This is a genomic window from Streptomyces sp. HSS9-12 (assembly GCF_054963655.1).
This window is the reverse complement of the sequence record NZ_JBUEGC010000053.1, coordinates 1-41,645: the sequence shown is the minus strand read 5'-3', so window position 1 is coordinate 41,645 and position 41,645 is coordinate 1. Positions and strand designations below refer to the sequence as shown.

37 protein-coding genes and 5 pseudogenes are annotated in these 41,645 nt (G+C 70.4%); 24 read left to right on the top strand and 18 right to left on the bottom strand.

From position 1 onward, the window contains the following. Window positions 1-177 precede the first annotated feature (177 nt). The 7 genes and pseudogenes from ACY34J_RS24115 to ACY34J_RS24085 all read left to right on the top strand — a co-directional run bounded on the left by ACY34J_RS24115 (window position 178) and on the right by ACY34J_RS24085 (window position 5,486). Window positions 178-1,272, top strand: a complete 1,095-nt coding sequence (locus tag ACY34J_RS24115; protein WP_462728706.1) for a Re/Si-specific NAD(P)(+) transhydrogenase subunit alpha — start codon at window positions 178-180, stop codon at window positions 1,270-1,272. Next, window positions 1,269-1,589, top strand: a complete 321-nt coding sequence (locus ACY34J_RS24110; RefSeq protein ID WP_462728705.1) for an NAD(P) transhydrogenase subunit alpha part 2 — start codon at window positions 1,269-1,271, stop codon at window positions 1,587-1,589. Before ACY34J_RS24115 ends, ACY34J_RS24110 begins: the two co-directional genes overlap by 4 nt. Continuing rightward, on the top strand, window positions 1,582-2,970 hold the full coding sequence (locus ACY34J_RS24105) for an NAD(P)(+) transhydrogenase (Re/Si-specific) subunit beta (protein WP_462728704.1): 1,389 nt from the start codon (window positions 1,582-1,584) through the stop codon (window positions 2,968-2,970). Before ACY34J_RS24110 ends, ACY34J_RS24105 begins: the two co-directional genes overlap by 8 nt. A gap of 76 nt (window positions 2,971-3,046) precedes the next feature. Beyond that, window positions 3,047-3,147 (top strand): annotated as a pseudogene (locus tag ACY34J_RS24100) (GTP 3',8-cyclase MoaA); the annotation flags it as partial. Window positions 3,148-3,229: 82 nt separating this feature from the next. Then, window positions 3,230-3,865: an ATP-binding cassette domain-containing protein gene (locus tag ACY34J_RS24095; protein ID WP_462728703.1), complete on the top strand. Its 636-nt coding sequence runs from the start codon at window positions 3,230-3,232 to the stop codon at window positions 3,863-3,865. Beyond that, the gene (locus tag ACY34J_RS24090; protein WP_462728702.1) at window positions 3,862-4,725 is read left to right on the top strand and encodes a metal ABC transporter permease; all 864 of its coding nucleotides are present in this window, start codon (window positions 3,862-3,864) and stop codon (window positions 4,723-4,725) included. Before ACY34J_RS24095 ends, ACY34J_RS24090 begins: the two co-directional genes overlap by 4 nt. Continuing rightward, window positions 4,683-5,486, top strand: a complete 804-nt coding sequence (locus ACY34J_RS24085; protein ID WP_462728701.1) for a metal ABC transporter solute-binding protein, Zn/Mn family — start codon at window positions 4,683-4,685, stop codon at window positions 5,484-5,486. The genes ACY34J_RS24090 and ACY34J_RS24085 overlap by 43 nt, the downstream gene beginning before the upstream one ends. 337 nt (window positions 5,487-5,823) lie before the next feature. Here the strand turns inward: ACY34J_RS24085 and ACY34J_RS24080 are convergent, their stop codons facing one another. Further along, window positions 5,824-7,503, bottom strand: a complete 1,680-nt coding sequence (locus ACY34J_RS24080) for a class I adenylate-forming enzyme family protein (RefSeq protein WP_462728700.1) — start codon at window positions 7,501-7,503, stop codon at window positions 5,824-5,826. Further along, window positions 7,500-9,263, bottom strand: coding sequence for a CoA transferase (locus tag ACY34J_RS24075; protein ID WP_462728699.1), 1,764 nt, complete (start codon window positions 9,261-9,263; stop codon window positions 7,500-7,502). Before ACY34J_RS24075 ends, ACY34J_RS24080 begins: the two co-directional genes overlap by 4 nt. A 202-nt stretch (window positions 9,264-9,465) precedes the next feature. On the opposite strand from ACY34J_RS24075, the gene ACY34J_RS24070 reads away from it, so the two are divergent. Further along, the gene (locus ACY34J_RS24070) at window positions 9,466-10,590 is read left to right on the top strand and encodes an acyl-CoA dehydrogenase family protein (RefSeq protein WP_462728698.1); all 1,125 of its coding nucleotides are present in this window, start codon (window positions 9,466-9,468) and stop codon (window positions 10,588-10,590) included. Between the two features lie 17 nt (window positions 10,591-10,607). On the opposite strand, the gene ACY34J_RS24065 is transcribed toward ACY34J_RS24070, so the two are convergent. Both ACY34J_RS24065 and ACY34J_RS24060 read right to left on the bottom strand, forming a co-directional pair. Beyond that, window positions 10,608-11,660 (bottom strand): sugar ABC transporter permease, encoded by a 1,053-nt coding sequence (locus ACY34J_RS24065; protein ID WP_462728697.1) that lies wholly within the window; start codon window positions 11,658-11,660, stop codon window positions 10,608-10,610. Next, window positions 11,657-12,814, bottom strand: coding sequence for an MFS transporter (locus ACY34J_RS24060; RefSeq protein WP_462728709.1), 1,158 nt, complete (start codon window positions 12,812-12,814; stop codon window positions 11,657-11,659). Before ACY34J_RS24060 ends, ACY34J_RS24065 begins: the two co-directional genes overlap by 4 nt. A 620-nt stretch (window positions 12,815-13,434) precedes the next feature. Between ACY34J_RS24060 and ACY34J_RS24055 the strand changes: the two genes are divergently transcribed. From ACY34J_RS24055 to ACY34J_RS24035, 5 genes are all read left to right on the top strand, one after another. Beyond that, a complete protein-coding gene (locus ACY34J_RS24055; RefSeq protein WP_462728696.1) occupies window positions 13,435-13,818 on the top strand; it encodes a hypothetical protein in 384 nt (127 codons plus the stop codon). Window positions 13,819-13,961: 143 nt separating this feature from the next. Further along, window positions 13,962-14,648, top strand: a complete 687-nt coding sequence (locus ACY34J_RS24050) for a sigma-70 family RNA polymerase sigma factor (RefSeq protein ID WP_462728695.1) — start codon at window positions 13,962-13,964, stop codon at window positions 14,646-14,648. A gap of 233 nt (window positions 14,649-14,881) precedes the next feature. Next, window positions 14,882-15,055: a 50S ribosomal protein L32 gene (gene rpmF, locus ACY34J_RS24045; protein ID WP_462728694.1), complete on the top strand. Its 174-nt coding sequence runs from the start codon at window positions 14,882-14,884 to the stop codon at window positions 15,053-15,055. Between the two features lie 52 nt (window positions 15,056-15,107). Continuing rightward, window positions 15,108-16,307 carry a GTP-binding protein gene (locus tag ACY34J_RS24040; protein ID WP_462728693.1) on the top strand — a complete coding sequence of 400 codons (1,200 nt, stop codon included), beginning with the start codon at window positions 15,108-15,110 and terminating at the stop codon, window positions 16,305-16,307. 104 nt (window positions 16,308-16,411) lie between these two features. Beyond that, window positions 16,412-16,612 carry a hypothetical protein gene (locus tag ACY34J_RS24035; protein ID WP_462728692.1) on the top strand — a complete coding sequence of 67 codons (201 nt, stop codon included), beginning with the start codon at window positions 16,412-16,414 and terminating at the stop codon, window positions 16,610-16,612. Between the two features lie 7 nt (window positions 16,613-16,619). Here the strand turns inward: ACY34J_RS24035 and ACY34J_RS24030 are convergent, their stop codons facing one another. Next, window positions 16,620-18,587 (bottom strand): heavy metal translocating P-type ATPase, encoded by a 1,968-nt coding sequence (locus tag ACY34J_RS24030; RefSeq protein ID WP_462728691.1) that lies wholly within the window; start codon window positions 18,585-18,587, stop codon window positions 16,620-16,622. Between the two features lie 100 nt (window positions 18,588-18,687). Here ACY34J_RS24030 and ACY34J_RS24025 point away from each other — a divergent pair, with 100 nt between their 5' ends. Beyond that, the gene (locus ACY34J_RS24025) at window positions 18,688-19,056 is read left to right on the top strand and encodes an ArsR/SmtB family transcription factor (RefSeq protein ID WP_462728690.1); all 369 of its coding nucleotides are present in this window, start codon (window positions 18,688-18,690) and stop codon (window positions 19,054-19,056) included. 111 nt (window positions 19,057-19,167) lie between these two features. Here ACY34J_RS24025 and rpsN read toward each other — a convergent pair whose 3' ends face one another. Together rpsN and rpmB are read right to left on the bottom strand one after the other, a co-directional pair. Beyond that, window positions 19,168-19,473, bottom strand: coding sequence for a 30S ribosomal protein S14 (rpsN, locus tag ACY34J_RS24020; protein WP_462728689.1), 306 nt, complete (start codon window positions 19,471-19,473; stop codon window positions 19,168-19,170). After that, entirely contained in the window at window positions 19,473-19,736 is a 264-nt protein-coding gene (rpmB, locus tag ACY34J_RS24015; RefSeq protein WP_462728688.1) for a 50S ribosomal protein L28, read from the bottom strand. Before rpmB ends, rpsN begins: the two co-directional genes overlap by 1 nt. 87 nt (window positions 19,737-19,823) lie before the next feature. On the opposite strand from rpmB, the gene rpmG reads away from it, so the two are divergent. The 4 genes from rpmG to rpsR are packed head-to-tail and all read left to right on the top strand — an operon-like array spanning window position 19,824 to window position 21,682. Next, entirely contained in the window at window positions 19,824-19,988 is a 165-nt protein-coding gene (rpmG, locus tag ACY34J_RS24010) for a 50S ribosomal protein L33 (protein WP_462728687.1), read from the top strand. Between the two features lie 7 nt (window positions 19,989-19,995). Further along, a complete protein-coding gene (locus ACY34J_RS24005) occupies window positions 19,996-20,247 on the top strand; it encodes a type B 50S ribosomal protein L31 (RefSeq protein WP_462728686.1) in 252 nt (83 codons plus the stop codon). Next, window positions 20,244-21,401 (top strand): CobW family GTP-binding protein, encoded by a 1,158-nt coding sequence (locus tag ACY34J_RS24000; RefSeq protein WP_462728685.1) that lies wholly within the window; start codon window positions 20,244-20,246, stop codon window positions 21,399-21,401. The genes ACY34J_RS24005 and ACY34J_RS24000 overlap by 4 nt, the downstream gene beginning before the upstream one ends. 41 nt (window positions 21,402-21,442) lie before the next feature. Continuing rightward, a complete protein-coding gene (gene rpsR, locus ACY34J_RS23995) occupies window positions 21,443-21,682 on the top strand; it encodes a 30S ribosomal protein S18 (protein ID WP_462728684.1) in 240 nt (79 codons plus the stop codon). 221 nt (window positions 21,683-21,903) lie between these two features. Here rpsR and ACY34J_RS23990 read toward each other — a convergent pair whose 3' ends face one another. Together ACY34J_RS23990 and ACY34J_RS23985 are read right to left on the bottom strand one after the other, a co-directional pair. Beyond that, a complete protein-coding gene (locus tag ACY34J_RS23990; protein WP_462728683.1) occupies window positions 21,904-22,770 on the bottom strand; it encodes a TIGR03943 family putative permease subunit in 867 nt (288 codons plus the stop codon). Next, complete coding sequence (locus ACY34J_RS23985) at window positions 22,758-23,774, bottom strand: permease (protein ID WP_462728708.1); 1,017 nt, start codon at window positions 23,772-23,774, stop codon at window positions 22,758-22,760. Before ACY34J_RS23985 ends, ACY34J_RS23990 begins: the two co-directional genes overlap by 13 nt. 324 nt (window positions 23,775-24,098) lie before the next feature. Here ACY34J_RS23985 and ACY34J_RS23980 point away from each other — a divergent pair, with 324 nt between their 5' ends. Continuing rightward, a complete protein-coding gene (locus ACY34J_RS23980) occupies window positions 24,099-25,169 on the top strand; it encodes a GTP-binding protein (RefSeq protein WP_462728682.1) in 1,071 nt (356 codons plus the stop codon). A gap of 174 nt (window positions 25,170-25,343) precedes the next feature. On the opposite strand, the gene ACY34J_RS23975 is transcribed toward ACY34J_RS23980, so the two are convergent. Both ACY34J_RS23975 and ACY34J_RS23970 read right to left on the bottom strand, forming a co-directional pair. After that, complete coding sequence (locus ACY34J_RS23975) at window positions 25,344-25,700, bottom strand: ATP-binding cassette domain-containing protein (protein ID WP_462728707.1); 357 nt, start codon at window positions 25,698-25,700, stop codon at window positions 25,344-25,346. Next, window positions 25,697-26,368 carry an ABC transporter transmembrane domain-containing protein gene (locus ACY34J_RS23970; RefSeq protein ID WP_462728681.1) on the bottom strand — a complete coding sequence of 224 codons (672 nt, stop codon included), beginning with the start codon at window positions 26,366-26,368 and terminating at the stop codon, window positions 25,697-25,699. The genes ACY34J_RS23975 and ACY34J_RS23970 overlap by 4 nt, the downstream gene beginning before the upstream one ends. 99 nt (window positions 26,369-26,467) lie before the next feature. On the opposite strand from ACY34J_RS23970, the gene ACY34J_RS23965 reads away from it, so the two are divergent. The 5 genes and pseudogenes from ACY34J_RS23965 to ACY34J_RS23945 all read left to right on the top strand — a co-directional run bounded on the left by ACY34J_RS23965 (window position 26,468) and on the right by ACY34J_RS23945 (window position 32,464). After that, window positions 26,468-26,689, top strand: coding sequence for a hypothetical protein (locus ACY34J_RS23965; RefSeq protein ID WP_462728680.1), 222 nt, complete (start codon window positions 26,468-26,470; stop codon window positions 26,687-26,689). Beyond that, on the top strand, window positions 26,686-27,300 hold the full coding sequence (locus tag ACY34J_RS23960; RefSeq protein ID WP_462728679.1) for a hypothetical protein: 615 nt from the start codon (window positions 26,686-26,688) through the stop codon (window positions 27,298-27,300). Before ACY34J_RS23965 ends, ACY34J_RS23960 begins: the two co-directional genes overlap by 4 nt. Before the next feature lie 3 nt (window positions 27,301-27,303). Beyond that, a pseudogene (locus ACY34J_RS23955) lies at window positions 27,304-28,716 on the top strand (putative T7SS-secreted protein); the annotation flags it as partial. A 2,175-nt stretch (window positions 28,717-30,891) separates the two neighbouring features. Then, window positions 30,892-31,616, top strand: a pseudogene (locus tag ACY34J_RS23950) (RHS repeat-associated core domain-containing protein); the annotation flags it as partial. Between the two features lie 350 nt (window positions 31,617-31,966). After that, window positions 31,967-32,464, top strand: coding sequence for a hypothetical protein (locus tag ACY34J_RS23945; RefSeq protein ID WP_462728678.1), 498 nt, complete (start codon window positions 31,967-31,969; stop codon window positions 32,462-32,464). Between the two features lie 302 nt (window positions 32,465-32,766). Here ACY34J_RS23945 and ACY34J_RS23940 read toward each other — a convergent pair whose 3' ends face one another. The 7 genes and pseudogenes from ACY34J_RS23940 to ACY34J_RS23910 all read right to left on the bottom strand — a co-directional run bounded on the left by ACY34J_RS23940 (window position 32,767) and on the right by ACY34J_RS23910 (window position 41,348). Beyond that, on the bottom strand, window positions 32,767-33,054 hold the full coding sequence (locus tag ACY34J_RS23940; RefSeq protein ID WP_462728677.1) for a hypothetical protein: 288 nt from the start codon (window positions 33,052-33,054) through the stop codon (window positions 32,767-32,769). A 1,679-nt stretch (window positions 33,055-34,733) separates the two neighbouring features. Continuing rightward, window positions 34,734-35,240: pseudogene (locus tag ACY34J_RS23935) on the bottom strand (cation diffusion facilitator family transporter); the annotation flags it as partial. A 104-nt stretch (window positions 35,241-35,344) separates the two neighbouring features. Beyond that, window positions 35,345-35,638: pseudogene (locus tag ACY34J_RS23930) on the bottom strand (SCO5389 family protein); the annotation flags it as partial. Between the two features lie 677 nt (window positions 35,639-36,315). Further along, complete coding sequence (gene bar, locus ACY34J_RS23925) at window positions 36,316-37,422, bottom strand: barbiturase (RefSeq protein ID WP_462728676.1); 1,107 nt, start codon at window positions 37,420-37,422, stop codon at window positions 36,316-36,318. Window positions 37,423-37,493: 71 nt separating this feature from the next. Beyond that, entirely contained in the window at window positions 37,494-38,462 is a 969-nt protein-coding gene (locus ACY34J_RS23920; protein WP_462728675.1) for a carbamate kinase, read from the bottom strand. Between the two features lie 70 nt (window positions 38,463-38,532). Beyond that, window positions 38,533-40,116 (bottom strand): carboxyl transferase domain-containing protein, encoded by a 1,584-nt coding sequence (locus ACY34J_RS23915; RefSeq protein WP_462728674.1) that lies wholly within the window; start codon window positions 40,114-40,116, stop codon window positions 38,533-38,535. After that, window positions 40,113-41,348 carry a CaiB/BaiF CoA transferase family protein gene (locus ACY34J_RS23910; protein ID WP_462728673.1) on the bottom strand — a complete coding sequence of 412 codons (1,236 nt, stop codon included), beginning with the start codon at window positions 41,346-41,348 and terminating at the stop codon, window positions 40,113-40,115. Before ACY34J_RS23910 ends, ACY34J_RS23915 begins: the two co-directional genes overlap by 4 nt. Window positions 41,349-41,645: the final 297 nt, after the last annotated feature.

The following is a 41,645-nucleotide window of genomic DNA, read 5'->3' as shown; positions in this document are numbered from 1 at the left end:
AACGGCGGCACTGGCCCGTCAGGCGATGTGAGCGGCCGTGAAATCCCTGGAGAGACGCGCTCCTGGGTGGCTGGGGGCTTGCGGGACGCGCCGCCGGCCCCCTGGACAGGCCGGCCCTGGCAGCAGCCCGTCGTCGGACCGTGAACGCCCCGCCCACTCACAGCCGGGAAGAGGAACATGACGCTCATCGGAGTCCCCCGGGAGACCGCGACCGGCGAACGCCGCGTCGCACTGGTGCCCAAGGTCGTCGAACGGCTGCGTGCCGCGGGCCTCGCCGTCGTGGTGGAGGCCGGCGCCGGGGCCGGGGCACTGATCCCCGACAAACAGTACGAACAAGCGGGAGCCACCCTCGGAGATCCGTGGCCGGCCGAGGTCGTGGTGAAGGTGAACCCGCCGACGCCATCCGAGATCGACCTGCTGAGCGCGGGATCCACGGTGATCGGCTTCCTCGCGCCGCTGACCAGACCGGAGGTCGCCGAGCAGCTGTGCCTGAGGGGCGTCACCGGCTTCGCGATGGAGGCGGTGCCGCGGATCTCCCGCGCGCAGTCCATGGACGCGCTCTCCTCCCAGGCCAACGTCGCCGGGTACAAGGCGGTGCTGCTCGCCGCGGAACGCTCCACCCGATTCTTCCCCATGCTCACCACGGCCGCGGGAACGGTGAAGCCCGCCACCGTCCTGGTGCTCGGTGTGGGCGTCGCGGGGCTCCAGGCGCTGGCCACTGCCAAGCGGCTCGGCGCCCGTACCACCGGCTTCGATGTCCGGCCCGAGGTCGCGGAGCAGGTCCGCTCGCTCGGTGCGCAGTGGCTCGAACTGGGCGTCACGGCATCCGGTGACGGCGGTTACGCCCGCGCGCTGTCCGAGGAGGAACAGGCCGAGCAACAGCGCCGGCTGACCGAGGCGATCTCCGGCTTCGACGTGGTGATCACCACCGCGCTCGTCCCGGGACGCCCGGCGCCGAAGCTGGTCACCGCCGAGGCCGTGCGGCGGATGCGCCCCGGCGGCGTGGTGGTCGATCTCGCCGGGGAGACCGGCGGCAACTGCGAACTCACCGCACCGGGCGAAACGGTGGTACGGCACGACGTCACCATCGCTGCGCCGCTGAACCTGCCGGCGACGATGCCCGAGCACTCCAGCGAACTGTACGCGCGCAACGTACAGGCGCTCCTCGAACTCATGCTGACCGACGGCAAGCTCGTACCGGACTTCTCGGACGAGATCCTCGCCGCCTGCTGCGTGACGCGGAACATCGACCTGTTGACGGAGGCCCGATGATGTTCCTGGCCAACCTGGCGATCCTGGTGCTGGCCGGCTTCGTCGGCTTCGCAGTGATCTCCAAGGTGCCCAACACGCTGCACACCCCGCTCATGTCGGGCACGAACGCCATCCACGGCATCGTGCTGCTCGGGGGCCTGGTCGTGCTCGGCATCTCGGCGTCGGGGCCCGTCGACAAGCTGCTGCTGGTCGTCGCGATCGTGTTCGGCACGATCAACGTGGTCGGCGGCTTCCTGGTGACCGACCGCATGCTCGGCATGTTCAAGAAGAAGCCGGACGGGGCCGGAAGCGGAAAGGACGCGGCCAGCCATGGGTGACCTGATCACGATCCTCTACATCATCGCGTTCGCCCTGTTCATCCACGGCCTCATGGGCCTGACCGGCCCGCGGACGGCGGTGCGCGGCAACCTCATTGCGGCCGCCGGCATGGTCATCGCGATCGTGGCGACCCTGCTGACCCCCGGGATGAGCAACTGGTGGCTGATCGTGCTCGGCCTCGTCCTGGGCACGGTGATCGGCGTGCCGGCGGCGCAGCGGGTCAAGATGACCGCGATGCCGCAGATGGTGGCGCTGTTCAACGGCGTGGGGGGCGGCGCCGTCGCCCTCATCTCGTGGGTCGAGTTCCGGGACAGCGACGGTTACGCGACGGTGGCCGGATACGTCATGGTCACCTCGCTGTTCGCCGCGCTCGTCGGCTCGGTGTCGTTCTGGGGCTCGCTGATCGCCTACGGCAAGTTGCAGGAGGTCCTGCCGGGCAGGCCGATCAGCCTGGGCCGGGGCCAGCAGCCGCTCAACCTGGCGGTGCTGCTCGCCTCCGTCGCCTGTGCGGTCGCCATCGGCCTGGGCCAGACGTCCGAGGCGCTGATCATCGGCGTCCTGGTGTTCGCGGCGCTGCTCGGTGTCATGGTGGTGCTGCCGATCGGCGGCGCCGACATGCCGGTGGTGATCTCGTTGCTCAACGCGTTCACCGGACTGTCGGCCGCGGCCACCGGCCTGGCGCTGGACAACACCGCGATGATCGTCGCGGGCATGATCGTCGGCGCCTCCGGCACCATCCTCACCGACCTGATGGCCAAGGCGATGAACCGGTCCATCCCGGCCATCATCGCCGGCGGGTTCGGCGGGACGGGCGTCACCGCGGGGCCGGGGGCCGGCCCCGCGGACCAGACGGTGCGGCAGACCAGCGCGGCCGACGCGGCGATCCAGATGGCCTACGCGAGCCAGGTGGTCGTCGTCCCCGGCTACGGCATGGCCGTCGCGCAGGCCCAGCACGCCGTACGCGAGATGGCCGACCTCCTCGAGGGGCGGGGCGTGGAGGTCAAATACGCCATCCACCCCGTCGCGGGACGCATGCCCGGCCACATGAACGTGCTGCTCGCCGAGGCCGACGTGCCGTACGAGCAGCTCAAGGAGATGGACGACATCAACGGGGAGTTCAGCCGCACCGACGTGGCGCTGGTGATCGGGGCGAACGACGTCACCAACCCGGCCGCCCGCTCGAACCCGAACTCGCCCATCTACGGGATGCCGATCCTGAACGTGGACCACGCGAAGTCGGTCATCGTGCTCAAGCGGTCGATGAACCCCGGGTTCGCCGGCATCGACAACGAGCTGTACTACGACCCCAAGACCTCGATGCTCTTCGGTGACGCGAAGTCCTCCGTCGCCGAGGTCACCGAGGAACTCAAGGCCCTGTAACCGTTCGTGGACCGTGGAGCGGTCGAGCGCGCAGGCGTCCGGCCGCTCCACGCATCACCCCGAGGGGGCGGAACCCGTGCTGATCGACACCTACGGACGGATCGCCACCGATCTGCGGGTCTCGCTGACCGACCGCTGCAACCCGCGCTGACCTACTGCATGCCCGAGGAGGGCCTGGCCTGCTCGCCGGAGTGCCTGCCGAGTCGCGGGAACTGAACGCTGTCCTCATCCGACTCTTGGTCGTGATGAGGGAGGTGTGATGGGCGGCCTGGAGGTGCGGATGCACGAGGTCGGCTGCCGGCATGGGCGGGTGGACGCTGTCCGCGGCGTGGATCTCGAGGTCCCGGCCGGTGAGCGCGTGGCGCTGACCGGTACCAACGGCTCCGGGAAGACCACGCTGGTGCGGGCGGTCCTCGGTCTGCACCGGCAGGTGCGGGGCGAGATCCTGGTCGGTGGCCGGGGCACGCGCTCGGCCGCCGAGTGGGCGTGGCGACGGCGGGCATGCGCGTGGATTCCGCAGAAGCCCGCAGGGGGCCGGTTCCCGCTGTTGGCGGGTGAGTTGCTCGCGAGCAGCGGAGCCCCGGCCGAGGCGTCGGACGCGGCCCGGCAGCTGGGGGTCGGCAGACTGGAAGACCGCGCTCTGCACACCCTGTCCGGTGGCCAGCTTCAGCGTATGTACCTGGCCAGGGCGGTCGGCTGCGTCGCCGCCGGGGCCGGGGTGCTGCTCGCCGACGAGCCTACGGCCGCCCTCGACTTCGCCGGTCAGGCGGAAGCGGCCGATGTGCTGCTGTCCCTGCCGGTCACCCTGGTCGTGGTGACGCATGACCGGGCGCTGGCGGACCGCTGCGACCGCGTGCTGGAGATGGCCGCGGGCCGACTGCGGGAGGTGCCGTGACCCTCGCCGCCAACGTCGCCGAACTGCTGCAGCTCGCGCCGGTCCAGCGGGCAGGCTCTGCCCTGTTCCTGGCGGCCGTCGGCCTCCCGGTGATCGGTGTGGTGATCGTGGGGCTGGACATCATGCCGGTGCGTTTCGCCATGATGCACGTCGCTCTGCTGGGCATCGCGATCGGGCTGCTGACCGGTCTGGACCCCATGCTGTGCGCGCTGCTGGCCTGTGCGCTCGCGGGCGCCGGAGTCGCCCCGATGGCCCGTACCCCGGACGGGCTCTCCGGGGCGATGGGCTTGTTGATGAGCCTGGCCATCGCAGCCGCCCTGCTGGTGCTCGCGGTCTCGGGGGTCAATGCCTCCGGGGCGTTCGCGTTGCTGTGGGGGTCGATTCTCTCGGTGGGGACCGCCGACCTGGTGGTGCTCGGGGTGCTGGCCGCCCTTGTGCCGGGTCTCTTCTGGTGGCGGCGGCGCGATGTCGCGCTGCTGCTGTACGACCGTGAGCTCGCCCTGTGCTCCGGGGTGCCGGTCGCGCCACTGACCCTGATTCTCCTGGTTCTGGTCGCCGTGGCGGTCGCAGGTGCGATCAAGCTGACCGGCGCGCTGCTGGTCGATGCGCTGACGCTGCTCCCTGCGCTGGCCGCGCGACGTCTGGGGTCCTCCCTGAAGTCGATCACTGTCTGGGCGGTGGCCATCGGCGTCGCCGTCAATCTGACGGGCTTTCTCGTCGCCTTGTCCATGGATCTGCCACCGGGGCCGGTCCTCGTCCTGACGGCCGGAGCCGTCGTCCTCGCCGTCCATCTCATACCTGAACGGAGATTCAGCTCATGGCGCCCAGCCGCGTCCGCTTCGCACCCCTTCTCGCACTGACCGCGAGCCTCGCCCTGATCTCAGGGTGCGGCGGCTCCGACGCCTCGTCCTCCGCCGAGGGCAAGCACCCGCACGACGGGGCTCCGGTGGTCGTGGCCACCACGACCTGGGAAGGGGCGTTCGCCAAGGCTGCGGGTGCCAAGGACGTGAAGGTCATCGTTCCGCAGTCGGTGCACCATGCCCCCGACTACGACCCCAAGCCCTCCGATCTGGCAGCGGTGGCCGACGCCGACTTCGTGCTGTACGCGCCCTTCGAGCCGTACGCCGAGAAGATCAAGGAGGCCGCCGGGTCCGATGCCGAGTTGGTCGAGGTGAAGCTCGACAACGACGCCGACAAGGCAACCGCCGAAGTGGCCCGGCTGGGGAAGCTGTTCGGCACCGAGGACGCCGCAGCCACCTGGAAGAAGTCGTTCGACACCGAATACGGAAAGCTCCGGAAGGATCTCAAGGGCGCCTGGCCGGGCGGCAAGGCACCCACCGCGGTCACCCAGGTCTTCACCGCCTGGTCGGCCAAGATGGCGGGCGCGGACGTCATCGGGACGTACGGACCCGAGGCCGTGACAGCGAAGCAGCTGTCCGTACTGTCGGCGAAGAAGCCCGCACTGGTGCTGGACAACGCTCATATGTCCACGGGCACGGTGCTGCCCGACTCGGGTGCCAAGCAGGTGAAGATCGTCAACTACCCGGGTGAGGACCTGGATCTGCTGTCTGTCTACCGGAACGCCGCCGCCGAGCTGAAGAAGGCCATGGGCGCGTCCTGACGCCGACGGCGTACTCGCCGGGAGGTCCTGGGGCAGCTGTGCACCCCGGGCCTCCCGGCACCTGACGCGCCGCGAGACCGCGCGTGATTCCGGTCGCCTGGCGGTCGACGCTGTCGCCTTCGGCAGTCGGCGTTCCGCCGGGGGTGCACAACGGCCGTGTGCCATCGCGACGATGGCCTCTCCAGCAGGGGTGTCCCACCCCTCGGCGGCCGTTGGCCGTCTCCCTCGGGCACGTCGCGTGGACGGGGCGGTCGGCCTCGTCCGGCGGCGCCAGGCCTCGTAACGACAAGGCGGGAGGGCACCCGGGGTGCCCTCCCGCTTCCGCGCCTGTGCGCTGTCAGCCGGCCTGTGCGAGCTGATCCATGGTGGCCGACCGCGCCGACGGCAGGCTCTCGGTCAGCCGCCGACGCAGCGTGGCCCGGTCGGGCTTACCCGCCGGCGTCAGCGGCAGCTCGTCCACCACGAGGAGGCGCTCGGGGTGTTTGCGCCGCTCCAGTCCGCGCCTGGTGAGGTGCTCGCAGAGCGAGTCGAGCGTGGGGACGCCGTCGGGGCGCGCCACCACGCAGGCCGCCAGCCTCTCGCCCATCAACGGATCCGGAACGCCGACGCACAGCACGTCGCGTACCAGGGGATGGGAGGTGAGTTCCCGCTCCACCTCGGCGGGGCTGATGTTGGCGCCGCCGCGGATGACGATGTCCTTGAGGCGTCCGGCGACGTGCAGGACGCCGTCGTCGAGGAAGCCGAGGTCGCCGGTGCGTACCCAGCCGTCGGGTGTGCGGTAGCGGGCGTCGAGTTCGGGGGCGCCGACGTAACAGAGGGGGGTCATCGGGCCGCGCGCGATGATCTCCCCGATCCGGCCGTCCGGCAGCGTTTCGTGGGTGTCCGGATCCGTGATGCGGATCTCGGCCACGCGGGGGTCCGGCCGGCCGGCGACGACACCGGAGCCATCGGTGGGCGGCGTCATGTGGTCCAATCCGGTGTGGCAGTTGACGCCGTCGGCCGACCCGTAGAGGTTGACGACCGGGCAGCCGAACGCCTGGGCGGCACCGGTCGCCGTCGCTTCGTCCAGCGGTGCCCCGCCGAGGACCAGGGCGGTGGGGGCGGGCAGCTTCTCGCCTGTTTCGTCGAGCCGGTCGAGCATCATGCGCACCATGGTGGGCACGCCGAGGATGTGCGTCGGCTCATGCTCCCGTATCGCCGTGAGGGCGCCTTCGGGGGTGAAGTGGTCGAGCAGGACGAGGGTTCCCCCATGGCGGGCGAGGGCGACCGACGTTCCGTTGGAGCCGAAGGCGGTGGCGAGCGGCACCAGGAACAGGCAGCGTGGCGGGGTGTTGTCCGGGATGAGCGAGGCGAGGAAGTTGCCGCGTCCGCCGGCCAGCGCGTTGTGCGAGTAGGCGACCATCTTGGGCTCGGCCTCGGAGCCGGACGAGACCAGGATGCGGGCCGGGCTGTCGGGGTCGGGCCGGGCGGGGGCGAAGCCGATCGGGTCCGAGCGCATCAGCCGCGAGAGAGGGGTCGTTCCCTCAGGGGCGGTGCCGGGCCCCGCGGCTATGACGTGGCGCAGCGCCGGAAGAGCGCCGGTCAGGGTGTGCAGGTCGGCGGCGTGGTGGGAGCCGCGGTGCTCGACGGCGGCGATCACGGCGACAGCCTCGGCGCGCCGCAGCAGACACTCGGCCTCAAGGGTCCCCCGGCCGACCGGGAACGGCAGGGCTATCGCTCCGAGGGCCGCCAGGGCCAGGTCCGCGATGACGGCGTTGCGGTTGTTGGGGAGCTGGACGCCGACCACGTCGCCCGGCCGTATGCCGAGGTCTCTGAGGCCGGTGGCCAGACATCGGACCTTGCGGTCCAGGGCGGTATAACACAGTTGTCCCTTGGCATCCACAACGGCGGTGCGGTGCAGGTCCGCGATCTGGCGCGCGCGGAACAGGCTGTAGAGGTCGAGGTCGGGGCAGGCCCCTTCGACCACCCAGGACCGCCGGACTTCGGTGGGTACCAGGTCGTGCAGCTCGAGGGTCATGCGAAGCTCCAGGGGTCGGGAACGGCCAGGGCGCCGTGGGCGTCGCGGCTGATGGAGCCGGCGAAGCGCGGATCGTGGTGCAGGCCGGCCAGGTCGGTGGTGACGGGGGTCGCGGTCAGGCCGTGGGCGCGCAGCTCGGCCAGGGCCTCCTCGGTGGGCAGCCGGCTCAGATCATGGGCGGCCGCTTCGGCGGCGCAGGCGTCGGTGGCTGCGACGAGGCCGTCGGCGGTCGGCAACGGGCGGCGGAATCCCGCCGGGCGGCGCGGGTCGCGGCCTTCGGCGGCTCTGCGCAGCGCGGGTGCGGTGAGGACGTCGGCCGCACCGAGGAGGGACGAGTCCACCCGTACGCCTCTGCCGGTGCGCTCCCGCAGGAGCAGCCCGGCCAGTACGGCTTCGGTGCCGAGCAGGCCGCCGAGCACGTCGAGCAGGGTCATCAGGGACGGCGCCGGGGGCTCGTCGGCCGGACGGACGGCTTCGCCGACGCCGGTACGGGCCTGGACCATGAAGTCGGTTCCCATGGGGGCGCCGGGCAGCCGGTCGGCCCAGCCGCTGGTGTAGGCGTAGACGAGCGCGGGGTTGGCAGCGGCCAGATGTTCCCGGTCCAAGCCGAGTTGCGCGGCCTTGCCGGGGGCCCAGTTGTGCAGGAAGACGTCCGCCTCGGCCGCCATCTCGCGCAACCGCCGCCGGTCGGGCTCGGATTTGATGTCCACCTCGACGGCCTTCTTGCCCCGGTTGAGGGCGAGCCAGCGCGCCGAGGTCCCGGAACACGCCGGGGGCATGCCGCGCAGCGGGTCGCCGCCCGGTGGCTCGATCCGGATGACCTCGGCGCCGAGCAGCCCAAGCAGGTGTGCGGTGAGCGGGGCCTGGATACGGCGCCCGGCCTCGAGCACGGTCAGGCCGGCCAGGGGCGCGTCACCTGCTCCGCCGGAGCCGGCGTGGGATGCGTCGTACGAGGTCAGCTTCCAGGGGGGTGCCGCGTCGTACCGGGAGGCACGGTCGGCGAGCGAACGCAGGCGGCACAGATCGGCGCCCGAGGTCTCGGCGGCGTGTCGTATCTCCTCCCAGGAGCACGCCCGGACCGTGGTGTGCAGGGCACCGGGAAACGGTGCGCAGGCTGTCGCGTACCGGAACTGGAAGGGCCGCCAGCCGGACCGTATCGCGTCCTCGGGAGCGCCGAGCGCCCGCCAGAACGCGGCCCACACGCCCGCATCGAGGGTTTCCAGCTCGAAGACGGTGCCGTCGGCGGCGGTGAACGGAGGTCCGCCGGGGGCGAGTTCCGCTGCCTCGCCCTCGTCGGCCCCGGCCGCGGCGAGGTACTGGGACACCGTGAGGAGCCCGGCCCGGTCGGCGCTGGTCCGCACCCCAGTGGCCCGGCCGCCGCGAGCGTGGGCGAGCAGCCCGGCCAGCAGCCCCTGCACGGTGAGTACGGCGGTGGCGGTCGCGGCGTAGTCGGCGGCCAGGCCGCGCGGGCTGCCGTCGCGGCGACCGTGCACGGCCATGATCCCGGTGGCGGCCTGTACGGTGGCCTCGTCGGCGATCCCGCTGTTGGAGCCGGTGCGGGCCCACGCCGTCTCGGCGTGGAGCTCATCGAACCCGGCACCGGAAAGAGCGAAACAGCCGCCCCGGTTGTCGTCTGTCCCCGCCCCCAGCAGCCGCAGATGTTCGGCGACAAGTCCGTCGGCCGGTCCCGGCGGACCCGAGGTTTCAAGGCGCAGTCCGTCGAGTGGCCGGACCGTCCGCGTGATCGCTGGTGACGCCATGCCTCTCCTCTCCTGGCGGCGGCGGTGGCCCCGCCTGGGATGTTCGGAAGACGGGAACCGGGGGGTGTTCGCGCCCGACCAGTTCCACGGAGAGACAGTCGGACTGTCGTTCCCATGGGTTCCCCGGGGATGGAGGAAAGTGGTGGAGAGCCAGGCCGATGCGGCGCGCGGACTACCTCATTGCCCGCGAGAAGTACGGGAGTTGAGGGATCGGGTCGCGTCTTTCGTGCGGGAGAGGGTGATGCCCCGCGAGCCCGTACTGGACGGCGGCGGCCCCGCTGCCACGGCCGCCCTGCGCACACTCCGGCGAGAGGCCAGGAACGAGGGCCTGTGGGCACTGCCCCTCCCGGCAGAGCTCGGCGGTCAAGGTCTGCCGCTGCGGTGGTACGCGCATGTGGCCGAGGCCGAGGGGGCGAGCGACCACGGACCCGCGGCGTTGGGCTCGGCAACGCTGCTGGACGCGATCATGCTGGAGCGGCATGGCAGCGAACGGGTGCGTGAATCGCTTCTCCAGCGGCTGGTCGCGGGGGAGGTGCGTGCGTGTTACGCCATGACGGAACCCGACACGGCGGGCACCGACCCTTTGCTCACCGGTACCCGGGCCGTGGCGGGGGCGGACGGCGGCTGGACCGTCAGCGGCCGGAAGTGGTTCACCTCCGGTGCCGCCGACGCGGACCTCGTCACTGTTCTCGCCCGCACCGACGGCGCGCCCGCGGACCGCGAAGGGCTGTCCCTGCTGCTGGTGCCCACTGACTCGCCCGGCTTCCGTGTGGTGCGCGAATTGCCGGTCCTCGGCGCCGGCGGACAGTGGGAGATCGAACTCGACCAGGTCACCGTGGACGGCGACCACCTCATCGGCGAGCGCGGCAAGGCGCTGGCTGTCGCGGGGGAGCGGCTGCAACTGGGCCGGACCCTGCGCTGCCTGCGCTGGCTCGGCCAGGCTCAACGTGCGTTCGACCTGATGCGTGACCGGGCGGTGACCCGTGCCCGGTCACGCGGCCCCCTGGGCGACCTCCAGCTCGTGCAGCGGCAGGTCTTCGAGGCGCTGCTTGCCCTGCGCAGCACCCGTCCGCTGGTCTTCGAGGCAGCGGCTCTCCTCGACGCGGGCTTGGACGCGCACGTGGAGGTGGGCCTGGCGAAGGTCGCCGCGGCGCGTATGCTCCAGCAGGTGGCCGACGCCGCCATCCAGGTGTACGGGGCAGCCGGTCTCGGCCCGGACACCCCGCTTCCGGCGCTCTTCCGCTCCGGTCGCACGGCGCGGATCCTCGACGGCCCGGACGAGTTGCACATCACGTCCGTCGCGCGTCGTGTGCTCCGAACGGACTGACCGACCTCCGGACGGCCCTATGCGTCCCGGACGTCGACGAGGCCGGTGAGCACGGAGAGGCCGTACGCGAGGAAGAAGTCGCCCCAGATCAGCTCGTGTTGGATGGCGGTGCTCCGGTCGAGGTCGTAGCAGCCGCCCAGCAGCATGCCGGGCGGCCGGTGCTCCCCGGATCCGGTCAGGTGCGCCTGGACCAAGTGCTCCAGCGTGTCCACCGCATGCTCGTACCAGCAGGACTCGCCCGTGGCGTGGGCGAGTTTCAGCAGCGCGACCGCCTCGATGGCGGCGGCGGAGGTGTCGAGCGGGCCGTCGGGCCGGGCAGCGTCGGCCGGCGGGACAGGCATCGGACCGGGGGCGGCAAGCTGCCGTGCCGGCCGCTCGAATTCCCCGGGGCCCAGGTGCTGCAGTGCGTCGGCCACCGCGAGCAGCAGCCACGGGCGGCCCCTGCTCCAGCCAGGCGTCGGAGTGTCGCAGCTGCTCCAGCCCGCGGCCGGATCGAACCGCCACGCCGGCCGCAGCACTCCGTCCGCCAGGCACAACCGGAGATGCCCGCGCAGGTGTGATCCGGCCGCTGTCACACCGTCCGGGCCGGCCGCGGCCAAGAGCTGCACCATGCCCGGCACCCCGTCGGCGCGCGCCAGCAGACGCGGACCCCCGAAGGCCGATCCCCAGGGCACCAGGCCGAGTTCGGGATCGAAGGCCTCCAGACAGGCCCGAGCCGCCCGGTCTCTCAGGTCCGCCGCGCGGTCCTCACCTCCAGGGCCGGCAGCGAGCGCCGTCCCGTACCAGAGGATGAGGCCCCGGGTGGCGGTATCGGCCCCGGCCCACCGCGCCAGTCGATCCGTGCACCGTACCGCGGCGTCGCGATCGTCCTTGTCCTCGGTGTGCAGAGCGCGCAGCCACAGCAGCCCCGCCCAGAATCCCCCCGTCCACGAACCTCGGCCGGTGGTCGTCCAGCGACCGCTGTCCGGATCGGCGAACAGGGGGAATCGGTCACCCACGTCGTCCCGGGTGGTCGCCACACGGCCGAGGACCCTCGCAAGGGCCGGCGCCGCCCACGCGGGTGTGCTCATGTCTCTCCCGCGGCACGCCGGCGCCGGTCCCGTACGGCCCAGAGCACGGCGGTCGCGCAGGCGCCCGCGAACTCGGCCGCCACCAGCAGCCAGCCGGGCCCGTAGTGCCCCGCCTCCGCCAACAGACCGAACAGCGGCGGGCCGACGGCGAACCCGCCGAAGAATCCCGCCGAGACCAGGGCCGAGTCCTGCCCCGCCCGGCCCGGCGCCGCACGCTGCATGACCAGGACCATCGACACGGCGTTGCCCGCCACCGCGAAGACCCCTACGGCCACGGCGGCCACCCACGCCAGGGGAGGTACGAAGGCGGCGCTCGCCAGCAGCAGTGCCGCCCCGACCGCGCCCGCCGCCAGGCCGCCCGGCAACCACTCGGCACGCCCTGGGCGACCCGCCACCTTCGACCAGCCCACCCGCCCCGCGATGCCGGCGACACCCAGCACCGCCACCAGCGCACCTGCGGCAGTCGGGCCCAAGCCCAGCCGCTGCGCGCCGAAGAGCGCCAGGTAGGTGTTGACCGACGCGATCCCGCAGCCCAGCAGCAGGGAGAACACCGACAACCAGGCGATCGCGCCACGCGGCACGATCGACGGACGCGGACCCCGCGACGCCGCGGCCGCGGGATCTGCCGGCAGAGTACGAGCCGCCCAGACCGCCGCGACGACCGCTGCCCCCGCCGCTGTCCACACCGCTCCCCGCCAGCCGACGGCCCCGGCCAGCGCCGCGAGCGGAAGTCCCGCGGCGAAGGCTCCGAGTTGCACCCCCGACTGCTTCATGCCGGTCACCGAACCTCGCCTCTCGGGCGGCACGGCGGCCAGGATCGCCTTGTTGGTCGCGGGGTTGGCCAGCGCCTGCGGCAGTCCGCCCAGCGCGACCGCCACAAGCAGGAACCCGGCGCCGGGCGTCGCCCCGATCAACGCCAGCGCCGCCGCGGACACCAACAGCAGCGCGACCAGGCAACGGCGCGGACCCACCCGGTCCACCACCCGCCCACTCGCCGGGGACAGCAGGGCCGCCGCCCCGAACCCGATCGTCGTGGTCAGGCCCAGAAGCGTAGGAGAGACGCCCAACTGGTCGACGAGCCGCGGGCCCAGCGCCCCAAGAAGGAACAGCTGCATCATCGAGAACGCCATGGCGCAGGTCAGCAGGGCCGTCATGGCGCCGGATGCCCGGTTCCCGTCCGCTGCTACCGAAGCAGCACGCGCTACCCGCTCCGCGCTCACGATGTCTCCGTTCCCCTGTGATGTTCCCCTGTGATGTTCCCCTGTGATGTTCCCCTGTGATCATGTGCACCTGGCCAGGAGTCGGCTCGTAAGCCCGACAAGTTCCCGCCATCACATGTGACTTGTGTCATATCAGCTGGAGTGAGCGGCGCCCGTGGAATGTACGTACCCGGCGTTTGGCGACGTGGTGTGGATGCGAGGATGTGGCTGCCATGACAGCAGGGTGGGCTTTTCGCGCGGTGCGGGCTGCGGTGTTCGCAGCCGTCTGCGTGTTGCTCGCCGCCATCGGTCACGTGATGACATCGGGATGCGCCGTCCCGTGGTGGGCCCTGGCCACCGGGGCCACAGCGACCGGTGCCATGGCGTGGTGCCTCGCCGACCGCGAACGCAGCCCGCTCGCCGTCGTCTCGGTCGCGGTCGCCACTCAGGCCGTATTGCATTCCACATTCTCCTTGGCCCAGGCCGCTGTTCGACCTGCGCTCCCGGACAGTTCCTCATTCTCCCGGCAGTGGGCGCAGCACCTGTTGTGCGGGGCGTCGGACACCACATCTCACATGCACGGGTCCCCGCTTGGCATGGGCCACGCGTCCATGACCGGCCACGCCGGGCACGCCATGCACGCCGCGATGGACAGCGCGTCGATGCCGACAGCACACGGAATGGACGGCATGTCCTCGGCCGGCATGCTGGCGGCGCACGTGCTGGCCGCGCTGCTGTGCGGGCTGTGGCTCGCCCACGGCGAGCGGGCCGCCTTCCGTATCCTGCGCGCCCTCGCCGGATGGTTCGTCGCACCACTACGACTGCTGATTCGTCTCCCCGCACCGCCGCACCGGCCGCGCCTCCTCGGTCACCACCGAGCCTGCCGTGCGCCGCGGCAGCCGACCCTTGTGTACGCCATCACCTCTCGGGGTCCGCCTGCCGGGATCGCTGTCATCTGACAGCCGGCTCCCCGACGGCGCGACGCATCACGCATCGCTCGCCTCGGGCATCGGCCGCCCCGCCATGCGGCGTGGCCGTACGACGTACCGGACCCGTCGCCGCACGGCTCCGGATCCCGGAATTCCGAGAAGGACACAAGGCGATGAAACCTGCCCTGCCCACTCCTCTTCCGCGATGTACTGATGCGCGGCCATCACCCCCATCACGCCCCACGGCCTCACGTGACGACGCCATAACGGCATGGGCACTCGCCGCCCGGAGTGGCGACGCCGATGCCTTCGAACGGTTCGTCCGCGCCCTTAGGCCCGACGTTTGGCGATATGTGGCCTTTCTGAGCGCGGACCCGCAAGCCGCGGATGACCTGACGCAGGAGACCTTCCTGCGGGTCCTGGGCAGCTTGCACCGCTTCGAGGGTCGATCCTCCGCACGCACATGGCTGCTGTCCATAGCGCGGCGGGCGGTGGTGGACCGGCTCCGCTACACCGCGGCTCGGCCGCGGCTGCTGGACACGGACGACTGGCAGTCCGCCGCCGAGCAGGTCCAGCCCCAGGACCTGCCCGGATTCGAAGACGCCATCGCGCTTGCCGAACTGCTGGACTCCCTCCCTGACGAGCGTCGCGAGGCCTTCGTCCTCACCCAGCTGCGGGGGCTGCCCTACGCCGAGGCGGCACTGGCCACGGGCTGCCCGGTGGGCACCGTGCGCTCCCGGGTCGCCCGTGCGCGTATGTCTCTGATCGCGCTGCTGCGGGACGCTGAGGAAACCGCTGCTCAGCGGGACTACTCCGGGCCCGTCGACAGGGAGCCCGCCCTCGCGCGTTCCGCGGCCTGATCACTGCTCGCCGGAGAGGCCAGGGGCGCAGGGACGCGAGGTCGCTGCGCCCCTGGCGGCCTGGGGCCCCGTGGCCTTCTTCGCTGCTCGCGGCAGCGATGCTGTCGGCGAGCGTCGGTGCTGAGCAGGGAGATGGCACATACGGCGCGGCCGCCGGCCCGGATTTTTGCTTATGACATTCGTTTTCATGTAGCTTCGGGGCTCCATCCACCGTCCCTCAGGAGGTTTCGCCCATGGCCGTGCCCAAGCGCAAGGTGTCCCGCAGCAACACCCGCCACCGCCGCGCGCAGTGGAAGGCGAACACCCCGGACCTCGCGGTGATCTACGTCGACGGCCGCGCCCACCAGGTGCCGCGCCGGCTGGTCCGCGCCTACGAGCGCGGTCTGCTGCCCGTGCCCGGGAACTGACGGGCCGTGCACCGCAGTCCCGCAGCCGATCCCGTATGAACAGGAACCGCCCGTGTCCGACTCCGCCGCATCCGCTGTCCCCGCCCGCCGTCTCCCGGTCACGGTGCTGTCCGGGTTCCTGGGCGCGGGCAAGACCACGCTGCTCAATCACGTCCTGCACAACCGCGCGGGGCTTCGCGTGGCCGTGATCGTGAACGATATGAGCGAGGTCAACATCGATGCGGCGCTGGTGCGGGACGGTGGTGCTTCGCTGTCCCGCACCGAGGAGCGGCTGGTCGAGATGACCAACGGCTGCATCTGCTGCACGCTGCGGGACGACCTGCTGGAGGAGGTGGACCGGCTCGCCCGCGCGGGCCGGTTCGACTACCTGCTCATCGAGTCCAGTGGGATTTCCGAGCCCATGCCAGTGGCCGCCACCTTCTCCTTCGCCCGCGACGACGGGGCGATGCTCGCGGACGTCGCGGCCCTGGACACCATGGTCACCGTCGTCGACGCCGCGAACTTCCTGTCCGAGATGGCGCGTGGCGACGAGCTGACGGAGCGGGGCCTGGACCAGTACGAGGACGACGAGCGGACCGTCAGCGACCTGCTGATGGACCAGGTCGAGTTCGCCGACGTGATCGTGCTCAACAAGCTGGACCTCGTCACCGGCGCGGAAGCGACCCGGCTGCGGGCCACCTTGGCCCGCCTCAACCCCTCGGCCCGGATCGTGCAGGTGCGACACGGGCAGGTGGACCCGGCCGAGATCCTCGGCACCGGTCGCTTCGACGTGGAGAAGGCCCAGCAGGCCCCCGGCTGGGTCGCCGAACTCAACGGCGATCACGTGCCGGAGACCGAGGAGTACGGAATCTCCAGCCTGGTCTTCCGAGCGGACCGGCCTTTCCATCCTGAGCGGTTGTGGCGCTTCGTCGCCGAGGACCTCGACAGCGGAGGGTACGGCGACATCCTGCGCTCCAAGGGCTTCTTCCGGCTCGCCACCCGCCCCGCCGTCACCGGGCTGTGGTCCCAGGCCGGCGTCGTCGCCCGCTTCGAGCCGGCCGGTGTCCGAAGTGGCGAACAGCAGGCGCAGGAGCTGGTCTTCATCGGCACCGCCCTGCGCAAGGACGCCCTGGCTGATCGGCTGACCGCCTGCCTCCTGGAGGACGGCGAGTCCGCCGCCGGGCTGGACGACCCGTTCCCGTCCTGGGAGACGTACGGCATCGACGACGCCTGCGAGCACGAGCACGCCCACGAGTCCGCTGCCACCGGCTGAGGAGCACACCGTACGAGCGACTGCCTTGGGCCGTGCGGCCTGGGGGCACTCCCCCTGGCTTCGCCGGGGGTACCCCACCCGGCCGAAGGCCGGGGGAGAATGTCGTGGTGGTTCAGCCCTCGAGCGACGGCCGGCGCAGAGGCGGCCGCTCGACCTGGATCGGCTGGGCGATGGACGACGACTGCACCGACGGCATCCGCGCGTGGGTGGCGGCCGGCGGGCCGGGCATGGCCGAGCCGCCGGCCACCCTCGCGCTGCCGTTCGTCTGTCCGCCGAGCGCCGCTCGGGCCCGTGCTCGCCGCTGATGCCGCCTCAGCATGCGGCCGCCCGGCGCCACGCCGACTCGCGCAGCAGGCGGAGGCCATTGAGCCCGACCAGGACGGTGGAACCCTCGTGACCGGCGACTCCGAGCGGCAGCGGCAGATGCCCGGCCAGGTCCCAGACCACCAGACCGCCGATGCAGACGGAGGCGACGACCAGGTTCTGCACCACCAAGCGGCGGGCTCGGCGGGAGAGGGCGACGACGGTGGGGACGGCGGACAACTCGTCGCGTACGACGACAGCGTCGGCCGCGTCAAGCGCCAGACCCGATCCGGCCCTGCCCATGGCGATACCGCTGTCGGCGGCGGCGAGCGCCGGAGCGTCATTGACGCCGTCGCCGACGACGAGCACCTTCTGCCCGTCCGCCTGCCACTCCCGCACGACCGAGACCTTGTCCTGCGGCAGCAGTCCGGCGCGGACATCCGTGATGCCGGCGTCGCCGGCCAGGCGGGCGGCGGCGCGCTTGTTGTCGCCGGTCACCAAGGCCGGGGCATTGCCGGTGAGTTCGCCGAGTACGGCCACCGCCTCCGCGGCACCGCTGCGGATCCGGTCGGAGACGGCGAGCACGGCGACGGGCGAGCCGTCGACCCGTACGACCACGGCCGTGCGGCCGGCCTGCTCCATCTCCAAGACAACGGCACGAGCGTCCTCGGCCGCGCCGTCGAGCAACGAGGCAGGGCTGCCGACCTCGACCGTACGGCCCGCGATGTCAGCCCGTACTCCGCGGCCGGGAAGGGAGGAGAACGCCCGCGCCTTCTCCAGCCGCAGACCGCGTTCCTGCGCGGCCGCGACCACGGCTCGTGCGAGGGGGTGCTCGCTCGGGTACTCGGCCGCTCCGGCCAGCTCCAGCGCGGTGTCCTGGGCGAGTCCGCTGCCCGGCAACGCCCGTACCTCAACGACGCGAGGAGCACCTTCCGTAAGGGTCCCCGTCTTGTCCAGAGCCACCCGGGTCACCGCGCCCAACTGCTCCATGGCGACGGCGGACTTGACCAGAACGCCGTGCCGCCCTGCGTTGGCGATCGCGGACAGCAGCGGCGGCATCGTGGCGAGCACCACCGCGCACGGCGAGGCCACGATCATGAACGTCATGGCCCGCAGCAGCGTCTCGGTGAAGTCGGCACCGAAGGCAAGCGGGACCGTGAAGAGCGCGAGCGTGGCGACGACGACACCGACCGAGTAGCGCTGCTCGACCTTCTCGATGAACAGCTGGGTCGGCGCCTTCGTCCGGCTCGCCTCCTCGACCATGGCGACGATCCGGGCGATGACCGAGTCAGAGGCATCCCGCCCGACGCGAACGCGCAGCGCACCCGTGCCGTTGACAGTGCTCGCGAACACCTCGTCACCAGCCGCCTTCGCTACGGGCAGCGGCTCGCCGGTGATGGTGGCCTGGTCGACCTCGCTCGCCCCGTCGAGCACCCTGCCGTCGGCAGGAAGCCGCTCACCGGGCCGCACCAGCACGGTGTCGCCCACCCGCAGTGCCGTCGCATTCACCTGTTCCTCGCCGCCGCCGGGGTTGAGGCGCACGGCCGTGGCCGGGGCCAGATCGAGCAACCCGCGCACCGAGTCCTCGGTGCGCCGGGTGGCGAGCGCCTCCAGCGCCCCGGAGACCGCGAAGATCACGATCAACAGTCCACCGTCGAGGAACTGACCGATCGCCGCCGCCCCGAGCGCCGCAGCGACCATCAGCAGGTCAACGTCGAGAGTCCGCTCCCGCAGCGCCCGGAGCCCGGCCAAGCCCGGCTCCCAGCCTCCGGAGGCGTAGCAGACCGCGTAGAGCACACCCCAGGTCCACGCCGGGGCACCGGCCAGATCGAGCGGGAAGGCCGCCAGGAACGCCGCAGCGGACAGTGCCGCCCAGCGGATCTCAGGCAGGGCGAACGGCCGGGTGCGGCGTGGCCGGGCGGAAGCCGCTGCGGCCGCGTCGAGGGTCGGCCGGTCGTCGACCAGTGCAGGAGCCATGGGGTCGCACCTCTTCGTCAGGAGGGGACATGAGGAACGCCTCCACCATAACGGAATACATGAAGAGGTCTTCAATTGTTACTCTGGATACGATGATCCCATGGGACATGGAGTCGATGGCAGGACCACACCGGCGGCGCACCTGGACGCGGATTCCGCCGCCACCATCGCCGCCACGCTGCAGGCCCTGGCCACGCCGTCGCGGCTGATGATCCTGACCCGGCTCCGTCAGGGCCCGTGCGCGGTGACCGAGCTCGCCCAGGCGGTCGGCATGGAGCAGTCGGCCGTCTCCCATCAACTGCGGCTGCTGCGTGCCCTCGGTCTGGTCACCGGCTCCCGGCAAGGCCGCCGGATCGTCTACAGCCTCTACGACAACCATGTGGCCCAGCTGCTCGACGAGGCCGTATATCACATCGAGCACCTCCGGCTGGGCGCTCGCGATCTGACTTCGGGAGCGGACCTGGGCTGACATGAAAGTGCCGCCCGGGCGGTGCCCGGACGGCATGAGAGCCCGCCTCTGGTGCCCGACTCCGGCTTCGGCAGAAGCGTGTGAGGGGGCTTCAGGCCCTCCCTGTGAAGGTCACCAGCTGCTCTTGGTCACGCCGGGAAGTTCGCCCGCATGGGCCATGTCGCGCAGGCGGATCCGGGACAGGCCGAAGGCGCGCAGGTGGCCGCGGGGGCGTCCGTCGACGGAGTCGCGGTTGCGCACCCGGGTGGCGCTGGCGTCACGCGGCTGGCGGCGCAGCTCCTGCTGCGCGGCGGCGCGCTCGTCGTCGGACGTGCGGGGGCTGGCGATGATCGCCTTCAACTCGGCGCGGCGCTCGGCGTAGCGGGCGACGATCGCGCGCCGCTGCTCGTTCTTGGCGATCTTGCTCTTCTTCGCCATCAGACCCTTTTCCCCTTACCTCCGGTAGGGTCGACCCCACCCTGGGCGCGGATACGGGCAACCGCGGCTTCGATGCCGATCGTGTCGACGGTCTTGATGCCCTTGGCACTGAGGGTGAGCCGGACGTAGCGGCCTTCGCTCGGCAGCCAGTAGCGCTTGCGCTGGATGTTGGGGTCGAACCGGCGCTTGGTGCGGCGGTGCGAGTGGGAGATGTTGTTGCCGAAGGCCGGTTTCCGGCCGGTGAGTTGGCAGTGGGCGGACATGGAGCCCCTCTTGTCGTGTGTGGTCGTTACGGCAGCACCGTACCAGCTAGATGAAAATGAAAACCAATGCTGTGTATGCTGCCGGGCATGGCCCGCAACGAACTACGTCCGATCATCAAGCTCAGGTCGACCGCCGGAACCGGCTACACCTACGTGACCCGCAAGAACCGCCGGAACAACCCCGACCGGCTGACCTTGCGCAAGTACGACCCCGTCGTCGGCCGCCACGTCGAATTCCGTGAGGAGCGCTGACCCATCCATGAAGCCAGGCATCCACCCCGAGTACCGGCCGGTCGTCTTCCGCGACCGGGCCGCAGACTACGCCTTCCTCACCCGCTCCACGGCCACCAGTGACAAGACCGTCGTCTGGGAGGACGGCAACACCTACCCCGTCATCGACGTCGAGATCTCCTCGGCGAGCCACCCCTTCTACACCGGCACCCAGCGGGTCCTGGACACCGCCGGCCGCGTCGAGCGCTTCCAGCGCCGATACGGACGGGGGGCACGGTGAGCGGCGACGGCGTGCGGCTGCCCGTAGCGATCGTCGGCGGCCTCTGCGAAGGCGCTCGTCGTGCCGCGGTCGGAGACATCCTGCGCAAGGTGCCTGGCACCGTCGTTCTCCACCACGACCTGTCCGCCGCACACCAAGGCTCGGTGCACCGCACCATCCGTGACATCAACGGCCTGGTCAGCAGCGGTGACTCCCCGCTGGTGAACGACTGTGCCTGCTGCGCGCTGCGCGAGGATCTGGTGCCCGAGCTGCTGCGGCTCGCCGATGCCGGAACGTACCGGCTGGCCGTCGTCGAACTCTGGGACTCCGTCGAGCCGCAGGCCATGGCCTCCGTCATCGCGGCAGAGGGCGAATCGCTGGAGCTGACGGGGGTGGCCACAGCGGTCGACCCGGCGCTCGTTCTGCCCTACCTCGCCAACGGCGACGACCTCGCCGAGGCCGGCCTGGCCGCCGCCCCCACCGATCAGCGCACGGTCGCCGACACCTTCGCGCGGCAGATCGAGTACCCCACGGTGATCGCCCTCGCCGAGGGCGACGAGCCGGCGGACGACGCCGATCTCGCGCTGCTCACCCAGCTCACCCCGGCCGCACGGCAAGTCCGCGTCGAAGAAGGCAGGTTGGGCGCCGCCCTGATGGCGGGGTTCGACCATGGGGCGGCGGCCGTCCGGCAGCACCCGGCATGCGCATTGCTGCCGCAGGAAGCCGACGACCACGGGGTCTCCACGCTCGTCTGGCGGCGCGACAGGCCCTTCCACCCGGGGCGGCTCTACGCGGCGCTGGAAGACCTGACCTGCGCGGCCGCCCGTATCCGGGGCCGGTTCTGGCTGGCCGACCGGCCCGACACGCTGCTGGTGTGGGACGCCGCCGGTGGTGCACTGTGCGTGGAATCCGCCGGGCCCTGGCTGGCCGCCCTGCCGGACGCCGCCTGGGACATGGTGCCCGCCGAGCGCCGCGTCGCCGCCTCGCTCGACTGGCACCCCGACCACGGCGACCGCTGCCAGCACCTCACCTTCACCTCACCCGGCCTCGACCGCGACGGACTGCTGGCCCTCCTCGACTCGTGCCTGCTCACCGACGCCGAGTACGCGGCCGGACCGGAGGCCTGGAAAGTGCTGTCGCACGCCTTCGACGACCTGCTCGACCCCGTCGCCTGAACGCGTAACCGTCCCCGTAACCGCAAGGAAAGGACCTGACCGTGCCCCGCCGCAGCAACCTCAAGCCGAAGGTTTCCAAGCGCCGTGTCAACCCGCTGGATGCCGCCGGCATCACGTACATCGACTACAAGGACACCGACCTGCTGCGGAGGTTCATCTCCGACCGTGGCAAGATCCGCAGTCGCCGGGTGACCCATGTGACGAAGCAGCAGCAGCGGCAGATCGCCCGAGCCATCAAGAACGCCCGTGAGATGGCCCTGATCCCCTACAGCTCCCGCTAGTCCCGCGTCAGCCAGGGTTTGCCCCGCTCGCCGCCCTGGCACGGCCATCTGCTGCGTTGCCCGATCGACCGAGTAGGCCCACTACGAGGCCGATCCGGGGCCTTGCAGCTGACCGCACCAGGTCACCTCGCTACCGGGCAAACCCTGGCTGACGCGGCACCAGCCACCCGCTGACCGTCGTCCCCGTCGGAGGGAGCGGCTCCCACTCCACGAGAGGCATCTCAGCGATCAGGTCCGGAGGAGCAACGGTTCTCAGGGCTTCCCAGTGCCTGTACCGCGACATCCCTGCCGGAGAGGATCGCACCGCCGCCCTGCCGAGCAGCAGGCTCTCGTCGGTTCGCGGTGCTCTTGGGTATGTCCTTGTACGGATTCTCGGGTGTGGGGATGCGCGTGACCGTGCTGACGTTCAGGGCTGGGCGTGCTGAGTCCGTGCCGACCTTGCCGGTGGGGTGCCACCCGCCGGTGACCGTCACCCAGGTGTCGGGCGGCGGGGACTTGGCGCCGTACATCCGGACTTTGAGGACCTGGGCGTCGGCGGCGCAACAGGTGACGATCAGGCGGCTGAGGTACCAGGTCTCCCTCTCGCCCGGGGTGACGAATCCGGTGAGGCGGACCGTGCGCCCCGCGAGGGATCTGCTGGTGTCCCAGCTTGCCCGGGAGCTGAATTCGCCCAGCGAGAGGTCGAGGGTGCCGTGTGCCGGGAGGGCGGGCAGACTGCTTGCTCCGGCGGTGGCGGCCTTGGCCTCGTCGCGTGAGGCGGTGTACGAGCCAAGGGCGGGGGGCGCGAAGAGGAGCAGGGTGATCGCGGGCGCGTACAGCAGCCAGGCGGCCCGCGGGCCGTTGCTGTGGTCGTAGCCATGGTCCGCATGTGCGCCGTGGTCGGGGTCCGGCCGGCTGAAAGGGAATCCGTCGCGGGCCGCGCCGACCGTACCGAGCAATACCAACAGCACGCCGGACGCGACGAGCAGCGGCCGCAGCCCCGGCTGGACGTAGCGCAGGTAGAGATCGGTGAGCAGCGCGATGTGCAGCAGGCCGGCGCCGGTCAACAGCAGAAGCAGCACTTGGAAGTTGCGCTTCACAGCAGCCACCACCCCACCAGTGCGCTGAACAGTACGGCCGTGAGCCAGGTGGCCGTCGAGAAACGGATGGCGAAAGCGCGTCCGAAGGTGCCCGACTGCAGGGCGATGAGCTTCAGATCGACCATGGGACCGACGACCATGAAAGCCAGCCGTGCGGTGGGGGAGAACCCGGTGAGCGAGGCGGCGACGAATGCGTCGGCCTCGGAGCAGACCGAGAGGATCACCGCGAGCGCAGCCAGCAGAGGCACCGCCAGCCAGGGGGAGTCGAAGAAGATCCGCAGGACGGAGTGCGGCACCGCGACGTTGAACGTCGCGGCAGCTGCGGCTCCGATGACGAGGAACCCTCCGGCGTGCAGAAAGTCATGCTGAAGGGCGACTCGGAACTCCTCCAGGCGACTGGCGCCCGGAGTATGCCCGGTGGGCCCCTTGGCCAGGCGCAGCCACTTCTCCCGGCCCGCCCTGACCCACAGCCAGCCCATGGCCACCGCGGTGGCGAGCGAGGCGACCAGACGGGCGAGCACCATCCAGGGGTTATTGGGAAAGGCGATGGAAGTCGCCACGAGAACTATCGGGTTGATGGCCGGCGCGGACAGCAGGAACGCCAGCGCCGCTGCGGGAGGCACCCCACGCCGCATCAGGCTCCCCGCCACAGGCACCGATGCGCACTCGCAACCCGGCAGGACCGCGCCGGCCACACCCGCGACGGGCACAGCGAACACCGGGTTGCGGGGCAGCACCCGAGTGAAGACAGAACTGGGTACGAAGGCGCTGATCACCGCCGATACCAGGGTGCCGAGCAGCAGGAACGGAATGCCCTGCACCACGATGGCTGTGGAGACCGTCCGCCAGGCCGCCAACGCCGGGCTCTCCAGCCCCAGGACGAGGTCCGGGCTCGGTGCCATCACGACGGTGCCGATGACCGTGATCCCCACGCCGCACAGCAGCGTGAGCAGCGTGACGCGCACGGCGGTCCGACGCTGCACGCCGCCCCTCGCGGCCGGGCGGCCGGGCAGGTCTCGCTCGCTCTCGTGCGACGGCGCCGCCGTTGCCACATCCCCCTCGGCCACGCTCCTCACCTCCGATACCCCGTAGCAGCGGACTGGCGCGCCCAAGGCTATCGGCGGTTGGCGTACGGCCCGTGGTTGTCCACAGGGCGACATCGTGAGGAGGAGAGTACTAGATAACGACAATCGTTTTCATTTATGCTGAGGTCTGATACCGAGTCGAGGAGGAGACGTGCCACTGGCGATGCTGCGGGCACGCAGGGCTGTCAACGCGTTCGTGGCCGCGATCGCGAGGGTGGGAGAGTGAGGATTGGCAGAGGGCCGGACCGGGGCTTGCTGGGCATCGTTTCCGGCAACACCCCAGAGGCGCGTAGCCGCGCATTGGACATGGTGCTGCGTGCCGCGCCCGACGCCGTGGTGCTCTCGGTCTCGGTCCAGAGCGGCCCGGACGGCCGGTACCCCTTCGTGCAGCGAGTCCTCTCATGCGACGACGAGCCGCTTCGGACCGAGCTGAGCCGTGTGGCAACCGGCGCCCCGGCCGTGATCATCCGTCAGGACCTGACGGCCATCGCCCGCCATTCGGTGCGCCCCCACGTCGTCCTTTCGCTCCCGGACAACCTGGATGCCGCACTGTTTTTGGCAGCCTTGCGGCAGACCCCACTGGGCCACACGCCGATAGGGCACTACTACGACGTGGTGCCGATCGCCGTAGGCGTCGATCCCGATCGTTTCCTGAGTGACCTGAGCTGCGTGCACCGCGCCGCCCAGATCTTCGGGCCAGGCGCCCATGCCGTACCCGTCACGCTCGCTGAGGCCGCCGCCCGCCAAGTGGAAGCCGCCGGCCTGGTGGTTCTCGGGCCTGGACGGAATGAGGCCGACGGTGGGCGAGAGGGGACCGGGGCTCTGCTCGCCCACCTCAATCCGTCGGCAGCGGTGCTGTCCGGTACCGAGGCCGGCGAGGCCGTGCAAGCGGCGCTTACCAGGCCGGACCCGCAGTGGGCCGTAGCCGGACCGGCCGATTGTCTCGAGACCGTCACCGTGCCTGTGTACCGGCGCGCAGACGACCGCGGAGTGACGCAGTCGGTCGTCAGCTGGCGCTCGGCCGGCCGCCACCTGGAACTGCGCGAGGCCGACGCCTGGTTGCAGGACGGCGACTCGCGGGCTTGGCGTGATGCCTCGCCGCTGCGCCGGACCCTGGCTTCCTGGTTCTGGGACGACTACTACGGCGAGCGCCGCAACGAGATCGTCTTCACCGGCATCGACCTGGACCAGGGTCAGCTCCGCGGCATCCTCGACGCCGCGCTGCTCGACGACCGCGACCTGTCCCGCGGAGTCGAGGGTTGGGCCGACCTGCCCGATCCGCTGCTGGGTGATGCGGAACCAGATTCCGCAACGGAGAGGTGAGTTGGCTCATGAGGCAACGGATGGTCGATTCCTGGCGAGTTTCGGCCATCACCCTCGGGTACAGGGGCTGAGCCGACCTCCTCGACGGTGCCGAGTGGCCGGGATCTGTTCCGTGTCCACACCGGCGCTCGCCGCTCTCCCTGCCGGGGAACGGCCCACGGCACTCACTCGCCCTTAGCTGGGTGCGCAAGGAGGCTTGAATTGCGCCGAGCCGATCTCGCCGACGCGCGTGTCGTAGCGTCCCGGGAGCCGATCGACGAAGTCGTGGACGTTCGCCGCGCGGGCGGCGGCCTCGATCTCGGCGTCGGAGGCGTCCGGCCGGCCCAGCGCGATGTTGGCGCGGATGGTGTCGTCGAAGAGGTAGACGTCCTGGAAGACGATGGCGATGTGGCGAAGCAGTTCGTCGGGTTCCAGCGTGCGTACATCGACTCCGCCGAGCCGTATGACGCCGCCCTGCGGGTCGGCGAAGCGGCTGATCAGCTTGGTGATCGTGGTCTTCCCGGACCCTGACGGGCCGACGAGGGCGGTCAGGCTGTGCTCGGGGACGGTGAAGTCGACCCCCTCAAAGACGGCTTGTCCTGGCCGTCGTAGGTGAAGGTGACCGACTCGAAGCGGATGTCGAAAGTCTTCGGATCGCTCCCGCCCGGACCGACCGGCAGCGGCCGCACGTCGAGGACGTCTCCCACCCTGCTCAACGCCGCCTCGGACAGCTCGAACAGCTTGGTCATCGTCGCGACCAGGCTCAGGGGCTCGGCGAACCGTGCGGCGGTGACGACCACCGCGACCAGCACCGCCGCGGACAGCCGCGCGTCCAGCACCAGCCCCGCTCCCACCGCGACCAGCGCCGCCACGGCGAGCTGCACCACGAGCTGCGCGCCCGCGACGGGCATGGCAGCGGAGCGGTTCGCCGCCGCCTGCGTTGTGTGCTGATGCGCCAGGACCGACATCAGACGCGGGGAGTCCGCCCCCGCCTGACCAGTGGCTTTGAGGACCGGCATGCCTTGGACGTACTCCACGATGCGGCTCGATGTTTCGGCGTCGGCCTCGTCCACACCCCGGAAGCCCATGTTGGAGCGCTTCTGTACCTGCCGTACGAAGGGGAGCGCCGCCACGGTGGCGGCGAGGAGGACCAGCCCGAGCCGCCAGTCCAGGGCCACGATCACGACGCCGAGCACGAACGGTACGGTCACCAGCTGCACGAACAGTGTGGATCGCCCGGGCGACCGTGATGCGCTGCCGCTGCCCGCCGGGATCAGGCAGGTCTGCGGTGGATCTACGCGTTCACGACTACCGAAACGATGACGGCTTTTGCGCAGGCGCGGGGCGAGGGCGGCCTGTGGTCGTTCCGCCGGGTGTACGGGGCGAGGCTGCTGGACGAGACGCTCGCCGAGATCGGCGTGCCGGGCGGGATCGCGGTGGATGTCGGCTGCGAGGGCGCGTTCGTGCTGCCGCCGGCGAAGGGGATTGTGCCGGATGAGGTGGCCCTGACGAGCGACGGAACGAAGGGGGTGTCGTCATGAGCGACGGCTACACGTTCGATCCGGAAGCGGCGAAGCAGGTCGAGCAGGGGTTGCGGGCCGCGACGGCCGAGTTGGAGGAGACCGGCTACTTCTCGATCACGGCCCAGCAGGGGCACGGCTTCCAGTTCCTGCTCATGTCCGGCATGGAGATGGGTTCCGGTGAACTGGCCGATGTCTTCGGCCAGTTCTGCGGCCGGTGGGCGTTTGCGATCCACGGCAGGATGCAGGAACTGAACGACATCGCCCACAAGCTGGGTCTGTCGGCGGGTCTGTATCACGAGCAGGAGCAGTACGTGAGCGACACGTTGAAGGAGGTCGCCGTCACTGCGGGCTCGTACAACCCGTCCGAGGGCATGGCGCAGGGGGACCAGGCGGGCGAGAAGTCCTGGGGCGAGGTGTGGGACGGCGTGCAGCCGAAGCCCGAGTTCGACGCCTCCGCGCCGGACTGGGGTGGGATGGGGGACCAATGGGGACAGGTCGGGGAGGACTTCTCGACCTCGCCCTGGCAGGACGTGGCCGGCCCGGACCGGTGGGACGACTCGGACTGGCAGTGGGACGGGCCGCCGCCGGAGCAGGGTGGTCAGGGGAGCAAGGCCGACGGGGGGAAGTAGGCCATGGGACTGGGGTTCGACGATGTGGTCGGTGCCGCGAAGGACGGCCTGGGAGCCGTCGGCGACGGTGTCGAGTGGGCGGGTGACAAGGCCGCTGACGGGTTGGACCGGGTGGGCCTGGAGGGTGCTGCCGAAGGGGTCCGGGACGCGTCGGAGTGGACGGCGGACAAGCTCGGCGCCGACGTCGCCGAACGCCAACTGGGCGAGACGGACGACCCGAAGGAGATCATCCACGGCGACGCGACGCAGCTGACCGAGCGTGCCGAACACCTGCGGGACTTCTTCAAGGCGTTCGACAAGCTCGGCTCCGGCCTCAAGCGCCTCGACGTGCACGGTTGGAAGGGCTCGGCAGGGGACGCCTTCCGGGCCGAGTTCGAGCCGCACCCGAAGTTCTGGATCACCGCCGCTGACGCCTGCGAGGCCGCGGCGAAGACGCTGGTGGGATACGCCTCCACAGTGCAGTGGGCGCAGGGCCAGGCGCGGGAAGCGATCGAGTCGTACAAGCGGGCGAAAGCTCTGTCGGACAAGGCCGTCAAGGACTACAACGCCACGGCCGACGAGTGGAACCGCCAGAACGAGGCCGGCCAGGATCCCGGGCCGAAGCCGCCGCCCTTCCGGGACCCTGGGCGTGCCGCGATGGAGCAGGCGCAGCACATGGTCGCCGAGGCCCGGCGCCAGCGTGACGACGCCGCGCTCCGGGCCAGGGACGCGATCAAGGGCTTGGTGGAGCAGGCTCCGGAGATGCCCGGAGCGATGGAACTGGCCGGTTCGATGGTGCGCGACATGGCCGAGGGCTGGGTCCTGAACAGCGTCCACCTCGCCGGCGGGGCGCTGAAGGGGCTGGGCGAGACGGTCGGCCTGGTGCGGATGCTGAACCCGACGGATCCGTACAACCTGGCTCACCCCGGCCAGTACCTGATGAACCTCAATGGCGTCGCCACCGGCCTCGCTTCCACGGCGGCCCACCCCGAACGCCTCGTGGGCATCGTCAAGAACCAGAACTGGCGCGACCCCGCCGAAGCGCTCGGCGGCATCGCCATCGAACTCATCGGCGGCAAGGGCTCCGGCGGCGCGCTCAAGGGCGGCCTCAAGGCGGGCGTGAAGGGGGCCGGCAAGGAAGCCATCGAGCAGGGCGTCAAGGAGAGTACCCGCAAGTCCGTCAAGGAACGCCTCAGCGACCTGGCCCGGGACCTGAACTGCAAGGTCCTGCGCAACGAACCGGTCGACATGGCCACCGGTCGCATGGTCCTCACCGCGACCGACGTCACCCTGCCGGGCACGATGCCGCTGGAGTTCACCCGCACGTTCGAGTCCGCCTACCGCAACGGCGGCTGGTTCGGGCCCGCCTGGTCCTCCACCATCGACGAACGCCTCGAGGTCGACGCCGAAGGCGTGTGTCATGTCGCCGCGGACGGCAGCGTGCGCGCCTATCCCCACCCGGCCCCCGGCCTGCCCGTCACCCCGCTCCAGGGGATCCCGTGGTCACTGGAACGTGAACCGGACGGCTCGTACACGTTGTACGATCCGGTCTCGCGCATCACCCGCACCTTCGAAGCCCCCGCAGGTGTGGCCCCCGGCGGCGACGGCATCGCCAAACTCGCCACCGTCTCCGACACCCAGGGCAACTGGATATCCGTCGAATGGGACCTCGGGCAGCCGCACGCGATGAGCCATTCCGGTGGCTATGAGCTGCAGCTCACCTGCGACGCCGGCCGCATCACCACTCTCGCCCTCGCCACACCCGATGGGCCGGTCACGCTCCGCACCTACGGCTACGACGAGCGGGGTTTCCTCACCTCGGTCGCCGACTCCGAACACCGCGCCACCCGGTACGACGTCGACGAGCGCGGTCGCATCACCACCTGGGCCGACACCAACAGCCGCTCGTTCTCCTATGCCTACGACGACGAGGACCGCTGCATCCACCACGCCGGCGAAGCCGGACACCTCGCAGCCCATTTCGAGTACGGACTGGAGAGCCGCGAGCCGGGCTGCACGACGACGCGGGTCACCGACTCCCTCGGCCACACCTCCCTGTTCACCATCGACGCCCAGCTGCGGATTACCGCCGAGACCGACCGCGCCGGCCGCACCACCCACACCACCTACGACGACCAGCACCGCCCCGTGCGGGAGACCGACCCCGTCGGCGCCACCGTCGTCTACGACTACGACCATCACGGGCGTCCGGTACGCATCTGTCATGCAGACGGAACGACCTCTTCAGCCACCTACGACGCGGCCGGGAATCCGATCGAGCAGACTGCTCCGGACGGTGGCGTCACCCGGCACCGCTTCGATGGCTCAGGACGCCTCACCCGTGTCGAATCACCGGATGGCACCACAACCACGCTGACGTATGACGAGCGGGGGCACCTCGCGGCGGTCACCGACCCGCTCGGCCAGGTCACTCGTGTCGAGAGCAACCCCGCCGGCCTGCCGGTACGTATCACGGACCCTCTCGGCGCGACCACCACGTACGTTCGCGACGCTTTCGGCCGCCCCGCAGTCGTGACAGATCCGTTGGGCCAGACCACACATTGCTCCTGGACGGCGGAGGGGAAGCTTGCCCAGCGGACAAGTGCGGACGGCTTCGTCGAGATGTGGGACTGGGACGGAGAAGGCAACCTCCTCCGCCACACCGACCCCATGGGCGGAGTAACGGAGTACACCTACACGCACTTCGATCTGCTCGAGACCCGGGTGGACACGGACGGCGCCCGCCATCGGTTCGCCTACGACACTGAGCTCCGCCTCCGCCGGGTCACCAACCCGCAGGGGTTGACCTGGGACTACGAGTACGACCCGACCGGTCTGGTCACCGTCGAGACCGACTTCGATGACCGTCGGCTCTTGTACACCCACGACGATGCCGGCCGCTTGTGCCATCGTGCCAACGCTCTGGGCCAGTCCGTCACCTACAAGCGCGACCTCCTCGGCCGGGTGACCGCCAAGGACGTGGACGGCGACGTAACTCACTACGCCTACGATCCTGTCGGACGACTCATCTCCGCCGAAACGCCGGAGTCCGTGCTGGTCCTGCAGCGTGACCGCATGGGCCGCCTCCGTACCGAAATGTACGAAGGCCGGGTCCTCGCCTTCGACCGCGACCCGCTCGGGCGGATCGTCCGTCGAACCACCCCGGCGGGAGCGGTCACTGCCTACGCGTACGACTACGCCGGTAACCGCGTGGGGGTCGACCTGGATGGGCACACTCTCGATTCACGGTTCGACGCCGCGGGGCGGGAAACCCACCGTACCCTTGACACCGTCCTGTCCTGGGCGAACACCTGGGACCCTGTCGGCCGCCTCCTCGGCCAGACCGTGACGGCAGATGCTGTCGCCAACGTGCCCAGCCATGCGGGCCAGGACGGAGTGCTGCAGGAGCGGACGTACGAGTACCGGCCGGACGGTCTTCTCACCGCACTCACCGACCGTCTCAACGGCGCCCGCCGCTTCCGCCTCGACCGGGCCGGCCGTGTCACCCACGTCACCGGCCAGAGTTGGAGCGAAACGTACACGTACGACGCCGCAGGCAACCTCGTCCAGGCCGCATGGCCCGTATCCCACGGCGAATCCGGCCTCGGTCCACGTGAGTTCACCGGTACCCGGGTCACGAAGGCTGGGCGGTGGACTTACGTCCACGATGCGGCCGGCCGTGTCATCGAACGCCGGAAGGCGCGCTTGTCCCGCAAGCCGGATGTCTGGCACTACACGTGGGACGCCGAAGACCACCTCACTGCCTGCACCACCCCCGACGGCACCATCTGGACCTACCGCTACGCCCCCTTGGGCGCCGCACAGCAAAGCAACGCGTTGACGGCGACAACCAGGTCGTCGAGGAGACCGTCTTCACCTGGGACGGCACCCAGCTCATCGAACAGACCGCCACCGGCCCCGGCGTGCGCCCGGTCTCCATGACCTGGGAATACAACGGTCTCGCGCCTGTCGCTCAAGCCGAGCGCGCCCTGACCTCGGACGCGCAGCAAGTCATCGACACCCGCTTCTTCGCCATCATCACCGACCTCGTCGGCACACCCACCGAACTCGTCACCCCCGACGGCGACCTTGCCTGGCGCACTCGTAGCACCCTGTGGGGCACTACCGCCGTTGCCCGTGGCGCCACCGCCCACACCCCACTTCGCCACCCCGGACAGTACGCTGACGCCGAGACCGGTCTCCACTACAACCACCATCGCCACTACGACCCCGCCACCGCCCGTTACACCAGCTCTGACCCCCTGGGCCTCGGGCCCGCACCCAACCCAGTTGCGTGGGTGCCCAATCCGCATACCTGGACCGACCCCCTCGGTCTCTTCACCTGCAAGGTGGAGAACGCTCTCAAGGACTGGCAGAGCAGCCACTACCAGTTCGGCAACAACCCGTACCTGTTGGACAAAGCCGGCATGGCGCACATTCTCGAGCGCCACCACCCGGAGTACTGGGACGGCTCAGTAAAGGCCAACCGGTCCTTCCTCGACCGGAAAATGACGGTCGAAGAAGTGGAGCACGCGATTTCCGAAACCCTGAAGCAGAACAGGGAGAAGCTCACCCAGCCAGGCAACCCTCAGATGTTCCAAATCCAAGGAAGAGTGAACGGCGCGGACTACGTTCTCGGCATAAACCGGGGACGCGTCGGCCAGTTCTACCCAGGGACCCTCGAATAATGAGCAGCTACACAGCCGTCAGCATCACCTCCTACCTCGGAAACCCGAGCGAAGGCTTCACTCCTGTCACCGAGGCCGCGAAGCCGCGCGATCCGGACTATATCGACGGTGCGATCGAGTTGTCCGTACACGGCGTCGCTGTCCTCGACCGGGATTTGTGGGACTACGTCGACCAGCTCTGGGCCTACATCTGCAACATGGTCGAGGAGCTCCGCACAAAGGATGAGGCGCATACCTTTTTCCCGGATCAGCCGATCAAACTGACCTTCAAGCGCATTGGGGGTGGAAACATCCTCATCTCGCTGAACTGGCCGGCCGAGGGTCGGCGGGCAGCGGTTGCAGAAGACCTCTTCCTCGAGCAACTCCGGGAGAGCGGACGTGAATTCTTCGAGCAGATGAAATGCCTCGTCCCCCGCAACGCTGCCGCGTATGACGATGCCCTGGCGCGGTTGGCACCGGCCGGCCCTGGACCTGCACGTTCCTCGTCATCAGGATGAACGGCGGTGCACGCCCCCACGCAGGACTCCCCGGCGCCACCTCTCGGCGATGGCTCAGCCCGTCCGCAGGGCTGTTGGACACCCCGCCTGGGGCCAACGCGCCAGCAAAATCGAGGAACATGCGTGTCAGTGCGCGAAAACGACTTCGATCAGGTGGTCGCGCGGGCCGCGGTCAAGTCGTGAGTCTTGCCCGGCGGACTGCGCAAGAGCCGTAGCTGTCGGCGATGCTCGGTGTGTAACCGGGATCCTTCGCAATTGAAGGCGCAGTCGAGCTGTGCACGTGGCGGACGGTCAGCGCTCGCTCAGCCTTCCTCGCCGCGTTCCTCCTCGTCCCCGCGCCAAAGGCGCGCTCGCTCGGCGATCCCGCTGGAGAGCTTTCCCTTGACCGAGTTGGCCAGGTCGAGGGTCTGGTTGCCGAGACTTCTGGCGGCATCGAAGCCCTTGGCTCCCGTCTCGAGCGCCTTGTCCCTCACCTCCGCGGCCGCGTCCACCCATCGTTTCGCCTCCGATGACTGTCGACCGGACTCAATCCCGAGCCGCCCGTGGAAGTCGTGGACGCCGTCCGCGACCTGGTTGCTCGACTGGACCACAGCCGGCTGAGACCCGTCTTCGAGCTCTCCCTCAGCCCGTACTTCTTGACAAGGTGTGCCGACTCCCGAGTCAGCTTCACCCAGCGACCGGAGTTGGCGACAATCTCCGAACCTGCCTGCGCTACTACAGCCCCGGCACCGAGGATGGACTTGAACCGTTGCAGTCCGAGGTCCTTGGACGACAGCCCCTCCGAGACGAGGAAGCGTTCGACGTCCGTCGCATTTCCGATGACGGCCAGTCCATCACCGTCACTGATCAGCTGAATCTCGTGGTCCATCGCCCGCTCCTGAAGTGGCTTTTCGCAGTTGAGAGTGGTCGGGTGCTCGCGCTGATCGCCGGGCAGGAGTCGAGGTCTCCTGACGATGGGGCTCCCAAGCGCCTCATCCAGAAGAGCAGCGCATGCGGGACCTGTCGGCCTGGGCGCCACCGTTGCGGCGCTGAGCGAACCACAGTGCGCGGTTCCGCCCTTACCGGTCCCGATGCATCCTGATAACCCCGGTTATCAGGTCGACCCGAAGGTCGTCCCACTTGTCGCTGTAAGGTTCTGACACCTGCCAGAGCCGTGACACTTGGGGGATCCGTGAGCCGGCCCGCAGACAGGTCATGAGATCTGACAACGGAGGGGGGAAGACGTGGCCACGGCGCGTGAAACGACAACACCCAGCATGGCCGACATGCCGAACTGGCGGATCACGTAAGCAGAAAATTGCCTCCCTCGCCCATGTCAAGCGGCCCGTCCCCACCACGTGGAGCCGCCGGCACGCGGACTTCCCCGCGCCGGTCGCCCACGAGAACGGCCGCCCGCTGTTCGACGCTCGCGCCGTCGTCAACTGGCTGACATCCACCGGCACGGCAACGCCGACCCCCGTCGGCTGCGCGCCGAGCTCGCCCTGCACACTCTCTCCGCCGGCGGACGCCCGAACTTCCCGCGCCCACCCTGGTCGAGGCGCTCACCGCGCTGATCAGTCTCCGCATGCAGTACGACGCGGAGCTCGCCGGCCACGACGGGGACGGCCTCCTGTCCATGGCCACCAGGCTGGACGCCGAGGACCAGGTCATGCTCTCCGAGTTGCGCGCCGTCCCCGATCCGGACCGTGCGCTGCCCGCTCTCGCCGCTCTCACGGACGAGCTGTGCGAAGCCGCCTACACTCCGGCCGAGGCCTTCGACTGGGTCCTCGAGGCTCGCCACCGCCTCGGCTACGCGCCGACCGCGGACGAACTCATCCCGGCCGTCACCCGGGCTCTCGCCGCCGTGTCGGGCATCAACACCCTGGACGATGAGTCCGTCGTCGCCACCCCGCACGCCCGAACCCGGCGACCTCCTTGCTGCCCTGCACGCCCACGCACACGAAGGCTCCGGACACACCTACCTCGCAGCCGACCCGGACCCGGTGTTCGTCCGCCTCGTGCGCCGCCGGATGCTCGTGCGAGGGGTGTACGAGTTCAAGCTCGACGTCACACAGGGCGAAGATCTCTCCGCCTCCGTCGTCGAGTGGGGCGACCCGCACCTTCTGGTCTGCACGCTGGTCGACTCGGCGCTCGAGCCGGGGAAGGCCGCGCGGAGCCGCCCTCCGCGACGCGGCGCGACCGACGGCGCGGGGCTGCCGAGAGGAGCCTGCCCCTTCGACCCATCGCCGCAGGCGGCCAGCAGGTTCCCACCGAGCGTGACCCCCAGCCCGGCTCCGGGGCGCGGATCGAGCAGCCGCTCGACCGCCGTCCAGGCGGCGAACAGGGCAGAGGCCGCGATGGTGAGCACGATGGCGATTCCGGCCAGATCCTCGGCCCGCCCGTAGCCGTAGGTGAACGTGCGGGTCGCGGCCCGGTGGCCGAGCACGAAGGCCACCGCCAGGGGCAGGGCCGTCAGTGCGTCGGCGGCGTTGTGGACGGTGTCGCCCAGCAGTGCCACGGACCCGGAGAGTGCGAAGACGATCGCCTGGGCCGCGGCGGTGGCCCCCAGCACGGCAAGGGAGATCCACAGGGCGCGCATGCCCTGGGTGGAGGACTCCAGCGCACGGTCGATCTTGTCAGCGGACTCGTGTGAATGCGGCCGGACCAGATGCCTGAGGTGATGCGACCATCGCGCCGCCCGGCTGGAGGGCTTGTGCCTGTGGCCGTGGTGCGGATGGTCGTCAGCCCTCTCGTGCTGATGTCCGTGCTGATGGGCGTGTCCCTGCTGACCGCTCACGCGATCGCCTTTCGTCGCGCCGGAGTGAAGGGCTGTGCGGACGCCGGAGGGACCCGTCGGCGGCGAGGGGTGCGGCCCTCGGCGCCACGGGTGTGCAGGCCGGTTCAGCAGTCGCGCAGTCCGGGGGACTGGTTGAGGATTTGCGCGCGCTGGGAGGTGAACCTCACGTATGCCTCGCCGCCCTGTGCCTGGGGCCGGAAGGCCGCGACCCGGTGGCAGTTCATGAACGCCAGCGAGATGCCGAAGTGCCGCTCAAGGCTGCCCCGGATGGCGTTGCTGGCCAGGGCACGCAGCAGCTGGCCGCGCTCGGCTTCCGAGGGCGGCGGGGTGAGATTGTCGACGAACTCGGCGTCCCCTGCGAGCAGCTTCTCGCTCAGGTCGGAGATGAGTTCGTAGGCCCGCCAGTTGGAGCATTCAGCGCCTGATGTACGCGTTCGCCCTCGGCGCCCGAACCGGGGCTGAGTAACACTCTGCTGCCCTCGTATGCGGGTCAGGCCCGAGTGGCGTGGTGCAGGATCGATCCCGGACTGTGGACCGGGCAACGGAGTCGGGACAGCAGCGTGCTCGGGGTGACCAAGCGATGCCGGCGCCGGTGGACGACAGGTGCCGTGCGGGTGCGGAGAGTTCGACGGGAACGACATCCGCGACTGGATCGACACCTGGAACCAGAACCCCAGACCGTTCACTTGGACCAAGACCGCCGACGAGATCCTCAAGTCCCAGATCGAGACTCCGCTGGTCGGCGGGCTGAGCCCGGAGTGGAAGAGGCCAAGCAGGCGGAGCTGCCGCTCGGATAAGCGCCCCGCCGGGCGCGTGTTGCCGCCGAGGCACTCACGAGGCGCGGTCCAGCTCGGACGGTGTCGATGTCAGGCGTTGACCCCCGCGACTCGGTTCACTCGGCCCGCCGCGCCAAAGCCACCACACCCGGTCGCGCTCAAGGCCGGCACCTCGCGTCGTGCCGGATGTGCGGGACCCGCGTCGCATCCGGGCCGGCGGGTGTCCGAGGAGGAGAATTCGGACACCCGCCGCGGGTGCGGAATTTGGTGCCTCCAGGGGCACGGGTGCCTGAAGCCGTTCAGTCGACGGACACGATCGCCGCGACGGGGCCTCCGCCCGAAGGACCCTGGTGCACCGCCGCGACCGAGACGAACACGGCCGGATCGCCGGTGACCGACGCGGTGACACCGCCGACGCACGCCTTGATCTGGCGGTGCCAGTGGACATCCGAGTCGTCGAGCATGATGTTGCGTCGACCGCGCACCCGGCCCGTCGGGTCCGCCTCGCACTTGAGGAACACGTTGACCAGACGCTCGCCCAGGTCGCTCGGCCTCGGCCGCTCCGGCAGGTCCAGGCCCGCCGACCGGATCGCCTCCCAGATGCCGTCGGCGTCCAGGGCGTCCTTCATCACGCTGTGACCCACCCGGAACCGCCCGCCGATTCCGCGCGCGTTGCCGACCACCACGATCTGCGCCCTGTCCAGCTCCACACCGGAGGAGCAGGAGGCCACAGACGAGTACAGCGACAGGTCGCGGTGGATCTGCTCCGCCTTCGGCATCTCGATCTCGCCCAGCGCGACGGCGATGCCCAGAGCCGTGGTGGAGTTGGACACGTCCATCGACTTGAGGGTGTCCTCGGTCCACACATCCCGGCCGCGAGCCTTGGCCTGGTTGATGGTCTCGAGGACGAGCAGGGGCGTCTTGGTCTGTACGTAGTGCACGTCCGCAGGGTCGGTGATGCCGGCCACCTTCATCGCTTCCTGCACACCCGCGGCGACCTTCTCCACCATGGCAGGGCGTCCGATGTCCTCCGGGAGGATCTCCTCGCTCATCGCCACGCCGACGGACAGCCGGGGCTCGTCGACCGGCTCGTAGCGGCCCTCGGGGGCGTACGCGAAGACCGTGGCGTGCGGCGAGATGACACCGTCCGTGCCTCCCGACCAGACCAGCGGTACCTGCTTGGCCTCCTCAGGGGTACGGCTCCCCTTGTCCACCAGCACCTCCCGGAAGGCGCGGTCGGCCAGGATGCGGGTGTAGTCGTTCACCCCGCCGTTGCCCTCGGTCTTGCCGATGACGGCGAGGACGTCGTCCGCGGCGAAGACCCCGTCGTCGATGAGGGCGGCCATCCCGGACGCGTCGGCGACACTTTCGATGGCTACCTTGTGGACCTCGATTGGCCTGGGCATGAATACCACCTATCTTGTGCGAGTTTGTTGCGTGCGGATGTCGGAATTCCGGCCGGCGGTCCGCGTCAGAATCAGGACGCCTTGACGGCAGCCGGTTCCACCACGGTGCCGACCGAACCGGCCACCGCTTCGGCGATGCGGTCGAGAGAGGTGATCACGGCACGCCCGCCTGTGCTCTCGGCGAAACGCAGGGCCGCCTCGACCTTGGGCCCCATGCTCCCCCCGGCGAACTGCCCGGCCGCTGCGTGCTGCCGCATCTCCTCCGGCGTGATCCGCCCGATCGGGCGCTGCCGCCCGGTACCGAAGTCCAGCATGGCGTGGGACACATCGGTCGCGATGACCAGCGTGTCCGCCCCGACGGCGACGCCCAGGAGCGCTGCCGTGAGGTCCTTGTCCAGCACGGCCTCGACGCCGCGCTCGGACCCGTCGGCGCCGCGCGCCACGGGGATACCGCCTCCGCCGGCGGCGACGGTGACGAAGCCCGCGGCGAGCAGGGTCCGGACCGCCTCGGCATCGAGTACCTCCAGCGGATCGGGGGAGGGGACCACCCGGCGCCAGCCGCTTGCGCCCCGGTCTTCCCAGTGCTGGCCCAGCGCGATGAACCGCTCGGCCTCCTCGCGCGGCAGGTACCTTCCCACCGGCTTGGTGGGCCGGTCGAACGCCCTGTCCGCCGGATCGACGAGTGTGCGGGTGACCACCGCCGCCACCGGCACAGGCACTCCGCGGCCGCGCAGAGCGCCCTCCAGGGCGGAGACAATGGTGAAGCCCAAGGTGCCCTGCGTCTGCGCACCGCACCAGTCCAGCGGTACCGGCGGCACTGCGTGCGCGGCCAACTCGTTCTTGACCAGCAGGTTGCCGACCTGGGGGCCGTTGCCGTGGGTCAGGACGACCTGGGCGCCGGAGGCGATCAGGTCGGCCACGCATTCGACGGCCACGGCCACCGCGGCCCGCTGGGCCTCCGGCGTCGCCGAGCCATCAGGGCCGGTCATGGCGTTGCCGCCGAGGGCGACGAGCACCCGCCCGTTCTCGGGAATTGGCATGCGTCGAGGTCTCCTGTCGTGCTCGGGTACCAGGCATGGGACGGTGCCGCCGACCAGTACGGTCGGGACTCTAAGGGTGCGCAAGGCTCCCCTTCATGGGCGCTTGTTGCTTAGAATCCGTCGATTCTTCGGCAAGAGATGCCAGCAGCGGCTGTTGGTGCCCGATGGCGGCGTAGCGTTCCAGCCGAGCCGCCCGGCGTTCGGGCGCGGGGCGACGCAGCAGTGCGATCAGTTCGTGCTCCAGCACCTGCGCGAGACGGGACAAGAACGCCATGTGCTCATCGGCGGCGTCCGGCCGCTCAGCCACGATGCGGTCCACCACGCCGGAGCGGAGCAGGTCCAGGGAGCGAATCCCCTGGGCCGCGGCCAGTTCGGCGGCGCGCTCGGGCGTGCGGTACAGGATCGCCGAGGCGCCTTCGGGTGGCAGGGGCGACAGCCAGGCGTGCTGCGCGCACAGCACCCGGTCGGCGGGCAGCAGTGCCAGCGCGCCCCCGCCCGCCCCCTGACCGAGCAGCAGGCACAGGGTCGGGGCCGGCAGCGTGGTCAGCTCGGCCAGGCAGCGCGCGATCTCAGCCGCGAGCCCGCGCTCCTCGGCCTCCTTGCTCAGCGCCGCCCCTGCGGTGTCGATCACGCTGACGAGCGGCAGGTCCAGTTCGGCGGCCAGCCGCATGCCGCGCCTGGCGATGCGCAGCCCCGCCGGCCCGAACGGACCGTAGGCATGCTGACGGCTGCGGTCCTGGCCCAGCACCACGCACGGCGCCGCCCCGAAGCGGGCGAGCGCCAGCAGCAGCCCGGGGTCGTTCTCGCCCTCGCCGGTGCCGTTGAGCGGAACCACTTCGGAGGCGGCATGGCGCAGCAGGGACCGCACACCCGGCCGGTCCGGCCGGCGCGAGAGCCGCACCGATGTCCACGCGGGCACGTCCGCGAGCGGCTCGACAGGAAGCGGCGGAGCGTCCGGCAGACCGTCGCGCGGTGCGGTCAGCACGTTCAGCGCCCGCGCGGCCGCCCCCCGCAGCTCCTCCGGTCGCAGAACCGCGTCGATCAGGCCGCAGGCGTGCAGGTTCTCCGCGAGCTGTACGCCCTTGGGGAAGGGCTCGCCGTGCAGTGCCTCGTACACCCGCGGCCCCAGGAAGCCGATCAGCGCGCCTGGTTCCGCCGCGGTCAGATGTCCGAGGGATCCCCAGGACGCGAACACGCCTCCCGTCGTCGGCCCGCGCAGGTACACCAGGTACGGCAGCCCCGCCTCGCGGTGCGCCGCTATGGCGGCGCTGATCCGCACCATCTGTACGAACGCGACCGTTCCCTCCTGCATCCGCGTGCCCCCGGAGGTGGGGGAGGCGATCAGCGGCAGGCCCTCGGCGGTTGCCCGCTCCACGGCGGCCACCAGGCGGGTCGCCGCGGCCACCCCGATCGAGCCCGCCAGGAACGCGAACTCGCAGGCGAGGACGGCCACTCGGCGTCCCTTGAGGCGTCCTTCGCCGGTCACCACGGATTCGTCGACACCGCCGGCCTCGGCCGCACGGCGCAACTGCTCGGCATATTCCGGGTCGAGGCCCTGCGGGTGCTCGGGCGGGGTGTCCCAGCTCACCCAGCTGTCCGGGTCCAGCACCTGGCGGATCAGCTCATGCGCCCCGGTACGGGATGGGCGGGTCATGGCCGGCCCGCCGTGGCCCAGGGGCGCAGGACCGATTCGTCGGCGACCGCGTCCGGCAGCTTCCGCGGGTGCTGCTCGTCGAGCCGGTCCAGCCATTCGATCACGGCCTGGGTGTGTTCGCCCAGGACGGGCGGAGCCTGGTGCCGTTCCCGGCCGCCATCGTCGAACCTGACCGCCGGGCCGGGAAGTGCGATGGAGCCCAGCGTGCTGTGGTCCACCTCCACCACCAGTCCCTGCGAACGGGTCTGGTCCCACTCGTAGACCCGGTCCAAGGTGCGTACCTCGCCCGCCGGCACTCCGACGGCGGAAAGCTCGGCGAGCAGTTCGTCCACGCCGCGCTCGGCGAACACGGCGTTGATCAGCGCCGTCAGCTCCTCGGCATGCTCGACCCGGTCGGCGTTGACGGCGAACCGGGGGTCGTCGGCGGCCAGACCCACCACGGGCGCGAAGCGGGCCCACAGCCCCTCGCTGCCCACGGCGACTTGGATGATCGCGTCACGGCAGCGGTACGCGCCGTACGGCTGGAGCGAGGGGTGCAGGTTCCCCTGCGCCCGGCCGACCTTTCCCGCGACGGTGTAGTTCGTGCCCTGGAAGGCGTGCACACCGACGATGGCGGCGAGGAGCGAGGTCCGCACGATCCGGCCGCGGCCGGTGCGCTCGCGTTCGTGCAGCGCCGCGAGGACCCCGTAGGCGCCGTACATTCCGGCCAGCAGGTCGCCGATGGGGACGCCGATCCGGGTGGGTTCGTCAGGGCTTGGGCCGGTCAGGCTCATCAGGCCGGCCTCGCCCTGGGCTATCTGGTCGTAGCCGGGCCGGCCGCCCTGCGGGCCGTCGTGGCCGAACCCGGTGATGGACAGCACCACCAGTCGCGGGTTCAGCCGGTGGAGTTCGTCGACTGGGAAGCCGAGGCGGTCCAGCACGCCGGAGCGGAAGTTCTCCACCAGAACATCGCTGCGCCGCACCAGGCGGGCCAGCGTGCGGCGCCCCTGCTCGGACTTCAGGTCGAGGGTGACCGACTCCTTGTTGCGGTTGCAGGACAGGAAGTACGTCGATTCACGAGCATCCTCGGGGCCGACGAACGGTGGCCCCCACCCGCGGGTGTCGTCACCACCGCCCGGGTTCTCGATCTTGATGACGCGTGCTCCCATGTCACCGAGCATCATGGCGGCGTGAGGGCCTGCCAGGGCGCGGGACAAGTCCAGTACGACGAGGTCGGAAAGCGGTCCGCTCACTGCGAGGCATCCCTTCGTGCAGGCGAGACGCGGCGCGCGCGATCGCACCGCGAAGATGTGGGATGACCCGAGGCTAGGCGGCGCTCACCAGACCGTTCGCCGTCGACATTTGCCGAAGGATGCGCCACTTCTTGGCAGATTCTCCAGCTCGGCTTCGTCGTCGCGCAGGCGCACGCGATGCGGCAGGACCGCGATCGTCAACGCAGGTCCGGGCGGTTTCGGTGTTTTCCACCGAAACCGCCCGTCCTGTCGTATGGGCGCTCCTGATAACCGAAGCGGCCAGTGCCGCGTCAGCCA

Bases quoted from the DNA above. Each gene is read 5' to 3' on its own strand.
- ACY34J_RS24085 (WP_462728701.1), top strand. From the start codon at position 4,683: ATGGCGCCCAGCCGCGTCCGCTTCGCACCCCTTCTCGCACTGACCGCG.
- ACY34J_RS23915 (WP_462728674.1), bottom strand. From the start codon at position 40,116: ATGACCCGCCCATCCCGTACCGGGGCGCATGAGCTGATCCGCCAGGTG.
- ACY34J_RS24055 (WP_462728696.1), top strand. From the start codon at position 13,435: ATGCACGGGTCCCCGCTTGGCATGGGCCACGCGTCCATGACCGGCCAC.
- ACY34J_RS24105 (WP_462728704.1), top strand. From the start codon at position 1,582: ATGGGTGACCTGATCACGATCCTCTACATCATCGCGTTCGCCCTGTTC.
- rpsN (WP_462728689.1), bottom strand. From the start codon at position 19,473: ATGGCGAAGAAGAGCAAGATCGCCAAGAACGAGCAGCGGCGCGCGATC.
- ACY34J_RS24075 (WP_462728699.1), bottom strand. From the start codon at position 9,263: ATGGCGTCACCAGCGATCACGCGGACGGTCCGGCCACTCGACGGACTG.
- ACY34J_RS23965 (WP_462728680.1), top strand. From the start codon at position 26,468: ATGACGGCTTTTGCGCAGGCGCGGGGCGAGGGCGGCCTGTGGTCGTTC.
- ACY34J_RS24050 (WP_462728695.1), top strand. From the start codon at position 13,962: ATGAAACCTGCCCTGCCCACTCCTCTTCCGCGATGTACTGATGCGCGG.
- ACY34J_RS24030 (WP_462728691.1), bottom strand. From the start codon at position 18,587: ATGGCTCCTGCACTGGTCGACGACCGGCCGACCCTCGACGCGGCCGCA.
- ACY34J_RS24005 (WP_462728686.1), top strand. From the start codon at position 19,996: ATGAAGCCAGGCATCCACCCCGAGTACCGGCCGGTCGTCTTCCGCGAC.
- ACY34J_RS23960 (WP_462728679.1), top strand. From the start codon at position 26,686: ATGAGCGACGGCTACACGTTCGATCCGGAAGCGGCGAAGCAGGTCGAG.
- rpmG (WP_462728687.1), top strand. From the start codon at position 19,824: ATGGCCCGCAACGAACTACGTCCGATCATCAAGCTCAGGTCGACCGCC.
- ACY34J_RS24065 (WP_462728697.1), bottom strand. From the start codon at position 11,660: ATGAGCACACCCGCGTGGGCGGCGCCGGCCCTTGCGAGGGTCCTCGGC.
- ACY34J_RS23945 (WP_462728678.1), top strand. From the start codon at position 31,967: ATGAGCAGCTACACAGCCGTCAGCATCACCTCCTACCTCGGAAACCCG.
- ACY34J_RS24095 (WP_462728703.1), top strand. From the start codon at position 3,230: ATGGGCGGCCTGGAGGTGCGGATGCACGAGGTCGGCTGCCGGCATGGG.
- bar (WP_462728676.1), bottom strand. From the start codon at position 37,422: ATGCCCAGGCCAATCGAGGTCCACAAGGTAGCCATCGAAAGTGTCGCC.
- rpmB (WP_462728688.1), bottom strand. From the start codon at position 19,736: ATGTCCGCCCACTGCCAACTCACCGGCCGGAAACCGGCCTTCGGCAAC.
- ACY34J_RS24110 (WP_462728705.1), top strand. From the start codon at position 1,269: ATGATGTTCCTGGCCAACCTGGCGATCCTGGTGCTGGCCGGCTTCGTC.
- rpmF (WP_462728694.1), top strand. From the start codon at position 14,882: ATGGCCGTGCCCAAGCGCAAGGTGTCCCGCAGCAACACCCGCCACCGC.
- ACY34J_RS24060 (WP_462728709.1), bottom strand. From the start codon at position 12,814: ATGACGGCCCTGCTGACCTGCGCCATGGCGTTCTCGATGATGCAGCTG.
- ACY34J_RS24080 (WP_462728700.1), bottom strand. From the start codon at position 7,503: ATGACCCTCGAGCTGCACGACCTGGTACCCACCGAAGTCCGGCGGTCC.
- ACY34J_RS24025 (WP_462728690.1), top strand. From the start codon at position 18,688: ATGGGACATGGAGTCGATGGCAGGACCACACCGGCGGCGCACCTGGAC.
- ACY34J_RS24115 (WP_462728706.1), top strand. From the start codon at position 178: ATGACGCTCATCGGAGTCCCCCGGGAGACCGCGACCGGCGAACGCCGC.
- ACY34J_RS23920 (WP_462728675.1), bottom strand. From the start codon at position 38,462: ATGCCAATTCCCGAGAACGGGCGGGTGCTCGTCGCCCTCGGCGGCAAC.